The 41,783-nt window shown below is 51.3% G+C and carries 59 protein-coding genes and 2 pseudogenes; 18 read left to right on the forward strand and 43 right to left on the reverse strand.

The features are described from left to right. Window positions 1–222 precede the first annotated feature (222 nt). Window positions 223–777 carry a gamma carbonic anhydrase family protein gene (locus tag GTGU_RS14725; protein WP_038158550.1) on the forward strand — a complete coding sequence of 185 codons (555 nt, stop codon included), beginning with the start codon at window positions 223–225 and terminating at the stop codon, window positions 775–777. On the opposite strand, the gene GTGU_RS14730 is transcribed toward GTGU_RS14725, so the two are convergent. From GTGU_RS14730 to dprA, 6 genes are read right to left on the reverse strand one after another with little or no spacing between them, the layout of a single operon-like run. Then, window positions 753–1,010 (reverse strand): DUF1488 family protein, encoded by a 258-nt coding sequence (locus GTGU_RS14730; protein WP_038158469.1) that lies wholly within the window; start codon window positions 1,008–1,010, stop codon window positions 753–755. The genes GTGU_RS14725 and GTGU_RS14730 overlap by 25 nt on opposite strands. Then, the gene (aroE, locus tag GTGU_RS14735) at window positions 1,007–1,825 is read right to left on the reverse strand and encodes a shikimate dehydrogenase (RefSeq protein WP_038158472.1); all 819 of its coding nucleotides are present in this window, start codon (window positions 1,823–1,825) and stop codon (window positions 1,007–1,009) included. Before aroE ends, GTGU_RS14730 begins: the two co-directional genes overlap by 4 nt. A 3-nt stretch (window positions 1,826–1,828) precedes the next feature. Then, a complete protein-coding gene (tsaC, locus tag GTGU_RS14740; RefSeq protein ID WP_038158474.1) occupies window positions 1,829–2,401 on the reverse strand; it encodes an L-threonylcarbamoyladenylate synthase type 1 TsaC in 573 nt (190 codons plus the stop codon). Beyond that, window positions 2,394–2,948 carry a DNA topoisomerase family protein gene (locus GTGU_RS14745; RefSeq protein WP_038158476.1) on the reverse strand — a complete coding sequence of 185 codons (555 nt, stop codon included), beginning with the start codon at window positions 2,946–2,948 and terminating at the stop codon, window positions 2,394–2,396. The genes tsaC and GTGU_RS14745 overlap by 8 nt, the downstream gene beginning before the upstream one ends. A gap of 26 nt (window positions 2,949–2,974) precedes the next feature. After that, window positions 2,975–3,448: a DUF494 family protein Smg gene (smg, locus tag GTGU_RS14750; RefSeq protein ID WP_038158479.1), complete on the reverse strand. Its 474-nt coding sequence runs from the start codon at window positions 3,446–3,448 to the stop codon at window positions 2,975–2,977. Further along, window positions 3,420–4,544 (reverse strand): DNA-protecting protein DprA, encoded by a 1,125-nt coding sequence (dprA, locus tag GTGU_RS14755; protein WP_038158481.1) that lies wholly within the window; start codon window positions 4,542–4,544, stop codon window positions 3,420–3,422. Before dprA ends, smg begins: the two co-directional genes overlap by 29 nt. 128 nt (window positions 4,545–4,672) lie before the next feature. Between dprA and def the strand changes: the two genes are divergently transcribed. From def to mscL, 5 genes are all read left to right on the forward strand, one after another. Next, window positions 4,673–5,182, forward strand: a complete 510-nt coding sequence (gene def / locus GTGU_RS14760) for a peptide deformylase (RefSeq protein WP_038158483.1) — start codon at window positions 4,673–4,675, stop codon at window positions 5,180–5,182. A 14-nt stretch (window positions 5,183–5,196) separates the two neighbouring features. Then, the gene (gene fmt / locus GTGU_RS14765; protein WP_038158485.1) at window positions 5,197–6,144 is read left to right on the forward strand and encodes a methionyl-tRNA formyltransferase; all 948 of its coding nucleotides are present in this window, start codon (window positions 5,197–5,199) and stop codon (window positions 6,142–6,144) included. Window positions 6,145–6,195: 51 nt separating this feature from the next. Further along, the gene (gene rsmB, locus GTGU_RS14770) at window positions 6,196–7,485 is read left to right on the forward strand and encodes a 16S rRNA (cytosine(967)-C(5))-methyltransferase RsmB (RefSeq protein ID WP_038158551.1); all 1,290 of its coding nucleotides are present in this window, start codon (window positions 6,196–6,198) and stop codon (window positions 7,483–7,485) included. A 21-nt stretch (window positions 7,486–7,506) separates the two neighbouring features. Further along, window positions 7,507–8,883: a Trk system potassium transporter TrkA gene (gene trkA / locus GTGU_RS14775; protein ID WP_038158486.1), complete on the forward strand. Its 1,377-nt coding sequence runs from the start codon at window positions 7,507–7,509 to the stop codon at window positions 8,881–8,883. Between the two features lie 147 nt (window positions 8,884–9,030). Beyond that, window positions 9,031–9,444 carry a large-conductance mechanosensitive channel protein MscL gene (gene mscL, locus GTGU_RS14780; RefSeq protein ID WP_038158488.1) on the forward strand — a complete coding sequence of 138 codons (414 nt, stop codon included), beginning with the start codon at window positions 9,031–9,033 and terminating at the stop codon, window positions 9,442–9,444. Here the strand turns inward: mscL and GTGU_RS14785 are convergent. The 33 genes from GTGU_RS14785 to GTGU_RS14940 all read right to left on the reverse strand — a co-directional run bounded on the left by GTGU_RS14785 (window position 9,380) and on the right by GTGU_RS14940 (window position 26,329). Continuing rightward, window positions 9,380–9,661 (reverse strand): alternative ribosome-rescue factor A, encoded by a 282-nt coding sequence (locus GTGU_RS14785; protein ID WP_038158490.1) that lies wholly within the window; start codon window positions 9,659–9,661, stop codon window positions 9,380–9,382. The two genes, mscL and GTGU_RS14785, sit on opposite strands and share 65 nt — an antisense overlap. 57 nt (window positions 9,662–9,718) lie before the next feature. Then, a complete protein-coding gene (zntR, locus tag GTGU_RS14790; protein WP_038158491.1) occupies window positions 9,719–10,144 on the reverse strand; it encodes a Zn(2+)-responsive transcriptional regulator in 426 nt (141 codons plus the stop codon). Between the two features lie 2 nt (window positions 10,145–10,146). Further along, a complete protein-coding gene (locus tag GTGU_RS14795) occupies window positions 10,147–10,515 on the reverse strand; it encodes a DnaJ family domain-containing protein (protein ID WP_038158493.1) in 369 nt (122 codons plus the stop codon). Between the two features lie 109 nt (window positions 10,516–10,624). Next, a complete protein-coding gene (gene rplQ, locus GTGU_RS14800) occupies window positions 10,625–11,011 on the reverse strand; it encodes a 50S ribosomal protein L17 (RefSeq protein WP_002919206.1) in 387 nt (128 codons plus the stop codon). Between the two features lie 40 nt (window positions 11,012–11,051). Continuing rightward, complete coding sequence (locus GTGU_RS14805; protein WP_038158497.1) at window positions 11,052–12,041, reverse strand: DNA-directed RNA polymerase subunit alpha; 990 nt, start codon at window positions 12,039–12,041, stop codon at window positions 11,052–11,054. A gap of 25 nt (window positions 12,042–12,066) precedes the next feature. After that, window positions 12,067–12,687 carry a 30S ribosomal protein S4 gene (gene rpsD / locus GTGU_RS14810; RefSeq protein ID WP_038158499.1) on the reverse strand — a complete coding sequence of 207 codons (621 nt, stop codon included), beginning with the start codon at window positions 12,685–12,687 and terminating at the stop codon, window positions 12,067–12,069. Between the two features lie 34 nt (window positions 12,688–12,721). Further along, window positions 12,722–13,111 (reverse strand): 30S ribosomal protein S11, encoded by a 390-nt coding sequence (rpsK, locus tag GTGU_RS14815; protein WP_002919257.1) that lies wholly within the window; start codon window positions 13,109–13,111, stop codon window positions 12,722–12,724. Between the two features lie 16 nt (window positions 13,112–13,127). Next, entirely contained in the window at window positions 13,128–13,484 is a 357-nt protein-coding gene (rpsM, locus tag GTGU_RS14820) for a 30S ribosomal protein S13 (protein ID WP_038158502.1), read from the reverse strand. Between the two features lie 147 nt (window positions 13,485–13,631). Next, the gene (gene rpmJ, locus GTGU_RS24805) at window positions 13,632–13,748 is read right to left on the reverse strand and encodes a 50S ribosomal protein L36 (RefSeq protein WP_000868187.1); all 117 of its coding nucleotides are present in this window, start codon (window positions 13,746–13,748) and stop codon (window positions 13,632–13,634) included. A 31-nt stretch (window positions 13,749–13,779) separates the two neighbouring features. After that, complete coding sequence (secY, locus tag GTGU_RS14825) at window positions 13,780–15,111, reverse strand: preprotein translocase subunit SecY (RefSeq protein WP_038158504.1); 1,332 nt, start codon at window positions 15,109–15,111, stop codon at window positions 13,780–13,782. 7 nt (window positions 15,112–15,118) lie between these two features. Continuing rightward, a complete protein-coding gene (gene rplO / locus GTGU_RS14830) occupies window positions 15,119–15,553 on the reverse strand; it encodes a 50S ribosomal protein L15 (RefSeq protein ID WP_038158505.1) in 435 nt (144 codons plus the stop codon). A gap of 3 nt (window positions 15,554–15,556) precedes the next feature. Continuing rightward, a complete protein-coding gene (gene rpmD, locus GTGU_RS25410; RefSeq protein ID WP_001140434.1) occupies window positions 15,557–15,736 on the reverse strand; it encodes a 50S ribosomal protein L30 in 180 nt (59 codons plus the stop codon). A gap of 6 nt (window positions 15,737–15,742) precedes the next feature. Then, window positions 15,743–16,243 carry a 30S ribosomal protein S5 gene (gene rpsE / locus GTGU_RS14840; RefSeq protein WP_002445361.1) on the reverse strand — a complete coding sequence of 167 codons (501 nt, stop codon included), beginning with the start codon at window positions 16,241–16,243 and terminating at the stop codon, window positions 15,743–15,745. A gap of 14 nt (window positions 16,244–16,257) precedes the next feature. Beyond that, window positions 16,258–16,611, reverse strand: coding sequence for a 50S ribosomal protein L18 (gene rplR / locus GTGU_RS25415; protein ID WP_038158510.1), 354 nt, complete (start codon window positions 16,609–16,611; stop codon window positions 16,258–16,260). A gap of 9 nt (window positions 16,612–16,620) precedes the next feature. Continuing rightward, on the reverse strand, window positions 16,621–17,154 hold the full coding sequence (gene rplF, locus GTGU_RS25420; RefSeq protein WP_038158512.1) for a 50S ribosomal protein L6: 534 nt from the start codon (window positions 17,152–17,154) through the stop codon (window positions 16,621–16,623). Between the two features lie 12 nt (window positions 17,155–17,166). Then, window positions 17,167–17,559, reverse strand: coding sequence for a 30S ribosomal protein S8 (gene rpsH, locus GTGU_RS25425; protein ID WP_038158514.1), 393 nt, complete (start codon window positions 17,557–17,559; stop codon window positions 17,167–17,169). Between the two features lie 33 nt (window positions 17,560–17,592). Beyond that, entirely contained in the window at window positions 17,593–17,898 is a 306-nt protein-coding gene (gene rpsN, locus GTGU_RS25430; protein WP_001118930.1) for a 30S ribosomal protein S14, read from the reverse strand. A 14-nt stretch (window positions 17,899–17,912) separates the two neighbouring features. After that, a complete protein-coding gene (gene rplE / locus GTGU_RS14865) occupies window positions 17,913–18,452 on the reverse strand; it encodes a 50S ribosomal protein L5 (RefSeq protein ID WP_038158518.1) in 540 nt (179 codons plus the stop codon). 14 nt (window positions 18,453–18,466) lie between these two features. Then, window positions 18,467–18,781: a 50S ribosomal protein L24 gene (gene rplX, locus GTGU_RS14870; RefSeq protein WP_038158520.1), complete on the reverse strand. Its 315-nt coding sequence runs from the start codon at window positions 18,779–18,781 to the stop codon at window positions 18,467–18,469. 10 nt (window positions 18,782–18,791) lie between these two features. Beyond that, window positions 18,792–19,163 carry a 50S ribosomal protein L14 gene (rplN, locus tag GTGU_RS14875; protein ID WP_004388611.1) on the reverse strand — a complete coding sequence of 124 codons (372 nt, stop codon included), beginning with the start codon at window positions 19,161–19,163 and terminating at the stop codon, window positions 18,792–18,794. A gap of 166 nt (window positions 19,164–19,329) precedes the next feature. Beyond that, window positions 19,330–19,584 (reverse strand): 30S ribosomal protein S17, encoded by a 255-nt coding sequence (gene rpsQ, locus GTGU_RS14880; protein ID WP_024549501.1) that lies wholly within the window; start codon window positions 19,582–19,584, stop codon window positions 19,330–19,332. After that, window positions 19,584–19,775, reverse strand: coding sequence for a 50S ribosomal protein L29 (gene rpmC / locus GTGU_RS14885; protein ID WP_004388609.1), 192 nt, complete (start codon window positions 19,773–19,775; stop codon window positions 19,584–19,586). Before rpmC ends, rpsQ begins: the two co-directional genes overlap by 1 nt. Then, a complete protein-coding gene (gene rplP, locus GTGU_RS25435; protein WP_002919759.1) occupies window positions 19,775–20,185 on the reverse strand; it encodes a 50S ribosomal protein L16 in 411 nt (136 codons plus the stop codon). Before rplP ends, rpmC begins: the two co-directional genes overlap by 1 nt. 12 nt (window positions 20,186–20,197) lie before the next feature. Then, the gene (gene rpsC, locus GTGU_RS25440) at window positions 20,198–20,899 is read right to left on the reverse strand and encodes a 30S ribosomal protein S3 (RefSeq protein ID WP_000529945.1); all 702 of its coding nucleotides are present in this window, start codon (window positions 20,897–20,899) and stop codon (window positions 20,198–20,200) included. A gap of 17 nt (window positions 20,900–20,916) precedes the next feature. Beyond that, the gene (gene rplV, locus GTGU_RS14900; RefSeq protein ID WP_002919773.1) at window positions 20,917–21,249 is read right to left on the reverse strand and encodes a 50S ribosomal protein L22; all 333 of its coding nucleotides are present in this window, start codon (window positions 21,247–21,249) and stop codon (window positions 20,917–20,919) included. Window positions 21,250–21,263: 14 nt separating this feature from the next. Continuing rightward, window positions 21,264–21,542, reverse strand: coding sequence for a 30S ribosomal protein S19 (gene rpsS / locus GTGU_RS14905; RefSeq protein ID WP_001138115.1), 279 nt, complete (start codon window positions 21,540–21,542; stop codon window positions 21,264–21,266). Window positions 21,543–21,558: 16 nt separating this feature from the next. After that, window positions 21,559–22,380: a 50S ribosomal protein L2 gene (gene rplB, locus GTGU_RS14910; RefSeq protein ID WP_000301859.1), complete on the reverse strand. Its 822-nt coding sequence runs from the start codon at window positions 22,378–22,380 to the stop codon at window positions 21,559–21,561. Between the two features lie 17 nt (window positions 22,381–22,397). Continuing rightward, entirely contained in the window at window positions 22,398–22,700 is a 303-nt protein-coding gene (gene rplW / locus GTGU_RS14915; RefSeq protein WP_038158532.1) for a 50S ribosomal protein L23, read from the reverse strand. Beyond that, complete coding sequence (gene rplD, locus GTGU_RS14920) at window positions 22,697–23,302, reverse strand: 50S ribosomal protein L4 (protein ID WP_000424395.1); 606 nt, start codon at window positions 23,300–23,302, stop codon at window positions 22,697–22,699. Before rplD ends, rplW begins: the two co-directional genes overlap by 4 nt. A 10-nt stretch (window positions 23,303–23,312) precedes the next feature. Beyond that, window positions 23,313–23,942 (reverse strand): 50S ribosomal protein L3, encoded by a 630-nt coding sequence (gene rplC / locus GTGU_RS14925; RefSeq protein ID WP_038158533.1) that lies wholly within the window; start codon window positions 23,940–23,942, stop codon window positions 23,313–23,315. 32 nt (window positions 23,943–23,974) lie between these two features. Continuing rightward, entirely contained in the window at window positions 23,975–24,286 is a 312-nt protein-coding gene (gene rpsJ, locus GTGU_RS14930; RefSeq protein WP_001181005.1) for a 30S ribosomal protein S10, read from the reverse strand. 238 nt (window positions 24,287–24,524) lie between these two features. Further along, window positions 24,525–24,950 carry a hypothetical protein gene (locus GTGU_RS14935; protein ID WP_156964186.1) on the reverse strand — a complete coding sequence of 142 codons (426 nt, stop codon included), beginning with the start codon at window positions 24,948–24,950 and terminating at the stop codon, window positions 24,525–24,527. Continuing rightward, window positions 24,947–26,329, reverse strand: a complete 1,383-nt coding sequence (locus GTGU_RS14940; protein ID WP_038158535.1) for a peptidoglycan-binding protein — start codon at window positions 26,327–26,329, stop codon at window positions 24,947–24,949. The genes GTGU_RS14935 and GTGU_RS14940 overlap by 4 nt, the downstream gene beginning before the upstream one ends. Before the next feature lie 264 nt (window positions 26,330–26,593). Here GTGU_RS14940 and GTGU_RS14945 point away from each other — a divergent pair, with 264 nt between their 5' ends. The 11 genes from GTGU_RS14945 to GTGU_RS14995 are packed head-to-tail and all read left to right on the forward strand — an operon-like array spanning window position 26,594 to window position 36,832. Further along, window positions 26,594–27,340, forward strand: a complete 747-nt coding sequence (locus GTGU_RS14945; RefSeq protein WP_038158536.1) for a type II secretion system protein N — start codon at window positions 26,594–26,596, stop codon at window positions 27,338–27,340. 4 nt (window positions 27,341–27,344) lie between these two features. Beyond that, entirely contained in the window at window positions 27,345–29,318 is a 1,974-nt protein-coding gene (gspD, locus tag GTGU_RS14950; RefSeq protein WP_038158537.1) for a type II secretion system secretin GspD, read from the forward strand. Window positions 29,319–29,329: 11 nt separating this feature from the next. After that, window positions 29,330–30,820, forward strand: coding sequence for a type II secretion system ATPase GspE (gspE, locus tag GTGU_RS14955; protein WP_038158538.1), 1,491 nt, complete (start codon window positions 29,330–29,332; stop codon window positions 30,818–30,820). A 2-nt stretch (window positions 30,821–30,822) separates the two neighbouring features. Then, window positions 30,823–32,025, forward strand: a complete 1,203-nt coding sequence (gene gspF, locus GTGU_RS14960; protein ID WP_038158539.1) for a type II secretion system inner membrane protein GspF — start codon at window positions 30,823–30,825, stop codon at window positions 32,023–32,025. An 11-nt stretch (window positions 32,026–32,036) separates the two neighbouring features. Further along, window positions 32,037–32,474, forward strand: a complete 438-nt coding sequence (gspG, locus tag GTGU_RS14965; protein WP_051857364.1) for a type II secretion system major pseudopilin GspG — start codon at window positions 32,037–32,039, stop codon at window positions 32,472–32,474. A 3-nt stretch (window positions 32,475–32,477) separates the two neighbouring features. Continuing rightward, window positions 32,478–32,858: a type II secretion system minor pseudopilin GspI gene (gene gspI / locus GTGU_RS24025; RefSeq protein ID WP_051857365.1), complete on the forward strand. Its 381-nt coding sequence runs from the start codon at window positions 32,478–32,480 to the stop codon at window positions 32,856–32,858. Then, window positions 32,845–33,507: a type II secretion system minor pseudopilin GspJ gene (gene gspJ / locus GTGU_RS14975; RefSeq protein ID WP_038158541.1), complete on the forward strand. Its 663-nt coding sequence runs from the start codon at window positions 32,845–32,847 to the stop codon at window positions 33,505–33,507. The genes gspI and gspJ overlap by 14 nt, the downstream gene beginning before the upstream one ends. Beyond that, the gene (gspK, locus tag GTGU_RS14980; RefSeq protein WP_038158543.1) at window positions 33,504–34,484 is read left to right on the forward strand and encodes a type II secretion system minor pseudopilin GspK; all 981 of its coding nucleotides are present in this window, start codon (window positions 33,504–33,506) and stop codon (window positions 34,482–34,484) included. Before gspJ ends, gspK begins: the two co-directional genes overlap by 4 nt. Window positions 34,485–34,499: 15 nt before the next feature. Then, window positions 34,500–35,603 carry a type II secretion system protein GspL gene (gene gspL / locus GTGU_RS14985; RefSeq protein ID WP_038158544.1) on the forward strand — a complete coding sequence of 368 codons (1,104 nt, stop codon included), beginning with the start codon at window positions 34,500–34,502 and terminating at the stop codon, window positions 35,601–35,603. Beyond that, window positions 35,600–36,064, forward strand: coding sequence for a type II secretion system protein GspM (gspM, locus tag GTGU_RS14990; RefSeq protein ID WP_038158545.1), 465 nt, complete (start codon window positions 35,600–35,602; stop codon window positions 36,062–36,064). The genes gspL and gspM overlap by 4 nt, the downstream gene beginning before the upstream one ends. A gap of 3 nt (window positions 36,065–36,067) precedes the next feature. Next, window positions 36,068–36,832 (forward strand): prepilin peptidase, encoded by a 765-nt coding sequence (locus tag GTGU_RS14995; protein ID WP_038158546.1) that lies wholly within the window; start codon window positions 36,068–36,070, stop codon window positions 36,830–36,832. Between the two features lie 34 nt (window positions 36,833–36,866). On the opposite strand, the gene bfr is transcribed toward GTGU_RS14995, so the two are convergent. The 3 genes from bfr to GTGU_RS26910 form a co-directional block, all read right to left on the reverse strand. Then, window positions 36,867–37,343 (reverse strand): bacterioferritin, encoded by a 477-nt coding sequence (gene bfr / locus GTGU_RS15000; RefSeq protein ID WP_038158547.1) that lies wholly within the window; start codon window positions 37,341–37,343, stop codon window positions 36,867–36,869. A 64-nt stretch (window positions 37,344–37,407) separates the two neighbouring features. Beyond that, window positions 37,408–37,602 carry a bacterioferritin-associated ferredoxin gene (bfd, locus tag GTGU_RS15005; protein WP_038158548.1) on the reverse strand — a complete coding sequence of 65 codons (195 nt, stop codon included), beginning with the start codon at window positions 37,600–37,602 and terminating at the stop codon, window positions 37,408–37,410. 103 nt (window positions 37,603–37,705) lie between these two features. After that, window positions 37,706–40,324 (reverse strand): ricin-type beta-trefoil lectin domain protein, encoded by a 2,619-nt coding sequence (locus GTGU_RS26910; RefSeq protein ID WP_084222803.1) that lies wholly within the window; start codon window positions 40,322–40,324, stop codon window positions 37,706–37,708. 434 nt (window positions 40,325–40,758) lie between these two features. Here GTGU_RS26910 and GTGU_RS15015 point away from each other — a divergent pair. Next, window positions 40,759–41,148 (forward strand): annotated as a pseudogene (locus GTGU_RS15015) (transposase); the annotation flags it as partial. 235 nt (window positions 41,149–41,383) lie between these two features. On the opposite strand, the pseudogene GTGU_RS26130 reads toward GTGU_RS15015, so the two are convergent. Then, a pseudogene (locus GTGU_RS26130) lies at window positions 41,384–41,572 on the reverse strand (transposase); the annotation flags it as partial. Window positions 41,573–41,783 lie beyond the last annotated feature (211 nt).

The raw sequence follows: 41,783 nt of genomic DNA on the forward strand, positions 1-41,783 counted from the left end.
AGCCGTTCCGACTGGCTCGTGAAGTGATTCACGTTGTCGTCTCAACGGAGGCGCATTATAGGGATCCCATTTTTTTGCACAAGCGTTTTTTGGATCTTTTTTTCTGACTGTTGATTTTTCGGGCTTTCCGCGGAGATCGTGTACGATCTGCTGCTTTTTTGAGGTGTGAAAGCCCTGCTGATGGTCGATAATGCAGCGATACGTGATCAAACAGAGGTAGTCATGTCTGCAAAGCTTCGTCCTTATAAGGATACTTTTCCCAAACTCGGTCAAAACGTGATGATTGATCCCACCAGTGTCGTGATTGGCGACGTGCGTTTAGCCGATGACGTCAGCATCTGGCCGCTGGTTGCCATCCGCGGTGATGTCAATTATGTCTCTGTCGGATCCCGCAGCAATATTCAGGACGGGAGTGTCCTCCATGTCACTCATAAGTCATCCTATAACCCGGAAGGCAATCCTCTGATTATCGGAGATGATGTCACCGTGGGGCATAAAGTGATGCTGCATGGCTGCATGATTGGCAATCGCGTACTGGTAGGTATGGGATCAATTCTGCTCGACGGTGTCATTGTTGAGGATGATGTAATGATTGGTGCCGGGAGTCTTGTCCCCCAGAACAAGCGGCTGGAGAGCGGCTATCTCTATCTGGGAAGTCCGGTGAAACAGGTCCGCCCCCTGACGGAAGCGGAAATGGCGGGGTTGCTCTATTCTGCGAACAACTACGTGAAATGGAAGAATGACTATTTGAATCAGGAGAGCCAGAACCAGCCCTGACTGTCTTCCTGTTCTTCGCGAATAGCCTGTTCGGCTTCTTCTTCCAGATCCCAACGGTGCTCGCGAAAAAAAGCCAGCCATGTCGCTGGCGTATCGCCACCAAAGCGGTGCGCCAGCGCTTCCCCTTTAATGGCACATGTCAGTTGCATACCATTCACCAGCGCCGGGAAAACCACCGCGCACAGATCCTCGTTCCAGCGCTCCCGGTCAGGAAACTGAATCGCCTGGTTCACGCCTGCAGTTCCCGGGAAAGCGCCGCGATTACTGGCGTGGTTTCCGGCAATACACCGTGCCAGAGCAATACTGCATGCGCCGCCTGAGCCACCAGCATACCTAATCCATCGGCATACATTTTCGCGCCATGCTGTTCGCACCAGCGCAGAAAAGGCGTATTCCCTTTCTGATAAAACATGTCATAGCAACGAACATGTGCATTAATGAGGGAGGAGGGAATCGCTGGCACCTCACCACCAATACCGCTCGAGGTGGCATTAATAATAAGATCAAATTCCAGTCCGTCGAGCGTCCCGATTTCAACCGCGTTGATGCTGCCGGTATGGGCAAAAAGCTGAGCCAGTTCCTGAGCCCGGGAAAAGGTGCGGTTCGTAATTGTGACCGCGCAGTTCAGCGAAAGCAGCGGTAACAACACGCCTCGTGCTGCACCACCAGCGCCCACCAGCAAAATACGGAAGCCCGGCTTGATAAGCTCAAGGCGCTCCAGATCGCTAAGCAGACCAATTCCGTCGGTGTTATCACCCAGTAAACGCCCGTCTTCCAGACGCTTGAGCGTATTGACTGCACCCGCCAGCGCTGCACGCTCTGTAAGTTCATCCGCTCTGGCGAAAGCGTCTTCTTTAAAAGGAACCGTCACGTTAGCGCCCTTGCCGCCTGCGGCGAAAAAGGCATTCAGGGTATTAATAAAATCATCTACCGGCGCCAGTACACGTCCATAGGGGTGTTCAATATGGAGCTGTTTCGCAAACTGCTGATGGATAAACGGCGATTTGCTGTGCGCGATCGGATTACCAAAGACAGCGTAAGTTTCCATGTATTACCCCTGGCGAAAGCGCTCACCCGTCAGCGCGTCCCGAATTTCTGAAGGATTCAGGCGCCCACCAGTGAGACCATTTACAACCGGGAAATCATCACCAAACTGCGCGTGGACTTCTTCAGTGGTGCGGCATGGCGGTAACCCGCTCAGATTGGCACTGGTGGAGACAATCGGTTTACCGTAAGCACGGCAAAGTTCTATCACTAGCGGATGGTCCGTGACACGGACTGCCAGCGAGTCAAACTGCCCGGTCAGCCAGCGTGGCGTTGTGGCCCGCGCCGGAAAAACAAAGGTGACAGGCCCCGGCCAGCAGGAAAACACAGCGGCGCGTTGTTCGGCTGTCAGCCGGGAATCATCGATATAGGGTTTGAGCTGCTCAAAATCGGCGGCGATCAGAATCAGACCTTTTTCGACCGGTCGCTGTTTGAGATCCAGCAGTTTCATAACCGCAGTTTCGCTGTCCGGGTCGCAACCGACACCAAAAACAGCTTCTGTGGGATAGGCGATGACATTTTCATTGTTTAACAACGCAACCGCATTGGCTACGGAGTCTGATGGCAGGTAATTATTCACTGATTTGTTCCGCCGTTACCGGCTTTCCACATTGTTTACTGGCACAGAAACGCTTCACGCCCTGTGCGGTTTTCTTTTCGATGAGCAGTGGGTAATGGCATTCAGGACATTCGCCCACTACGGGTTTGAAATTGATAACGAATTGACATTCCGGATAGCGATCACAGGAATGAAAGGTTTTACCGTAGCGTGAACGGCGCTGGACGAGGTGGCCCTGGTGGCACTGCGGACAGCTAATTGAGGTTTCATCGGGCTTGTCGATGACTTCGGTATGTTCACACTCAGGGTATCGGCTGCATCCAATGAACATACCAAAACGTCCCTGACGCAACACCAACTCAGCCCCACAGACAGGACATAACTGCCCCTCCAGAACTTTTACGATGTGCCCATCCGCCTGGGTTTTCAGGGGACGAACGTAATCGCATTCCGGATAATGCGAGCAGCCGAGAAACGGACCGTGTTTCCCGGTTCGGATAACCAGTTCAGCCCCGCATTGAGGGCAGGGCTCGCTTTTACGCACCGTAAACAGTGCTGATTTGGCCATAACAACTCTTAATGCTGCACAAATGATTAATGCAGCATACCTTCATTCACTTCGAAGAGTAATTCTTCCATTTGTTGGTACGCGTTTTCACAGCCCGGGATATTAAACAGCACCATCAGAATGACCCACTTCAGGTCTTCCAGATCGAACTCTGCGGCATCCAGCGCCATGACTCGTTCGATCACCATTTCACGCGTTTCGAGGTTTAGCACCTGAATCTGCTCCAGGAATAACAAGAATCCCCGGCAACTGGCATCCAGCCGTTGGCACTCTTCTTCCGTATAAATACGAACGGAGAGTGGGTCAGAAGCGAGCTGCATCGGTTCGGCGAGGCCTTCCTGATAGTCAGCGAGCTTTTCAAGCCACAACAGCGCGTTATAAATATCCTCACGATCAAAACCCGCGTCGGTAAGATCCCGCGTTAGTTTGTCCTGATCCACGCGCATTTCAGCTTCGTTATGGATGTAAGTCTCAAACAAATACATTAGTACGTCGAACATGGCATGCCCTCCTTAAACGGACATAGCCGCCGGGTACAGCTGCGATCCACCCTGCTAACTCCAGTTCGAGTAGCTGAGCCACCGTTACTGGCACAGGTTGGCCGGCACGTTCAGCGACGACGTCAACAGGTGTTACCTCATCTCCTACGTTAGCCAGGAGCTCTGGAAATGGCAATGCCACAGTCTGATGATCCGGTGAATAAATTGCTTTTTCAGCGTCATCTGGCAACCAGTGGAAACCATATTGCAAATTTTCCAGGATTTCCTCGGGTGAGTTCACGAGAATCGCGCCCTGTCGAATGAGCCAGTGTGGCCCTTCTGTGCCGGGGTGGCCAATCGGGCCGGGTAATGCAAAGACATCCCTCCCCTGTTCGAGTGCACATCGGGCAGTCACCAGCGAACCGCTTTTCAGCGCAGCTTCGACGACAAATACACCGAGGCTCAGACCACTGATGACCCGGTTTCGCCGTGGAAAATGGTGAGCCAGTGGTTTTGTTAGCAACGGAAACTCTGAGACCAGCGCGCCACCTGTTTCCAGAATTTGTTTCGCCAGCAGAGAATGCCGACGTGGATGAATTAACGAAAGACCATGCCCCAGCACGGCAATAGTTTTTCCACCGACGTTTAGCGCCGCACGATGAGCCACGCCGTCAATCCCCAGCGCCATCCCGCTGGTGATCGTCAATCCGCCTTTCGCCAGCGTCTCGCAAAAAAAGCTTCCCCATCGCTCGCCATACCAGGAGTGCGCCCTGCTCCCCACGACGGCCAGTTGTGGAGAATGAAGGGCTGCAGGATCGCCGGCGACAAACAGCAGCGCAGGGTAATCAACAATGGCGCGCAATGCCTCAGGGTACGCATCGCTGTCTGCGGTAATAAGATGATGGTCTGGCTGCTCAAGCCATTGCAGAGAGGTTTCCAGTTCGGCATCCGAAACGGAAAGAAACTGTGCCGCCTGTCTGGCGGAAAGACCCGCTCGCGTTAAGACGTTCTTTTCAATAGAAGGAGACGTTTTGAGCGCCCGATACGCGTCGAGCATGGCGTCGCCGTATATTCCAGCTACCGCCATCAGACGCAGCCCTGTCTCTGTTGATGTCATCTCATCTCCCTGCCACAAGCGGCTTCGGCAATCCTTGCGATTGGTCACTGATGCTGTCAATCAGGTGGGGTTTTGTCTAGAATAGTGATAATTATCTTTTCAACTCCTGAACACGACTCTGGAAATTTATGGCAGTTTTGCAAGTGTTACATATTCCGGACGAGCGCCTTCGCAAAGTCGCTGCGCCGGTTAAAGAAGTCAATGCAGAAATTCAGCGTATCGTCGATGATATGTTCGAGACGATGTACGCCGAAGAAGGTATCGGCCTGGCGGCAACGCAGGTGGATATCCATCAGCGCATTATCGTGATTGATGTTTCCGAAAACCGCGACGAGCGGCTGGTACTGATCAACCCGGAACTGCTGGAAAAAAGCGGTGAAACCGGTATTGAGGAAGGTTGTCTTTCCATTCCTGAGCAACGCGCTCTGGTGCCTCGCGCCGAGAAAGTGAAAATCCGCGCGCTGGACCGTGAAGGCAACTCGTACGAACTGGAAGCCGATGGCTTGCTGGCAATCTGTATTCAACATGAAATGGATCACCTGGTCGGCAAGCTGTTTATCGATTATCTGTCGCCGCTGAAGCAACAACGTATTCGTCAGAAAGTTGAGAAACTCGACCGTCTGAATGCGCGAGCTTAAGGACAAGAATCAACGTGTCAGACTCACTACGTATTATTTTTGCGGGTACACCTGACTTTGCAGCGCGTCATCTTGACGCGCTGTTGTCGTCTGAGCATCAGATTGTCGGCGTGTTTACCCAACCAGATCGCCCTGCGGGGCGCGGCAAAAAGCTGATGCCGAGCCCGGTAAAAGTTCTCGCCGAAGAAAAAGGGCTACCGGTTTTCCAGCCCGTCTCGCTTCGCCCGCAGGAAAACCAGCAGCTCGTTGCCGAGCTTAACGCTGATGTCATGGTGGTCGTGGCGTATGGCCTGATTCTGCCGAAAACCGTACTGGATATGCCTCGTCTGGGCTGTATCAACGTGCATGGTTCCCTGCTGCCGCGCTGGCGCGGCGCCGCGCCTATCCAGCGTTCGCTGTGGGCCGGTGATGCTGAAACGGGCGTCACCATTATGCAGATGGATGTGGGTCTGGATACCGGTGATATGCTCTGCAAGCTTACCTGCCCGATTTTACCTGACGATACCAGCGCGTCGCTGTACAACAAGCTGGCAGGGATGGGACCTGAAGGTTTGCTGCTCACGCTGGATCAGCTTGCGCGCGGCACGGCAAAACCCGAAGTACAGGATGAATCGCTGGTCACCTATGCTGAGAAACTCAGCAAAGAAGAGGCCCGCATTGACTGGACGCTTTCTGCCGCTCAGCTCGAACGCAATATTCGTGCGTTTAATCCCTGGCCGATGAGCTATATCGTCATTGACGAACAGCCGGTTAAAGTCTGGCAGGCGTCGGTCATTAACACCCCCCTGAAGGCCGAGCCCGGTACCATCATTGAGGCCAATAAAAATGGCATTCAGGTAGCGACAGGCGATGGCATTTTAAATCTGCAATCGCTGCAGCCGGCAGGGAAGAAAGCGATGAACGTGCAGGATCTGTTAAATTCTCGTCGGGAGTGGTTTATTCCCGGTAATCGTCTCGCCTGAGGGTGAAATGTCTTAAGCCCGGTGTTACCGGGCATTTTTGTTTTTGCGGTTATGAAAAAAAATACAAATTTACGCAGCCTTGCGGCCCAGGCCGTGGAGCAGGTCGTTGAAAACGGGCAATCGCTCAGCAATGTTCTCCCGCCGCTCCAGCAAAAAGTGTCAGACAAGGATAAAGCACTGCTCCAGGAGCTCTGCTTTGGCGTCCTGCGCACGCTTTCACAGCTGGAATGGCTGATCAATAAACTGATGTCGCGCCCGATGACGGGCAAACAACGCACCATCCATTACCTGATCATGGTCGGCTTCTACCAGCTGATATACACCCGAATTCCGCCGCACGCTGCGCTGGCAGAGACGGTAGAAGGCGCGGTAGCCATCAAACGTCCCCTGCTTAAAGGGCTGATTAACGGTGTGCTGCGTCAGTTTCAGCGTCAGCAAGATGTATTGCTTGATGCATTCGCACAAAGCGAAAGCCGTTCGCTTCATCCTTCCTGGCTGTTAAAGCGCCTGCAGAGTGCCTATCCACAGCAGTGGGAAGCCATTATTGAGGCGAATAACCAACGACCACCGATGTGGCTGCGCGTTAACCGCAATCATCACAGTCGAGATGCGTGGCTGGCCTTGCTGGAAGAAGCAGGTCATAAAGGCTTTACGCATCCCGACTATCCGGACGCCATCCGGCTGGCATCGCCGTTGCCTGTCCACGCTCTGCCGGGTTTTGAAGAGGGATGGGTGACCGTCCAGGACGCCTCTGCACAGGGTTGTATGACATTCCTTGCGCCAGAAAATGGCGAGCAGATCCTCGATCTTTGCGCAGCGCCAGGGGGCAAAACGACGCATATTCTGGAAGCGGCGTCGAATGCCCAGGTAATGGCCGTCGATGTTGATGAAAAACGGCTCTCACGGGTGTATGACAACCTGAAACGTCTGGGCATGAAAGCGCAAGTGAAGCAAGGCGATGGACGCTATCCTGCGCAGTGGTGTGATGGCATACAGTTTGATCGTATCCTGCTGGATGCCCCCTGCTCCGCCACCGGCGTTATTCGCCGCCACCCGGATATCAAATGGCTGCGTCGCGATCGTGATATTCCTGAACTTGCCGGCCTGCAACGCGAAATTCTCGACGCGGTGTGGCCGCATCTGAAGTCCGGCGGAACGCTGGTTTATGCCACGTGCTCCATTCTTCCTGAAGAGAACAGTGAGCAAATTCGCGCGTTTCTGGAACGTACGCCTGATGCAGTGCTGAGCGGTACTGGCACACCGGACAATCCAGGCAAGCAAAACCTGCCTGCCGCGGAAGAAGGCGATGGCTTCTTTTACGCTAAGCTAATCAAGAAATGATCGAATAACGGATCGCGACCGATGAAAATTATCATACTTGGTGCAGGTCAGGTTGGCGGCACCCTGGCGGAAAACCTGGTAGGCGAGAATAACGACATTACCGTTGTCGATATCAATGGTGAACGTCTGCGCAGCCTGCAGGATAAGTTCGATCTGCGCGTCGTACAGGGTCATGGTTCGCATCCCCGTGTATTGCGCGAAGCGGGTGCTGATGATGCAGACATGCTCGTGGCGGTAACCAGCTCGGACGAAACAAATATGGTGGCCTGTCAGGTCGCCTACTCTCTGTTTAACACGCCAAATCGTATCGCGCGTATTCGTGCGCCTGATTATGTCCGTGATGCCGAGAAACTATTTCATTCCGAAGCGGTGCCGATCGATCATTTGATTGCTCCGGAACAGCTGGTCATCGACAGCATTTACCGTCTGATCGAGTATCCTGGCGCGCTGCAGGTGGTGAACTTTGCCGAAGGTAAAGTGAGTCTCGCCGTGGTTAATGCCTACTATGGCGGTCCTCTGGTGGGCAATGCGCTGTCGACCATGCGCGAGCATATGCCACATATCGATACCCGCGTGGCGGCGATTTTCCGCCATGACAGGCCGATCCGTCCTCAGGGTTCTACCATTGTTGAAGCTGGCGATGAGGTATTTTTTATTGCTGCCTCACAGCATATTCGCGCCGTTATGAGCGAAATGCAGCGCCTGGAGAAACCCTATAAACGCATCATGCTCGTGGGTGGCGGTAACATCGGTGCGGGTCTGGCGCAACGTCTGGAGAAAGACTACAGCGTTAAACTTATCGAACGTGATCAGCAGCGAGCGGCGGAACTGGCCGAGAAGCTACAGAATACGATCGTATTCTTTGGCGACGCATCGGATCAGGAACTGTTGATGGAAGAGCACATCGATCAGGTCGACCTCTTTATCGCAGTCACCAACGATGACGAAGCGAATATCATGTCGGCGATGCTGGCAAAACGTATGGGAGCGAAAAAAGTGATGGTGCTGATCCAGCGCCGCGCTTATGTCGATCTGGTACAGGGCAGCGTTATTGATATCGCTATATCGCCTCAGCAGGCGACGATTTCCGCCTTGCTGAGCCATGTGCGTAAAGCCGATATTGTGGGCGTATCGTCACTTCGCAGAGGTGTTGCCGAAGCGATTGAAGCTGTCGCACACGGAGATGAAACCACCTCAAGAGTTGTCGGCAGGGTGATTGATGAAATTAAACTGCCGCCGGGAACCATTATTGGTGCCGTCGTACGCGGAAATGATGTCATGATCGCTAATGATAATCTCCGTATTGAACAGGGCGACCATGTGATTATGTTCCTGACGGATAAAAAGTTTATCACTGATGTAGAACGACTTTTCCAGCCAAGCCCCTTCTTCCTTTAATTTTCAACGAAGCGCTCTCAGGAGCGCTTTCTTAATTAACCCTTTATTATTTAAGGGCTAATTGATTTATTTGATTCGCCAGGTCTAATGGAAAATGACTAAACATTTGTTAAACTTATAAACGTCAGCTGGCACATGGAGAAAAAAATGAGCTTACTTAAAGAGTTTCGCGAATTCGCGATGCGCGGGAATGTTGTCGATTTAGCCGTTGGTGTCATTATTGGTGCCGCATTTGGCAAAATCGTATCGTCACTGGTTGCCGATATTATTATGCCGCCCCTGGGGTTGTTAATTGGCGGGGTAGATTTCAAGCAATTCGCCTGGACGCTACGCCCGGCTGCGGGGGATATTCCTGCCGTAGTGATGAATTATGGCGTTTTCATTCAGAATATCTTCGACTTTATCATCGTTGCATTTGCTATTTTCATGGCAATCAAACTGATGAATAAACTTCGTCGTAATAATGAAGTCGAGGCGAAAGAACCGCCGGCACCGACTAAAGAAGAAGTCCTGCTTTCTGAAATTCGCGATCTGCTGAAAGAACAAAATAACCGTTCATAATCTGACGCGTAAAAGCCAGAAGGCCAGTGGTAAAAAAGCATTTTGCTTTCTTGCCACTGGCCTCCCAGTTACCCCGTTTTTCATGCTTATCTTTGCGTAAATAACTGCCTTTCCCTTTCTTATTCTTCTCAATGCGCTGACGGAACAGCGGATCATGAAGTAAAGCCTCAATGGCGTTATCATTAATCTGCCCCTTCTTATGCTGATAGCGGCTCATAATTTCTCCAGATTGTGTGTTTTGACGGCGGGAGTGTAATCCCGGGATAAAAAAAGATCAACGCGCAGCAGGAGCCGTACTCGCACCTTGCTCCAGCGCTTCAAGAATAGAGCAATACACACTACTATGTGCGGTGCCGCAGCAGGCATCATTCAGACGTTGCAGCGAGCGGCGCATCGTCTGTAGCTCTTCAATTCTTTCTTCGACTTCGCTTAACCGTGCCTGGACGATGCTTTTGGACTCCTGACAGGTGTGATGTTCAGGATCGATACGGATCGAAAGCAGTTCGCGGATCGATTCCAGCGTAAACCCGAGCTGTCGCGCATAACGGATGAAACGCAGGCGCTGCAGATCGTTGTCAGTGTAGAGACGAAATCCACCCTCAGTGCGGACGTCGTGGTCCATCATCTGCTGTTTTTCGTAATAACGGATCGTATCCGGAGTAACATCTGCCAATTTTGCCAGTTCGCCTATACGATACATACTCAGCCCTCATTCATTTTCTGTATCAGTCTGTCTGCATATTCTCCGCGCAGAAAATCGGTGTTCAACCCTGCCTGGTGCAATTTTAGCTCCAGCAGCGTCAGTCTGCGGTTCAGTTCATGATAGCGGGGATCATCCTGCCGGATACTCTGTAAGAGTTCCCTCAACTCCAGCGCTTCTTTGCGCTGGGCCAGCTCCGGCGGTAAATAGCCTGCATTTTTTAACAGACGGTAACCTGCCCGAAGTTCCTCTGGAATATGGGAGTCGTCTACGAGATGCAGCGGTTCACCCGTGCCGGGTAGATTATCAAATTCACCGCTTTTTTGGGCATCCAGGATATGGCGTTCCGCCCATTGATCAAGCAACCACATACGCTGTCTCCAGGGGATTGAACAAAAAGTGTATGAATATTGTAGTGAGATGGGGATGCGGAGGGTATAAAAAAACCCGCCGAAGCGGGTTTTTCTACGTTACTACAGATTACTCTGCAGCAGCTTCTGCTTTCGGCTCGGCGCGATCAACCAGCTCGATGTAAGCCATCGGAGCGTTGTCACCAGCACGGAAGCCACACTTCAGAATGCGAGTGTAACCACCGGCACGGCTCGCGAAACGCGGGCCCAGCTCGTTAAACAGTTTTGCCACGATCTCGTTATCACGAGTGCGGGCGAATGCCAGACGACGATTAGCTACGCTATCCGTCTTGGCAAGAGTAATCAGCGGCTCAACTACGCGACGCAGTTCTTTCGCTTTCGGCAGGGTCGTCTTGATGATCTCATGACGAACCAGCGAACCTGCCATGTTGCGGAACATAGCCTGGCGATGGCTGCTGTTGCGGTTCAGTTGACGACCACTCTTACGATGGCGCATGACCTTATCCTTCTCAGTAAAACCTTAACCTGTGATCCGGTTACTCGTCAGCAATGCTTGCCGGTGGCCAGTTTTCCAGGCGCATGCCCAGAGACAGACCACGGGAGGCCAGCACGTCTTTAATCTCGGTAAGAGATTTTTTACCCAGGTTCGGCGTTTTCAGCAACTCAACCTCGGTACGCTGTACCAGATCACCGATATAGTGGATAGCTTCTGCCTTGAGGCAGTTAGCAGAGCGGACAGTCAATTCCAGATCGTCAACAGGGCGCAGCAGGATCGGATCGAATTCTGGTTTCTCTTCTTTAACTTCCGGCTGACGTACATCACGTAAATCAACGAAAGCTTCAAGTTGTTCAGCCAGGATGGTTGCCGCACGACGAATCGCCTCTTCAGGATCGATTGTGCCGTTGGTTTCCATTTCGATGACCAGCTTGTCCAGGTCGGTGCGCTGTTCTACACGCGCTGCTTCAACATTGTAGGCAATACGCTCTACAGGGCTGTAGCAGGCGTCGACCAGCAGACGTCCGATCGGGCGCTCATCTTCTTCCGAATGAATTCGGGCAGACGCCGGCACATAACCACGACCGCGCTGAACTTTGATGCGCATGCTAATAGATGCGTTTTCATCGGTCAGGTGGCAGATAACGTGCTGCGGCTTGACGATTTCGACATCACCGTCGTGGGTAATGTCGGCTGCGGTCACAGGGCCAATGCCAGATTTATTCAAAGTAAGAATAACTTCATCTTTACCATGAACTTTCACCGCCAGCCCTTTCAGGTTGAGCAGGATTTCCAGGATATCTTCCTGAACGCCTTCTTTGGTGCTGTACTCGTGCAGTACACCATCAATCTCAACCTCGGTCACCGCGCAACCCGGCATTGATGAAAGCAGAATACGGCGCAGTGCGTTACCCAGAGTATGGCCAAAGCCACGCTCTAAAGGCTCAAGGGTCACCTTGGCGTGCGTCGAACTCACTTGCTCGATATCTACCAGGCGCGGTTTTAGAAACTCTGTCACAGAACCCTGCATTGTGTCCTCTCTTTGGTACTAAGCTTTACTTGGAGTAAAGCTCGACGATCAGGTGTTCGTTAATGTCCGCAGACAGATCAGAACGTTCCGGCTGACGCTTGAACGTACCTTCCATCTTGCCAGCATCAACTTCCAGCCAGGTTGGCTTTTCACGCTGCTCAGCCAGCTCCAGAGCGGCTTTCACGCGAGACTGCTTTTTCGCTTTCTCACGAATGCTAACAACGTCATTCGCTTTAACCTGATAAGAAGCGATGTTAACAACACGACCGTTTACCATGATAGCCTTGTGGCTAACCAGCTGGCGTGCTTCTGCACGAGTGGCGCCGAAGCCCATACGGTATACAACGTTGTCCAGACGACCTTCCAGCAGAGCCAACAGGTTTTCACCGGTGTTGCCTTTCAGACGTGCTGCTTCTTTATAATAGTTACGGAACTGACGCTCCAGCACACCGTAGATACGGCGAACTTTTTGCTTTTCACGCAACTGCACACCATAGTCAGACAGACGCGGTTTACGCGCACCGTGCTGGCCAGGAGCTTGTTCAATTTTACACTTGGTATCGATCGCGCGAACGCCAGACTTCAGGAAGAGGTCTGTGCCCTCGCGACGGCTCAGCTTGAGCTTAGGACCCAAATATCTTGCCATTTTCTTTCTCCAACAATCCTAGAAAACGACCGCGTTATACGCGACGTTTTTTCGGCGGACGACAACCGTTGTGAGGGATCGGAGTCACATCAGTAATATTAGTGATGCGGAAACCAGCGGCGTTCAGAGCACGAATAGTAGATTCGCGACCCGGACCCGGTCCCTTGACCATAACTTCCAGATTCTTGATGCCGTATTCTTTTACGGCTTCAGCGCAACGCTCTGCTGCAACCTGAGCTGCGAACGGAGTGGATTTGCGTGAACCACGGAAACCGGAACCACCGGCTGTTGCCCAACCCAAAGCGTTACCCTGACGATCAGTAATAGTAACGATGGTGTTGTTGAAAGAAGCATGGATATGAGCCACGCCGTCAGAGACTTGTTTTCTTACACGCTTACGTGCACGAATTGGTGCCTTTGCCATTATTCAATCACCCCGATTATTTCTTGATCGGTTTGCGCGGACCCTTACGGGTACGTGCGTTGGTCTTGGTACGCTGACCGCGAACCGGGAGACCACGACGATGACGCAAACCACGGTAGCAACCAAGGTCCATCAGACGCTTGATGCTCAGGGTGATTTCACGACGCAGATCACCTTCAACGACGAATTTACCTACTTCGTCGCGCAACGTATCGATCTGTTCTTCAGACAGCTCACTGATCTTAACATGTTCAGCGATTCCCGCTGAGGCACAAATGGCCTTAGAACGGGTCTTGCCGATACCGAAAATTGCAGTTAAAGCGATTACGGTATGTTTGTGATCAGGAATGTTAATGCCTGCTATACGGGCCACTATGCACTCCTATTATTTGAATTGCACGTTCCATGCTGAAAAGCCCGTTTTCAGGATACTCAAATGGAAACGCACAGACATACAAAAGATTGGCTGGCTAATCTAGCCAGCTCAACCCAACTTTGCAAGAAAAATATGCGAAATAAATCAGCCTTGGCGCTGTTTATGTTTCGGCTCGGCACTGCAAATCACACGGATGACACCATCACGCTTAACGATTTTGCAGTTACGGCATAATTTCTTGACGGAAGCACGAACTTTCATTTTTACTCTCCGTAACTTCTCGGGCGACCAATTAACGGCCGTAGCCTTTCAGGTTCGCCTTCTTCAATGCAGACTCATACTGACTGGACATCATCAGAGTTTGCACTTGAGCCATAAAGTCCATAATCACGACAACAACGATAAGCAGCGAGGTCCCACCAAAGTAGAACGGCACTTTCATTGCATCACGCATGAACTCCGGGATCAGGCAGATAAAAGTAATATACAACGCACCGATCAGAGTCAGACGAGTCATTACTTTATCGATATACTTCGCCGTTTGCTCTCCCGGACGAATTCCTGGTACAAATGCACCGGACTTCTTCAGGTTATCTGCTGTTTCTCGCGGGTTGAAGACCAACGCCGTGTAGAAGAAACAGAAGAAGATGATTGCAGACGCATAGAGTAACACATAAAGCGGTTGCCCAGGCTGCAAATACAGCGAAATTGTTGTCAGCCAGTTCCAACCAGTACCGCCCCCGAACCATGACGCGATGGTTGCCGGGAACAGAATAATACTGGAAGCGAAGATTGCCGGGATTACCCCCGCCATATTCACTTTCAGCGGCAAATGTGTGCTCTGTGCAGCATAGACACGACGTCCTTGTTGACGCTTAGCGTAGTTCACCACAATGCGGCGTTGACCACGTTCAACGAAGACAACAAAGAAGGTCACTGCAAATACTAATACTGCAACCAACAGCAACAGGAGGAAGTGCAGGTCGCCTTGACGCGCTTGCTCGATAGTATGGGCGATGGCTGGCGGAAGTCCCGCAACAATACCGGCGAAGATGATGATCGAAATACCGTTACCGATACCTCGTTCAGTAATCTGTTCGCCGAGCCACATCAGGAACATGGTTCCTGTGACCAGACTGACAACAGCGGTGAAATAGAATGCAAAGCCTGGATTAATAACCAGGCCCTGCATACCAGGCATATTCGGCAGACCGGTAGCAATACCGATCGACTGGAATATCGCCAGCACCAGAGTACCGTAACGGGTGTACTGGCTGATCTTACGACGACCAGACTCCCCTTCTTTCTTAATTTCTGCCAGCGTTGGGTGAACCACCGTCAGCAGCTGGATAATAATAGATGCCGAAATATACGGCATGATACCCAGAGCAAAGATAGAAGCACGGCTGAGAGCACCACCAGAGAACATGTTGAACATTTCAATGATGGTGCCTCGCTGTTGCTCAAGCAGTTTGGCAAGTACAGCGGCATCGATACCAGGGATCGGAATAAAAGAGCCAATTCGGAACACAATCAGCGCACCGATAACAAACAATAGTCTGCGTTTCAGTTCGCCGAAACCGCCTTTGGCACTTTGAAAATCTAATCCCGGTTGCTTAGCCATCTGCTACTTATTCCTCAATTTTACCGCCAGCAGCTTCGATAGCAGCACGAGCACCTTTAGTAACACGCAAGCCACGAACAGTTACCGGACGAGATACTTCACCAGCCAGGATCACTTTCGCGAACTCGATCTGGATACCGATAATGTTAGCCGCTTTCAGCGTGTTCAGGTCAACTACGTCGCCTTCTACTTTAGCCAGATCAGACAGACGAACTTCTGCCGTAATCATTGCTTTACGTGAAGTGAAACCGAATTTCGGCAGACGACGGTACAGAGGCATCTGACCGCCCTCGAAACCGCGACGTACGCCACCGCCAGAACGAGACTTCTGACCTTTGTGACCACGACCACCGGTTTTACCGAGGCCAGAACCGATACCACGACCCAGGCGTTTACCCGCCTTTTTGGAGCCTTCGGCCGGAGACAGAGTATTTAAACGCATCTCTTACTCCTCAACTTTAACCATGAAGGAAACCGCGTTGACCATACCACGAACGGCAGGAGTATCCTCACGTTCTACAGTATGACCAATACGACGCAGACCCAGGCCAAGCAGCGTTGCCTTGTGTTTCGGCAGACGACCGATTGCACTGCGGGTTTGAGTGATTTTAATAGTCTTTGCCATGGTCAATTACCCCAGAATTTCTTCAACGGATTTACCACGCTTGGCAGCGACCATTTCTGGAGACTTCATATTTTCCAGACCATCGATAGTTGCACGAACCACGTTAATCGGGTTAGTGGAACCATACGCTTTAGCCAGAACGTTACGAACTCCAGCGACTTCCAGAACGGCGCGCATTGCACCACCGGCGATGATACCGGTACCTTCGGAAGCCGGCTGCATGAATACACGAGAACCCGTGTGAGTACCCTTAACCGGGTGCTGCAGGGTGCCGTGGTTCAGCGCGACGTTAATCATATTGCGACGGGCTTTTTCCATCGCTTTCTGGATCGCTGCCGGAACTTCGCGTGCTTTACCGTAACCAAAACCAACGCGACCGTTACCATCACCAACAACAGTCAGAGCTGTGAAGGAGAAAATACGACCACCTTTAACGGTTTTAGATACGCGGTTTACCGCGATCAGCTTTTCCTGCAGTTCGCCAGCTTGTTTTTCGATGTGAGCCATCTTACACCTCTACCTTAGAACTGAAGGCCAGCTTCACGGGCAGCATCTGCCAGTGCCTGGACACGACCATGATATTGGAACCCGGAACGGTCAAAGGAAACATCTTTGATCCCTTTTTCCAGAGCGCGTTCAGCGACAGCTTTACCCACAGCTGCTGCAGCGTCTTTGTTACCGGTGTACTTCAGTTGTTCAGCGATAGCTTTTTCTACAGTAGAAGCAGCTACCAGAACTTCAGAACCATTCGATGCAATGACCTGTGCGTAAATGTGACGCGGGGTACGATGTACCACCAGGCGAGTTGCACCCAGCTCCTGGAGCTTGCGGCGTGCGCGGGTCGCACGACGGATACGAGCAGATTTCTTATCCATAGTGTTACCTTACTTCTTCTTAGCCTCTTTGGTACGCACGACTTCGTCGGCGTAACGAACACCCTTGCCTTTGTAAGGCTCAGGACGACGGTAGGCGCGCAGATCTGCTGCAACCTGGCCGATCAGCTGTTTATCAGCGCCTTTCAGCACGATTTCAGTCTGAGACGGACATTCTGCAGTGATGCCGGCCGGCAGTTGATGGTCAACAGGATGGGAGAAACCCAGAGCCAGGTTAACAACATTGCCTTTGACCGCTGCACGATAACCTACACCAACCAGCTGCAGCTTCTTAGTGAAGCCTTCGGTAACACCGACAACCATTGAGTTCAGCAGGGCACGCGCGGTACCAGCCTGAGCCCAACCGTCTGCGAAACCATCACGCGGACCGAAGGTCAGTGCATTATCTGCATGTTTAACTTCAACAGCATCGTTGAGAGTACGAGTCAGCTCGCCGTTTTTACCTTTGATCGTAATAACCTGACCGTTGATTTTTACATCAACGCCGGCAGGAACAACGACCGGTGCTTTAGCAACACGAGACATTTTTTCCTCCGATTAGGCTACGTAGCAGATAATTTCGCCACCAAGACCAGCCTGGCGCGCTGCACGATCAGTCATAACACCTTTAGAGGTAGAAACAACCGCGATACCCAGACCCGCCATAACTTTCGGCAGCTCATCTTTTTTCTTATAGATGCGCAGACCTGGGCGGCTGACACGCTGAATGCTTTCTACAACAGCTTTCCCCTGGAAGTACTTAAGAGTCACTTCCAGTTCCGGCTTGGTGTCGCCTTCAACTTTAAAATCTTCGATAAAACCTTCTTCCTTCAGCACGTTGGCAATTGCCACTTTCAGCTTGGAGGAAGGCATGGTGACCGCAGCTTTGTTCGCGGCCTGACCGTTACGGATACGGGTCAGCATATCCGCGATCGGATCTTGCATGCTCATCTGTCTTTACTCCCGTGATTCAATTGGTGACAATTACCAGCTAGCCTTTTTCAGACCCGGGATTTCACCGCGCATAGCGGCTTCACGGACCTTAATACGGCTCAACCCGAACTTCCGCAGGAAACCATGCGGACGACCTGTTTGACGGCAGCGGTTACGCTGACGAGACGGGCTGGAATCACGCGGCAGAGTCTGCAGCTTGAGAACTGCGTTCCAACGATCTTCGTCGGAAGCGTTCACATCAGAGATGATCGCTTTCAGTTCAGCGCGTTTCGCGAAGTATTTATCAGCTAAAGCTACGCGTTTTACTTCGCGTGCTTTCATTGATTGCTTAGCCATTCAGTAACCCTACCTTACTTGCGGAACGGGAAGTCAAAGGCAGCCAGCAGAGCACGGCCTTCTTCGTCAGAAGTCGCAGTAGTGGTAATGGTGATATCCAAACCACGAACGCGGTCGACTTTGTCATAGTCGATTTCTGGGAAGATGATCTGCTCACGGACACCCATGCTGTAGTTACCACGACCATCGAAAGACTTCGCGGACAGGCCACGGAAGTCACGAATACGCGGTACAGCAATAGTGATCAGGCGCTCAAAGAACTCCCACATGCGTTCGCCACGCAGAGTTACTTTACAGCCGATCGGATAGCCCTGACGGATTTTGAAGCCTGCAACAGATTTGCGTGCTTTGGTGATCAGCGGTTTTTGACCGGAGATTGCTGCCAGGTCAGCTGCTGCGTTATCCAGCAGTTTCTTGTCAGCGATCGCTTCACCAACACCCATGTTCAGGGTGATCTTCTCGACCCGAGGGACTTGCATGACAGAATTGTAGTTAAACTCAGTCATGAGTTTCTTAACTACTTCGTCTTTGTAGTAATCATGCAGTTTCGCCATCGTACTACTCCAAATTACTTGATAGTTTCGCTATTAGACTTGAAGAAACGGACTTTTTTACCGTCTTCGAATCTAAAGCCTACACGGTCAGCCTTGCCGGTTGCCGTATTGAAGATTGCAACGTTAGAAACCTGAATAGCAGCTTCTTTTTCAACGATGCCACCCGGTTGGTTCAGGGCCGGAACCGGCTTCTGATGTTTCTTAACCAGGTTGATACCTTCAACAATGATCTTGCCGGAAGACAGAACATTCTTAACTTTACCGCGCTTACCTTTATCTTTACCGGTTAACACGATAACTTCGTCATCACGACGGATTTTCGCTGCCATGATTCGCTCCTTAGAGTACTTCTGGTGCCAGAGAGATGATTTTCATAAACTTCTCAGAACGAAGTTCACGAGTTACCGGCCCAAAAATACGCGTACCGATAGGCTGCTCGCTGTTGTTGTTCAGAAGAACACAAGCATTGCCATCGAAGCGAACGACAGAACCGTCAGGGCGACGAACACCCTTCTTGGTGCGCACCACTACCGCCTTCAGCACATCACCTTTTTTGACCTTACCACGCGGAATTGCTTCTTTGATGGTGATCTTGATGATGTCGCCTACGCCTGCGTAGCGACGGTGCGAGCCACCCAGAACCTTGATACACATTACGCGACGCGCACCGGAGTTGTCGGCGACGTTCAGCATAGTCTGTTCTTGGATCATTTCAGTGCTCCGCTAATGTCAACTACTACTGAGACCCCAAAATTAGGGTCGTTAAAAAAGCCCCATATCGAGGGCGCAGCATTATAACACCGCTCTCAGGATAAGGGTAGAAAAAATAAACGGCTCATCGCTGAGCCGTTTATCCGTATCGAGATTGCGTACTGTATTACAGAACCGCTTTCTCTACAACGCGAACCAGAGTCCAGGACTTAGTCTTGGACAACGGACGGCATTCGCGGATTTCAACCACGTCACCGATACCGCTTTCGTTGTTCTCGTCATGTACGTGCAGTTTGGTCGTACGTTTGATGAATTTACCGTAGATCGGGTGTTTCACAAAACGCTCGATGGCAACAACAATGGATTTCTCCATTTTGTCACTCACAACGCGACCTTGCAGAGTACGGATTTTATCGGTCATTACGCACCCGCCTTCTCAGTCAGTAAAGTCTTAACGCGTGCAACATCACGACGAACCTGTTTCAGCAGGTGAGTCTGTTGCAGCTGGCCACTTGCAGCCTGCATGCGCAGATTGAACTGCTCGCGCAGCAGGTTCAGCAGCTCAGTGTTCAGCTCTTCAACGCTTTTTTCACGCAGCTCTTTTGCTTTCATTACATCACCGTCTTAGTTACAAAGGTGGTTTTGATCGGCAGTTTCGCTGCTGCCAGGCCGAATGCTTCACGGGCCAGCTCTTCCGGTACGCCGTCCATTTCATACAGGACTTTACCCGGCTGAATCAAGGCAACCCAATACTCCACGTTACCTTTACCTTTACCCATACGAACTTCCAGCGGCTTCTCAGTGATCGGTTTGTCCGGGAATACACGGATCCAGATCTTACCTTGACGCTTCACTGCACGGGTCATTGCACGACGTGCTGCTTCGATCTGACGTGCAGTCAGACGACCACGGCCAACAGCTTTCAGACCGAAAGTGCCGAAGCTAACATCCGTACCTTGCGCCAGACCACGGTTGCGGCCTTTGTGCACTTTACGGAATTTTGTACGCTTTGGTTGTAACATCAGCGACGCTCCTTATTTACGGCCTTTACGCTGCTGCTTTTTAGGTTGCGCAGCCGGTTTTTCCGGTTGTTCAACAGCAGCCATACCACCCAGGATCTCACCTTTGAAGATCCACACTTTAACGCCGATTACACCGTAAGTGGTGTGCGCTTCAGAGGTGTTGTAGTCAATGTCAGCACGCAGAGTGTGCAGCGGTACGCGACCTTCACGGTACCATTCGGTACGTGCGATTTCCGCGCCGCCCAGACGGCCGCTAACTTCAACTTTGATACCTTTAGCGCCCAGACGCATGGCGTTCTGTACAGCACGCTTCATCGCACGACGGAACATAACACGACGTTCCAGCTGAGAAGTGATGCTGTCAGCAACCAGTTTTGCGTCCAGTTCAGGTTTACGAACTTCGGCGATATTGATCTGTGCAGGAACGCCAGCGATATCCGCTACGACCTTGCGCAGTTTTTCTACGTCTTCACCTTTCTTACCGATAACGATACCCGGACGAGCAGTGTGAATAGTCACACGGATGCTCTTAGCCGGACGCTCGATAACGATACGAGATACGGACGCTTTTGCCAGTTCCTTTGTCAGGTACTGACGTACTTTAAAATCGCTGTCCAGGTTGTCAGCGAATTCTTTGGTGTTCGCGAACCAGGTAGAGTTCCAAGGTTTGACAATACCCAGGCGAATACCATTAGGATGTACTTTCTGACCCATTGCTAGTCTCCAGAGTCTCAGCGATCGGACACAACCACAGTGATGTGGCTGGTGCGCTTCAGGATGCGATCTGCACGACCTTTTGCACGCGGCATAATGCGCTTCATGCTCGGGCCTTCGTCTACGAAAATTTTCGCAACTTTCAGATCGTCAATGTCAGCGCCATCGTTGTGTTCAGCGTTAGCAATGGCAGATTCCAGAACTTTCTTGACCAGTACAGCCGCTTTCTTATTGGTGTAGGTCAGAATATCCAGGGCCTGCGACACTTTCTTACCGCGAATCAGGTCAGCAACAAGGCGAACCTTCTGAGCAGAAGAACGAGCATGGCGATGTTGAGCTAAAGTTTCCATCTCTTCCTCCTACCTTATTTCTTCTTCGCTTTTTTATCAGCAGCATGGCCGCGATAAGTACGAGTCGGTGCGAATTCACCCAGTTTGTGACCGACCATTTCGTCGGAAACAAATACCGGAACGTGCTGACGACCATTATGGACAGCGATGGTCAAACCGATCATGTTTGGAAAGATCGTTGAACGACGGGACCAAGTGCGCAGGGGCTTCTTGTCTCCGCTTTCCACCGCTTTCTCTACCTTCTTCAGCAAGTGCAGGTCAATAAAAGGACCTTTCTTGAGAGAACGTGGCATGGCTTATCCTCTAATATTATTTGCTACGGCGACGTACGATGAATTTATCAGTACGCTTGTTGCTGCGGGTCTTCTTACCTTTGGTCTGAACGCCCCACGGAGTTACCGGGTGCTTACCAAAGTTACGACCTTCACCACCACCATGTGGGTGGTCGACCGGGTTCATCGCAGTACCGCGAACGGTAGGACGAACACCACGCCAACGTGCAGCACCTGCTTTACCCAGAACGCGCAGCATATGCTCAGCATTGCCAACTTCGCCCAGGGTTGCGCGGCAGTCTGCTTCGACTTTACGCATTTCACCAGAACGCAGACGCAGGGTGACATAAGCACCATCACGTGCAACGATCTGAACGTAAGTACCAGCAGAACGCGCCAGCTGACCGCCTTTACCTGGTTTCATTTCTACGTTATGAACGGTAGAACCAACCGGGATATTGCGCATCGGCAGGGTGTTACCCGCTTTGATTGCAGCATCAACGCCAGACTGAATCTGGTCGCCCGCTTTCAGGCCTTTAGGGGCCAGGATGTAACGGCGTTCGCCGTCTTTGTACAGAACCAGCGCGATGTTCGCGGAACGGTTCGGATCGTACTCAAGACGTTCAACAACTGCCGGGATACCATCTTTGTTGCGTTTGAAGTCAACAATACGGTATGCCTGCTTGTGGCCACCACCGATATGACGAGTGGTGATACGGCCATTGTTGTTACGACCACCGGATTTGCTGTTTTTTTCCAGCAGCGGAGCAAAAGGTTTGCCCTTGTGCAGCTCAGGGTTTACCACTTTAACGACGTGGCGACGACCCGGTGATGTCGGTTTACATTTAACAACTGCCATTGTATTACTCCTCCGACTTACTCAGCGCCGCCAACGAAGTCCAGATTCTGGCCTTCTTCCAGGGTGACGTAAGCTTTTTTCCAGTCGCTACGACGACCGATACGCTGTCCGTGACGTTTCACCTTGCCTTTAACAACCAGGGTACGTACGGTATCAACTTTGACTTCAAACAGTTTCTGCACAGCAGCTTTGATTTCTGCTTTAGTCGCGTCTTTAGCAACTTTGAGAACGATGGTGTTTGTTTTTTCCATCGCAGTAGACGCTTTTTCAGAAACGTGCGGTGCGCGCAGCACCTTCAGCAGACGTTCTTCACGAATCATGCCAGCATCTCCTCAACTTGCTTAACAGCATCAGCAGTCATTACGACTTTGTCGAAGGCGATCAGGCTAACCGGGTCGATACCAGTTGCATCGCGTACGTCAACCTTGTGCAGGTTGCGCGCAGCCAGGAACAGGTTCTCGTCCAGCTCACCGGTGATGATCAGCACATCTTCCAGAGCCATGTCTTTCAGTTTCTGTGCCAGCAGCTTAGTTTTCGGCGCTTCAACAGAGAACTTCTCGACAACGATCAGACGATCCTGACGTACCAGCTCGGACAGAATGCTTTTCAGCGCGCCGCGGTACATCTTTTTGTTAACTTTTTGACTGTGGTCCTGCGGACGCGCAGCGAAGGTCACGCCACCAGAACGCCAGATCGGGCTCTTAATAGAACCTGAACGCGCACGGCCGGTGCCTTTCTGACGCCACGGCTTTTTACCGGAACCAGTTACTTCAGCACGGGTCTTCTGAGCACGAGTACCCTGACGAGCACCAGCTGCATAAGCAACAACAACCTGGTGTACCAGCGCTTCGTTGAAATCACGACCGAAGGTAGTTTCGGAAACAGTCAGCGCGCTCTGCGCGTCTTTCAATACTAATTCCATTGCTATCTCCTCACGCCTTCACAGCTGGTTTAACGATCAGGTCGCTACCGGTTGCACCCGGGACAGCACCTTTAACCAGCAGCAGGTTGCGCTCAGTGTCAACACGTACTACGTCCAGGCTCTGAACGGTGACACGTTCGTTACCCAGCTGACCTGCCATTTTCTTGCCTTTGAATACTTTGCCCGGAGTCTGGTTCTGACCGATAGAACCCGGAACGCGGTGAGACAAGGAGTTACCGTGAGTCGCGTCCTGGGTACGGAAGTTCCAGCGCTTAACGGTACCAGCGAAACCTTTACCTTTAGAGGTGCCAGTTACGTCAACTTTTTTAACTTCAGCAAACAGCTCAACGCTAATGTTTTGACCTACGGTGAACTCTTCGCCTTCAGCAAGACGGAATTCCCACAGACCACGGCCAGCTTCAACGCCAGCTTTAGCGAAGTGACCAGCTTCCGGCTTGGTTACACGGTTAGCTTTTTTAGCACCGGTGGTAACCTGGATTGCACGGTAGCCATCGTTAGCCAGATCTTTAACCTGAGTAACGCGGTTTGCTTCAACTTCGATTACGGTTACTGGGATAGAGACACCATCTTCAGTGAAGATGCGGGTCATACCCACTTTTTTACCGACTAAACCAATCATTGTTTCAACCTCTCAATCGCTCGATGACCTGATTAACCCAGGCTGATCTGCACGTCTACACCGGCAGCCAGATCCAGACGCATCAGAGCATCAACGGTTTTCTCAGTTGGCTCAACGATGTCAACCAGACGCTTGTGAGTGCGGATTTCGTACTGGTCGCGCGCGTCTTTGTTGACGTGCGGGGAGATCAGAACGGTGAAGCGCTCTTTGCGGGTCGGCAGCGGGATCGGACCACGGACTTGCGCACCAGTGCGCTTAGCAGTCTCGACGATTTCCGCGGTTGATTGATCGATCAGACGGTGATCGAACGCTTTCAGGCGGATACGGATTCTTTGGTTCTGCATGAGACCAGAGCTCCAATTATTTTATAAACGAAAATGATTACTCCTCACACCCATTACGATTGATGGGAGAGTGTAACCGTTCTTACGTAGCCCCCCAATTGGGGGCATTGTCAGGCAACGATCATTTGTTGCCCAGGTTCATATCGAACCAGCCGCCAGATTAGCGGCCTGCGTATTATACGGATTGCATTTTCAGATGCAAGTGGTGACGTTCAAAACGTGGGCGTATTCTGCCCTACTACGGAATATTTCCCAGAGCCTCACGAACCCGTTGACGTAAATCGTCATCCACTGGCACCGCATTGCCGTCGTCGCTCTCCTCATCCGTATACTCCGTTGCTGGAATCTCTTGTTCTGCTTCCGGAATGTTGTCATCAGCTTCATTGACGATTTCCGGCGCAGGTAATGGATTTTTGCGGAACACGTACTTTTGTGATGAGAGTGCGGCATCCGGGACCACCGGTTGTTCTACAACCTCGGTCTTTACGGGCTTAACATAGTGGAACCAGATGCTACGAGCATAGTTTCCCCCTATATAGAAGGAAACAAACCATATTACCCAGAGACAAAATACCGCTACGCGCCTTCCCCACTTTACGGGCGGTGCCAGCTGCATGGCAAATTCCTGCGGAACTTTATTCAGATTCAGGTAGAAATTCATCACGATGTTGTCCCTTCCGGTTGCTCGCCCACCTGCAGTCGCGGGCTTTCGCCCAGAGCCTGGAATAGCCGTATTAGCGTCGTTTTTCCTGCAATGCCGTCTGTCGGTAGATTTTGCTGTTTCTGAAATAGCTTCACCTTTTCCGTCAGCATCGGCTTCCAGCTTGTTGCCTGGATGGTTGGAACATTCAGTACCTTGCTTAGCGAGCCGTCAAGCCACATAATCTGTTCCGTGGTACTCTTCGCCGTTATCTTCTGTTCTCCCCCGGGAGCAGTTTTGACAATTAAGGTGTATTGCCCCTTCCAGACATGCTCAAACCACTTGCGGTTGACCACCCACAATTGCTGATTGACCAGCAGATCGAGCGAATTATCACCGACCCGCATCACCACCGCATACATTTTATTACGCGAATCAACCTGCAGTGATGCCATCCAGGGCAGAGCCTGACGCGTTAAATCGGATAGTGTTCCCGTTGAACTCTGACAACGTAGATTGGCTGCTTCGATACGATCGCACCATGCCATTTCTGGCGCAACGTCATAGCCCCATGTTGAAATTAGCCCCTGCATGCCGCTACGCTCACCCGATGGCCGGTCAGTGATTTTAGGCTGTGGAGCTTGAACAACCTCAACCTTTTTTTCCTGCCACGGCATGGGTAAGTGCGCGGATAAATTAGAAGGCATCATCCATCCCAGCACGCCAGCCAGAACCGCATATCCCATTCCCAATAGCAGAAAGCGTCCGCGTGTAGGTGCCAGTCGATGTAGCGCTTTACCTATCACCGCATCATTGGATTCCTCAATATTGTTCAGTGTTCGACGCAGCACATTCAACCGCCTGAGAGGATTGACCGCCCTGGAAATTACAGGGCGCAGCGCTAGCTGTACTTCCTGCGCTTCGTCTCCTGCCGGAACGACGCCCGCAGGAACGTCCACCCACACAGGGCACAAACGTCGCATCTCTTTACGTTCTGCGGTGAACGGTTGCCCCACCAGCAGCAAGCTAAGGGAGCGCTCACCAGCTTCTGCCAACTGATAAAAAGTGCTGACGAACGTGGTAGCGCAACGAAGTAGATGCGCATTATCGATAAGAATCAACCAGGGTGCGTTACCGGACACTGTTTTCGCCAGGAACCACGCCCAGAAATCAGGAATCGCAGTCTGTTCACCCGAATCAAAACACGGGCTTCCGGCACAATTAACCACCAGCAGTTGCTGACCGTAGTGAACAACGACATGCAACACATGGCCTTCAAACCCCTCAGCAACGTATTTTGCTATTTGCGACTTACCACACCCTTGCTTCCCCGTCAGGACGGCGGCCGTTGCTGGTGCCAGTTGCTGGGCCAGATAATTTTCTATAACGTTAAAAATAGGCATAATGCATTGCCAGATATGTTACGGTAATAATTAACATAATGAATTAAAATCCTTTTCATGTTAAATATCGGAAGCAAAAGTCTTTTTGTTTACTCCCTAAAATTTGTATGAAAAATACGATACCAATTACCTTGATCAATCACAAGACTGATAATATCGTGATATTCTATTATTACTGACCCTATTAAGATGAACTACAATATTGTGTTAGATAAACTAAATACATTAATAACTGAATATCGTATAAGAGCATCATATGGACTAATGACCATCGTCAGTATTATATTGATGGGGTATGCTATTTTGATGCTGGTGTCGTTTTTGCATCAGGATCATGCTGCCACAAGCACTACCTATACCAACGAGATAGCCTTACCTTTAGCGAATATCCCAGCAGCCCTGCCTCTGGCAAGCGATGCGCCAGCGCCTGTCATTGCGCCGGTCTCATCAAACGTTGATTTAACGGTGACAGGTATCACGTACAGCAAAGACAGCAAGCGTTCACGCGCGATTATCAGGAGTACTAAAGGACAAAAAAACTATGCAGTTAATGCTGCAATTGAAGAATACCCTGAGCTGCGGGTTGCACAAATCCACCCCACTCAGGTAATTCTGAACAACGGAGGTTCATTGCAAACGCTGGTGCTGGAATTACCTACCTCCAAAAATGGAGCGACAATCGGCGCCATTCCAAAATTAGTAATTGCAGAAATAGATACATTAGGTAAATATATAAAACCATCAATCATTCAAGATGAAAATAATAATATAACTGGTATTCGTCTACATAATAATGTGGCTCCTACGACATTCCGCAAGTCCGGATTAATACCAGCAGATGTCGCTATAAAGATGAACAATCACTTATTGCAGGATAAGCAAAGTGTTGATGCTGCCCTGACCGAAATGGATCAATTACGTACAGCAGAATTTACCGTCCTTCGTAATGGACAACAACAACTGGTGAAGGTCTCTATCCAGGACTTCATCTCCAACATGGATGTTAAATAGCAAAATGTATTCTCCTAAAAAACTGGTCTATAGCCTGGCTTTTGCGGCACTGTTGACACCGTCGGTTGCTTTTACCGAACGCTACTCAGCGAACTTCAAGGACGCGGATATCCGCGAGTTTATTGATACGGTCAGCCAGAATATCGGCAAAACGATTCTCATTGACCCCTCCGTTCAGGGTACGATCTCCGTACGTAGCTACGACGATTTTGATGATGCAGGCTACTATCAGTTTTTCCTAAGCGTATTGGATATATACGGTTATTCCGTTACAACAATGGATAACGGGTTCCTGAAGGTGGTGCGCTCCCAAACAATAAAGAACGCACCGGGAATGCCTGGCGACAACTCTCGCCCAGGCAAAGGTGACGAAATAGTCACTCGCGTGGTCACGCTTCAGCATGTCCCGGCAAGAGATCTCGCCCCCCTGCTACGGCAGATGACCGAAGGCAGCACGGTAGGCAACGTTGTGCATTATGAAGCAGCAAACGCCCTGATGCTGACCGGCAAAGCGTCCCTGGTAAATCGCCTGCTCGAAGTGGTACGTCGAGTCGACGTTATGGGAGAACAACAGCGTCAAATTGTTCCGTTACAGTATGCGTCAGCGACCGATCTTGCTGAGGTATTAAGCGGCCTCATTCAGGAAGAGACCCGGGATAAACCCACGCAGTGGCTGATTCCCAAAGTCGTGGCCGATAAACGTACCAACTCGCTGATTCTGAGCGGGCCACAACATGTTCGTCAGCGCATGGTCAACCTGATTACCAGCCTCGATAAAAAGCAGCAAAATCAAGGGAATACTCGCGTATTCTATCTGAAATACGCTAAAGCCGATAAGCTGGTCGAAGTGTTGAATGGCGTATCGGAAAAAATGGATGAGGGCCAGACAGGCAAAAGTTCCGGTAAGAATTCAGGCAGCAGTAATCCCGAGCAGTCCATTACCGCAGATGAACAGACCAACTCTCTGGTGATCACCGCAAGCCAGAGCGTCATGTCGCAACTGGAGCAGGTCATCGCCCGGCTCGATATTCGCCGCGCGCAGGTGCTTGTTGAGGCCATTATTGTAGAAGTACAAGATGGCAAAGGAATGAACCTTGGCGTCCAGTGGATCAATAAAAATGTCGGAATGCAGCAGTTCACTGGCACCAATCTGCCCGTGTTTAACGCGGCTGTTGGTTCAAAGCAATACAAGACGTCTGGCGACCTCTCTTCTGACAACCCGGTTTACAACGCGTTGAGCAATTTCAACGGCCTTGCCGCCGGCTTCTTTGACGGGAACTGGGGCATGTTGCTCACCGCCCTCTCATCAGACAGCAAAAACGACATTCTCTCTACGCCAAGTATCGTCACCCTCGACAATAAAGAGGCATCTTTCAATGTCGGGCAAGACGTTCCTGTTCTCTCAGGATCGCAGACGACGTCCGGCGATAATGTCTTTAACACAGTAGAACGTAAAACAGTCGGTACCAAGCTGAAGGTTACCCCGCAAATCAACGAAGGTGATGCGGTATTGATGGAGATAGAACAGGAAGTTTCCAGCGTGGATAACTCCAGCGGAAGCTCATCGACCCTCGGCCCAACCTTTAATACTCGCACCATTCAGAACGCCCTACTGGTGAAAAGCGGTGAAACGGTCGTGCTGGGCGGCTTAATCGATGACTCAACCAAAGAACAGGTTTCCAAAGTTCCCCTGCTTGGCGATATCCCTCTGGTAGGCCAGCTTTTCCGCTATACCTCCACGGACAAATCCAAGCGTAACCTGATGGTATTCATTCGCCCGACCATTATTCGTGATGACGATGTCTACCGTTCGCTGTCGTCTGAGAAGTACTCCAGCTTCCGGGCAACGCAGAAACAGCGTCTGGACAAAAAAAACCCAGGGCTTATCAGCGTTGATGAAGAGCCACAACTGGAAGAGCTTAATTTCCATAAGGCGGAGAAACCCGCGATCTCGCCACGCAACCCGTTTAAAGGCTAAGGAAAGCCAGTATGGATAATGCAAGCCCTACACCGACGCCGCGCATTGGCTGGGCGCAGGCACAAAAGATGGGCATCTGGGTTCATGAAGATGCCGTTATCAACCGCGATGACACGCCGCTGGAGTCGGTGCTGGAAGCGCTTCGTGTCTATCCGACCGCAACGCGCCTTGTCACCCTGACCACTGCTGCATTTGAGGAATACCTGGAACAGGCTTTCCATCAAGCCGGAGAAGAGTCGCAGCAAATCGCGCAGGATATGGATCTCGACATCGATCTCATTACCCTGACTGAGGAGATCCCGGAAAACGCCGATCTGCTGTCAGATGACGAAAGTGCCCCCGTCATCCGCCTGATTAACGCAATTCTGAGCGAAGCGGTCAAAGAGGGAGCTTCCGATATACATATCGAAACCTTCGAAAAGACGCTCAGTATCCGTTTTCGTACCGACGGTGTTTTGCGCCAGGTGCTTCAACCCGGTCGCAAGCTCGCCCCCTTACTGATTTCGCGTATCAAAGTGATGGCGAAGCTGGATATTGCTGAAAAACGACTGCCGCAGGATGGACGTATTACGCTACGTCTTGGACGCCGTAATATCGATGTGCGCGTTTCCACACTTCCTTCCCGACACGGAGAGAGAGCGGTGCTGCGCTTGCTGGATAAAAACAACCTGACGCTCTCGGTCGACAAACTTGGACTCTCAGAGCAGGATGCCGAACGGCTTGAGCAGGTTATTCATCAGCCACACGGCATCATTCTGGTTACCGGGCCAACGGGTTCCGGCAAAAGTACCACGCTATATGCCATGCTCTCCGCGCTCAACACCCCTGGGCGTAACATCCTGACCGTGGAAGATCCGGTAGAGTACGAGCTGGATGGCATTGGGCAAACACAGGTCAATCCTCGCGTGGATATGTCGTTCGCCAGAGGTCTGCGTGCGATTCTTCGTCAGGATCCGGATGTCGTCATGGTGGGCGAAATTCGCGATAACGAAACGGCACAAATCGCCGTTCAGGCCTCGCTGACGGGGCACCTGGTGTTATCCACTCTGCACACCAACAGCGCGGCAGGTGCCATTACGCGTTTGCGCGATATGGCGGTTGAGCCATTTTTGCTCTCTTCATCGCTGATTGGCGTGCTCGCTCAGCGCCTGGTCCGCCGTCTGTGTCCTCACTGCCGGAAGCTGGCGCCGCTGGCAGAACACCAGGCCAGCTTTTTCCATGATGTCAGTCCGCTTCCCAGTGCCGTATGGACAGCGCAGGGATGTGCATCATGCCATCACTCCGGCTATCAGGGGCGGCTGGCAATCCACGAGCTGATGCTGATCGATAGACCGCTTCGGGTGGCTATTCACGACAACGCCAGCGAGCAGGATATCGAAAATGCCTTTCGCCAGAGCAGCAAAACGCTGCTGCAAAACGGCCTTCTCCGCGTCCTTAACGGCGACACATCGCTTGAGGAAGTAATTCGTGTGACAGCACAGCATAACGTAAAGGAAGCTTAGCGATGAATTTTAGCTGGCAGGCCCTGGATAGCAGGGGCAAACGTAAGCACGGCGTAATCGAAGCTGAAAGCGCCAGGCAAGCGCGCGAGTTGCTGCGCGAACGCGGGCTATTTCTCCAACATATTAACGAAAAGCAAGCGGCTCGTGGGCTGGCATTCTCCCGGCGGCCATCCGTCAGCAAAGCGGACCTGGCCATGCTGACCCGGCAGCTCGCCACCCTTACCGCTGCGGCGCTGCCGCTGGAAGAGGTATTAGCGGTGATCGCCCGCCAGAGCCAGCATGCCGGGCTTCGGCATATTCTGGAACAGATCCGTGAAAAAATCCTCGCAGGCTATTCGCTGGCCGATGCACTGCAATCCTGGCCACGGCTGTTCGATCCGGTTTATCGCACCCTCGTCAAAGCTGGCGAAAAGTCGGGGCAACTCGGAAGCGTGCTGGAGCAGTTGGCCGACTACAACGAAATTCGCCAGCAGATCCGGGCTAAGCTGACTCAGGCACTGATCTACCCGATCATGCTCAGTACGGTTGCCATCAGTGTGGTGATTATTCTACTAACGACTGTGGTACCGAAGGTCACAGAGCAGTTTATCCACATGAAGCAACAGCTTCCCGCGACCACCCGAATTCTGCTCGCGATAAGCGATGGCCTGCAGGTATGGGGGCCGTGGCTTCTGCTGGCGGGGATTACCGTCGCCACCGCATTCAGATTCTGGCTGAAGCGCGCGAACAACCGCCACCATTTCCATCGTCAAATGTTGCAACGGCGCCCATCACGCGAGCTGCTAAGGGCCATCAACGGCGCACGATACCTGCGAACGCTCAGCATTCTGCAATGCAGCGGCGTGCCGCTTCTTGACGCCATGCACATTGCCCTGGAAGGGATCAGCAATCTTGAAGTACGACAGCGTTTGTCACAGGCTGCCGAACGTGTGACTCAAGGCAGCAGTTTTCATACGGCGCTGGAGAGCTGCGATCTTCTGCCGCCCGTCATGCTGTACATGATCGCTACAGGTGAAAAAAGCGGGCAACTCAGCGAACTCATGGCGCGGGCCGCTGACAACCAGGACAACCTGCTGCAAAACAGAATGTCGCTCACGCTGGCTCTTTTTGAACCAGCACTCATCATCACCATGGCTGGAGTCGTGCTGTTTATCGTTGTCGCCGTTCTGCAGCCCATACTCCAACTCAACTCACTGGTCAGTTAAGGAAAAACATGATGCATACCACACGGAATCACCAGCGCGGTTTCACCCTGCTCGAGCTTATGGTCGTTATCGTCATACTTGGCGTCCTCGCAAGTCTGGTCGTGCCTAACCTCATGGGCAACAAAGCACGAGCAGACAAGCAAAAAGCGGTCAGCGACATTGTGGCGCTGGAAGGGGCTCTGGATATGTACAAGCTGGATAACCATCGTTATCCCACCACGGAACAGGGTTTATCAGCGCTGGTTACCATCCCCACCAGCAGCCCAATCCCGGCAAACTATAACCCCGAAGGCTATATCAAACGCCTACCAACCGATCCCTGGGGAAATGAATATATTCTGGTCAGTCCCGGCGAGCATGGGATCTACGATCTGATCGCCAGCGGCGAAGACGGTGAAGCAGGAACCGCAGATGACATCAATAACTGGGAGCTGGATAAGAAAAAATAGCTCATGAAACAGACGGAAGGATTCACCTTGCTGGAAGTGCTTCTGGCGCTGGCCATTTTTGCTGTTGTCTCGCTGACGCTGGCGAACAGTCTCGGCATTACGGTTAATGGCACGGCCCGTGTGCAACAGCAGCAACTGGCACTCTGGGTGGCGGATAACCAACTGATCGACCAGCAGCTTTCTCAGGCTACGGGCGATCAGGCTACGAGCAATAGTGAAGGCGATATCTCTATGGGGGGGTATCGCTGGCACTGGCAGCTGACGAGTCACAACGCCGATCAACTGACATCACAACAGCTGCGGGTCAGTCTTGACGGTGACCGGGCCAGTGAGCTGTGGCGCACCCTTCTATCCAGTGTGAATGCGCCTAATGCTGAAAAGTAATAAACAGCGTGGTTTTACGTTGCTGGAGGTGCTTGTGGCGACCACGATCTTCTCACTTTTGAGCCTCGCCAGTTGGGCCGTCCTCTCCGGCGTATTGCGCGCGCATGAGCGTACCCGCAATGCGGATTGGCACACCCGGCAAATCAGCAACGTCATGACACAGCTCTCGGATGACATTAACGGGTTTGTTCCCCGGCAATCGCGTGCCACAGGAGCTGTACTTTCCGTCGCTGACCGCTCGTTGACGCTGAGCGTGCGCCTGACGCATAGCTCAACGAATGATTGCTGCGCTCCTGCCCTGCAGCGGGTGCGTTGGTTTCTCGACGGTGACACGCTGTATCGCGCAGTGGCGGAGTATCCTGATAACCCGGCCGAGCAAACCATTACGCCGATGATTAGCGGCGTTAGCGCCCTGACGCTACGCTATTATGATCAGGGGTGGCAGCAGCCAGCCGGGCGTAATGGCACTCTCTTTACTCGTGAATCCGCGCTTCCTGGCGGGCTGGAAGTCTCTTTCACGCTAGCGGATAACCAGACGCTGACCCGCCGCTTTTTGCTTACCGGCAAATGGCCGGACGATAGTGGCACCGCCACGCCGAAGTCCGATGACACACAGCAGAAAGCCCCGCAGGAAGGAACAGAGCCATGAAACAACAGGGAATGGCGCTACTGATAACCCTACTCATCCTCGGACTGATGGCCGGTCTTGCTGCCGACATGACCACCCGTTTTCAGACTTCGCTTCGTCGCATCGGGCAGGAGGAAAACATCCTGCAACAGCAGTGGGATTTCCGCGTAGCGGAGACACAGGCGCTGAGCATCCTGCAACAGGATCTCACAGATAACCCCCAGGGAAGCACCCGCGATCAGTACTGGGCGCAAAGCCGCACGCTGCATCTGAAGCATGACGCAACGGTCAGTTGGCAGTTGCGTAGCGCACAAAACTGTTTCAATCTGAATGCGTTGGCCCATCCACCGCTGGAAGCGCTGGAAGAACCCCCCTATGCCAGTGCCGTTTTTCAGGCGTTACTGGAACAGAACGGCGTCAGTACGCTAAATGCCAAAATCCTCATTGCAAGCATCGCTGACTATATCGATAGCGATGACAACCTGCGCCGCGATGGCGGCGAAGACAGTAACTACAGTGACAAACCGCTACGCTATGTTGCCAATCAGCCGTTTTTTGACATCAGCGAACTACGGGCAATTAAAGGCATGACGCCCGGTTTGTACCAGAAACTCTCTCCCTGGCTGTGTGCGCAGGGGAGCAGTAAGCTGGAAATTAACGTCAACGCGCTCACTCAGGATAACGCTCCGCTCCTCGCAGCCCTGTTACTTAACGAACAGGATGTTGATAGCGTGCGCCGTTTTCTGTCAACAGCACCTAAGTCTGGCTGGAAGTCAGTTCAGGAATTAACCGCTGCTGCAATACAAGCATGGCCAACGCACAAAGAGGCGCTGACCATGTTAGATAAAGCACTCGTTACCAGCAGTAATTTCTTTACTCTGACAAGCCGCCAGCAGCGCAATGGCCGGATGGTAGTCCAACGTAGTGAAATTTATTACCAACGGAAGGAACGCCAGCTACGCATATACGCACGTTATGCTGTAGCGGGCGATCGTTAATCGAAAGGAAATCGAATGCAGACTCACCCGACTCTGATAGTTCGCCCTGCCTCGGAAGGCACACCATTTACTGAATGGCTAAGTGACGGCCAGGCAGGTCGCTCCGACGCCGCAGACATCCTCTTGTCGCTGTCCGCCTTGCCGGGCGCACAGAATGTCTGTCTTTTGCTGCCCGCTAACTGGCTCACCTGTTGCCAGTTTTCTCTGCCGCCAGGCAGCACTACGCCCCCTCAACAGGCGATAGCCTGGCAGGTTGAAGAGCAGCTCATCGGCAATAGCGAAGCCCTTCACTGGACCATCGCTGGCCGACAGGATGATATTTGTTACGTACTCGGCGTGGACAAAGAAAAGCTAAAGCAACTGCTCGACACCTGGCGACAGGCCGGATTGACGATCACGGCCGTTGTCCCTGACGGTTGTTATCTACCGCTGTCTGAAGATCGCTGGTCCGCGCTGCCGCTGGAAAACGGCTGGTTGGTTCGCCATGCAGAATTTTCATGGAGCTACATGACCCACGCTATTTTCAAGCAGCTCACCCAGCGTTTCAGCCCTGAAGCACCGTTGATTTGCGAAGATATGCAGCCTCTGCTCTCCTACAGTCAACAGTTCACCACACCGCCGATCAACCTGCTTCATAGCGAGTTTGGCGTCGTTAAACCCGCCTACCCGGTGTCTGCTGCCTGGCGCAAGCGTATCACCGGTTTTACCTCCGCAGCCATACTGATGTATCTGGGCGTTCAGGGCGCAATCATCTGGGGTCTGCATCAGGAGCAGAACACCCAGCGCCTGACCCTACAGGAAAACTGGCAGCGTTATTTCCCCGGCGATAAACAGCAGGGAAATTATCGTTTTTTCTTCCGCCAGAAAGTGAAGCGCTTTTCCCCTGACCCACTCACGCGCCTGCGCCAGCTCGAAAAGAGCCTCAAGGCAGTACCTGGAATTGAGCTGGGCCACTTCGCGGCCGATAAAGAAACCGGCACATTGACCCTCACGGTGCGCGCGGCCGATGCCGCAACCATCGCGCAGCTTATCGCGCATAGCGGCAACACGCTGGCTCTTAAGCTGTCATCCCCTGCAACCAACAATATCTATTCTCTTCAGGACGGAGGTCTACAGTGAAAACGTGGTGGAAAAATAAGTCGCTGTCCGAACAACGCATGCTGATGCTGCTGGCCTTCGTTTTAGCCCTGACGGGGATCGTCTATGGCATTATCACTCCGCTGAACAGCCTGATAGCCCGCCAGCAGCAGGCGCTAAAAAGCGTCAAGGCCGAAAGAATATGGCTGGACGAGCAGACGATGGCAGCGGGTATCATCGCGGCAGTGCCCGATAAAACGCCGCTGAGCAATGTGGTTCAGCAGTCCGCCAAAGCGGCTTCGCTCGCTGTTATGGTTAAAGAGGAAGGAACCGCTCAGGTCATCGTTACCGGCGAAAATATCCCGCTTGCCAGCGTGATAAAGTGGCTGGAAAGCCTGCGGGATCAAAAAGGAGTTTATCCGCTGAAGCTTGCTTTTAGTGTCAGTGAAAAAGATAGCTCACTGATTACGTTGCAAACGCTGCATCTGGCGAAGGCGGGGTAGCGGATGGTTAACGTACTGTGGCCTGCTTGCATGGCGATAATGGGCCTGCTGCTGGGTAGCCTGATGAACGTGGTTGTATATCGTTTGCCAAAAATGATAGAGAAACCAGAGATCCAGCTATCACTCTGGTGGCCCGGATCCCATTGCCCGCAATGCCAGCACCCGTTGCGCTGGCTGGACAACATTCCGTTATTGAGCTGGCTATGTCTGCACGGCCGTTGCCGCTACTGCCAACAGCCAATTAACTGGCATTACCCGGCGACAGAAATTCTGCTGATGGCTGGATTCTTCGCAATTTCGCTTATGTTCCCGCCAGTACCCATTGCTGTCGGCATGGCGGTTTTTTTCTGGTTTGGCTGCGCCATGAGCCTGATAGATCTGCGCACCTTTTTGCTGCCAGACGCCCTGACGTTGCCATTATTATGGCTGGGGTTACTGTTTCACAGCCTGTTCTCACCGTGGATGTTGAGCGATGCCGTTTATGGCGCCGTCATCGGATATCTAGCGTTATGGGGGCTGAATAAAATTTGCCGCCTGTTGCTCAAGCGTGATGGGCTAGGATACGGCGATTTTAAACTACTGGCAGCCTGTGGAGCCTGGACCGGCTGGCAATGCTTGTCGCTATTACTGGTAATGGCCTCCATCCTGGGTATTCTGTTGGCCCTGCTGTTTTTTAGGGGAAATGCGCTGAAGGGCAAAAGCATCCCTTTCGGCCCGCCGCTGGCGCTAGCCGGGTTCCTTGTGCTGATTTGGCTTAATCGCTTTTAACAAAAAGAGCAGAGATAATCTCTGCCCTTTTACGCTATTCCTCGTCACGAATCTGAGCCTGGAGATAGTTCTGGATCCCTAATTTCTGGATCAGATCGAGTTCCGTCTCCAGCCAATCGATATGCCCTTCCTCATCTGCCAGGATGGTTATCATCATATCCCGACTCACGTAGTCATGAACGCTGTCGGCATAGGCAATGGCTTCACGAAGATTTTTTGCCCCTTCAAGCTCAAGCCGCAGATCGGACTGCAGCATCTCTTCCACATTTTCGCCGATGCCAAGTTTACCGAGATCCTGAAGATTCGGAATACCTTCAAGAAACAAAATACGCTCGATGTACTTATCCGCATGTTTCATCTCATCGATTGACTCATGATATTCAATATCGTTGAGACGTTTCAGCCCCCAGTTTTTGAACATCCGGGCGTGCAAAAAGTACTGGTTGATTGCGACAAGCTCATTCCCCAACAATTTGTTGAGGTAATTTATAGTCTTTATATCACCTTTCATTATTGCTTCCTCCGCTTCCACTATTTAAAAGCGTAGAAGGGGTACGGAGTATGTAAAGCAAACGTCAGGCGATTTCTTTAAATTCCGGGAGCTGGAGCAGTTCATCTTCCATCAGCTCACGGGCGGCATGAATACATTTTCCACACTGATTGCCGATGGGTATGAACTTCCGCAATTGCTGGAAGGATTGGGGATGATACTGACGTACCGCCTGGCGGACTTTCTTGTCATTAATACCGTTGCAAAGACAGACGTACATAGCCACTCCTGATTACTTTCCATACAGGATAAATGAGAATGGTTATATTTTCAATATTGGAATTATCTCCCTCTCGCTGTTTCCAGCAAGAGGGAGATTAGGGTTAGTTGCTCACTTTGATCTCATCAAACTTCTGATCGGGATCGTTATCATCGCAGGTTCTTAATTCCAGGTAACTAACGGGACTAATCACCGCCAGACAACGGTTTCCAGCCATTTTGCTGACAAACTTTCCATCTTGATACGTCCAGGACATCCCTTGCTCTGTATACTGCGCACTGCAGTTTCCAAAAATAGCTGGAGAGCCGTTCGCATTGGAGGTAGAAGGAACGTACACACAGTTGTTACGATTTGTGCCATAGCGCAATATCATGCTTTGGTATCCATTTGGCTCCATCGTTATTTTGTAAGCATCTCCAGTTTGGCATTTACGTATACCGGTCAGTATTTTGAGCGTAGGGTCCTGACCCAGGCAATAACCCGGAGTGGCCCTGGACTGGAAGAGGCCAGAGTTCGGAGACAATGGATATCCAGAATCAGGGATCTCCGTATAGCTGAACTGCTGTGCCTTATCGTCATCATTACAGGATTTCAATGCCATAAAGTCATCGTCAATCATCGCGATGCAACGCTTCTCTCCTTCCATCTGACTGACAAATTTTTGCCCCTCATAGTACCAGGATTTAGAGGCGACAGCTGAACCTGTTGCACAATCCTGACGGTAGATCATCGCACCTTCAACATTTTTACCACCGTTAACCCCAAGGCAGAAAGATTTCACTTTGATCTGGTTAAAATTCCCGACAGACAATGTTTGTCCCTGCGTTCTTACGCAATCAAAAGTTTTCATACCGCCGGTTGTATATGAGGCATCAATGCACAGGCCGTTTTTAAGCGATTTATAGCTCCCCGTTTTTAATTCCAGAACGGCGCCATCGTCATCTGAATCGTCATCAGTATGAGTAAATGGAGCAAATATTTCGCTAAATGCATACTTCGGAGCCTGTTGTTCCGTCAAACCGCTATGTGTAGCTTCAACAACACCAGCCGGACCAGGCTTGTCGCGCGCCATTGACCAAATACCAATCATGCCCAGATCGCGTTTCTTAGCATCTTCCATCACCAGATTCGCATCCGATAAATAAAATACTTCGCCCTGAACGTCGTTGTAGCCAATCATTGGCGTAGTACCCATCATCGCATTGATCTGGGCGTCAGTTTTATCGGTATAGATCTGCTTCAGCTGCTGACTCATATTTTCAATCGCGGAGACTGCGCACTGACCGTGAATATTCTGCCCCTCAGTACCAGCAGACTGGCAAACGGTATTGCCATAGTCCATGGTCATAACGTTAATACCTGCCAGCTCTACGCCTTTCGCTTTCGCATCATTTAGCACGTTCAGACCTTCGAAGGTCAGGCCGGTTGGCAGGATTGGCAGGGTATACCAGATACCAACATTGCGGCCTTCCGCTTTCCACTTATCCTGAACCGCTTTCACCGCAAGATTACGCCGTTCGATAGATTTCTGATCGGAAACCCAGGTACCTTCAATATCAAAATCAAGAACGTTAAGATTCAGATTATCGACAATATCGTAGTACTGCTGCGTCAGATCGTTCACATCGGTACAAGCTGCCGCCAGCGGTGCGTTGTTCGCGCCACCAATGGAAACCATAACGTCGCCGCCCGCTTCGCGCAGTGCCTTCACTTTACTGTACTGGGCATAACCCTTCATATCGTATGCCGTCCCCCAGGTTGGCAGACAGGTACTGGCGTTCTTGCTGACAATAAAGGCCAGAGTATAGTGATTAATACTCTCGTTTTTCGCCAAATCAGCCAGATCGGGGATATCCGTATCGTTCAGAGAGAAATCAACATAAGGCGCATAAACGTGGGCTGGCCACGGGTTCTTTGGCGTTCCTACGAGGTCTTTTACACCCGTCCAGTCGGTATATATTTTCCACGGGTTAGTTTCAAGCGGCGTAACTTTCTGCACCTGAGATTGAGAAATATAGTTCACACCGCTAAAACGGATCAGCGTTCCACTCGCATACAGCGTATTTGCATCGTAAGTCGGTGCGGCATTCAGTTGATCCTGGGTATAATTAACGACAGCGCCCATCGGCAGCCATGGACGGCCATTAGATGACGTTGGGTTTTGGTTCGCAGGCAGGGAAGGATCTTCCCCCTGGGTAAAGAATAGCGCCTGATACTGCTGGCCATCTTTCTGAACGATATCGCCCCCGGCATAGGCCGTAGCAGAAGACCATACCGGTACTTCTTTATATTGAACCCACGGATTGCCCTCGCCCGGAACGAAACTATTGGCGGCAACGGCAGCCGATGTGATGTAGTTGGCACCATTGTAGCTGACAATATCATTTGCGGCATAAGTCGCCGTCCCCTGGAATGCAGCAGCGGTACTGTCGCCATCTCCATCGCTGATTTCACATGAGGTAGGGTTACCATATTGCTCTATCTCTGCTGAGGTTGCTGCACGCTGATAGCGCCACGGATTATTCGCTTCATCAGAAGCGGCTTCCCCAGGGCAATTATCCTTACCAACCCACCAGATATTGGAGTAAACGCCACTATCGAAAATGACTTCGTAGGTAGTACTACCTTCCTGACCATTCCACGCTTCCAGTGCAAATGCCGGGAGCGTAGCACATAAAAGGCCAGCGCTCGCGAGCACCTTTGTTAACTGATTAACTTTCATTACATCTCCATTTTATTAGTAGTTAATCCTGATAAGTAAAATAACTTGTATACAAAAAATACTTAAAAGATGTACTAACAGCAATGAAATGAATATAAGAAAAAGATTTTTAAGAATACATAAAGATAGTTTTCATGAATTTATCAAAACCCTAAACCTCACACCAATAATGATCTGAATGAATGTTTTTTTATTTATCACTCCACTCCTATAATATTCATTTCCTGTATAATAGAAAATATTCCATAATATATCGCTCTCGATATATTGAGTTCTTCCGAGACTGTAATTTAAATTGTGTACCTGCCTGTTTTTGATATGTCCATTTCAACAACGGAGACAGGCAAATTATAAACGTAAAGAAACTCAAAGCGCTGGCGGCTGAACTGGCTAAGGGCCTTAAAACCGAAGCTGATCTTAACTAGTTTTCCCGCACCAGCGGACTGAAGGAAGTTTACCAGGCTTCGACAGAAGAGGCGGCGCTGATGGCGCTGGATACGTTCGCGGGTGAGTGGGATGACAAATATCCACAAATCAGTAAAAACTGGCGTGCGCACTGGGAAAATATGAACACATTTTTCAGCTACCCGCCATATATCCGCAAGGCCATCTATACCGCGAGCACCATAGAATCGCTAAACAGCGTGATCCGTGCGGCGATAAAGAAACGCAAAGTGTTCCCAACTGACGATTCAGTGCGCAAGGTTATTTATTTGGCGATCAAGGACGCGTCAAAAAAAAGGAGTATGCCGGTCCAGAACTGGCGGCTGGCAATGAGACGTTTTATTATCGAGTTCGGTGACCGCCTGAGCGATCACCTTTAATAAGCAGGCAGTTACGCAGAATTACTGACAGGCTCGTTCTTCCTTGTTTTACTACCAGCATGTCAGCTTCAGGCATTTAAATATAACATTCATATATTTTATATTATTAGCTGGAATATATATTAACGTTTTTACTTAAGCCAGCGCGATGCCCATCTCCTGCGTCAGGTGACACACCGCTGTTGTGAAGAATCCCGCGTCCACGCCCGCTGCCACTGGTTCCAGCCCGAACCGTTCTGTCTGACGTTTCAGCCGCCCGATAGCCGAGCAGCATCATTTTAATCAGCCGCACCAGGCCAATGGCGGATCTGCCATTATTGGGGCAGTCGAGATGCACGACGGCCTCGCGGATGAATTCGAAATCAATGGCGGCGTCGATTTTGCGGACCAGATGGTCTTCGGGGATGAGTTCGCCGAGGGTGATGGTTTCAAACTGGTACTGCTGTGGATAGGGGGGCTCTGAGCCTGGCGGTCAGTCCATTAATTATACTGACCCTATTAGATCAAAGTCCCGGCCTTACGGCCAGGACTTTGTCATCAGTCTGAAAACCCTGATGTTTCCATCAGGGTTTTTAATGCTAATGTACTGCAAGCAAAGCAGGGATTAGCTCAGAACTTTAGCAACAACGCCCGCA

The organism is Trabulsiella guamensis ATCC 49490, assembly GCF_000734965.1.
Classification (GTDB): Bacteria; Pseudomonadota; Gammaproteobacteria; order Enterobacterales; family Enterobacteriaceae; genus Trabulsiella; species Trabulsiella guamensis.

Bases quoted from the DNA above. Each gene is read 5' to 3' on its own strand.
- GTGU_RS26910 (WP_084222803.1), bottom strand. From the start codon at position 40,324: ATGAAAGTTAATCAGTTAACAAAGGTGCTCGCGAGCGCTGGCCTTTTA.
- rpsN (WP_001118930.1), bottom strand. From the start codon at position 17,898: ATGGCTAAGCAATCAATGAAAGCACGCGAAGTAAAACGCGTAGCTTTA.
- rplV (WP_002919773.1), bottom strand. From the start codon at position 21,249: ATGGAAACTTTAGCTCAACATCGCCATGCTCGTTCTTCTGCTCAGAAG.
- rpsQ (WP_024549501.1), bottom strand. From the start codon at position 19,584: ATGACCGATAAAATCCGTACTCTGCAAGGTCGCGTTGTGAGTGACAAA.
- rplE (WP_038158518.1), bottom strand. From the start codon at position 18,452: ATGGCGAAACTGCATGATTACTACAAAGACGAAGTAGTTAAGAAACTC.
- rplF (WP_038158512.1), bottom strand. From the start codon at position 17,154: ATGTCTCGTGTTGCTAAAGCACCGGTCGTTGTTCCTGCCGGCGTTGAT.
- rpmC (WP_004388609.1), bottom strand. From the start codon at position 19,775: ATGAAAGCAAAAGAGCTGCGTGAAAAAAGCGTTGAAGAGCTGAACACT.
- GTGU_RS14995 (WP_038158546.1), top strand. From the start codon at position 36,068: ATGGTTAACGTACTGTGGCCTGCTTGCATGGCGATAATGGGCCTGCTG.
- rplW (WP_038158532.1), bottom strand. From the start codon at position 22,700: ATGATTCGTGAAGAACGTCTGCTGAAGGTGCTGCGCGCACCGCACGTT.
- def (WP_038158483.1), top strand. From the start codon at position 4,673: ATGGCAGTTTTGCAAGTGTTACATATTCCGGACGAGCGCCTTCGCAAA.
- GTGU_RS14940 (WP_038158535.1), bottom strand. From the start codon at position 26,329: ATGCCTATTTTTAACGTTATAGAAAATTATCTGGCCCAGCAACTGGCA.
- rpsS (WP_001138115.1), bottom strand. From the start codon at position 21,542: ATGCCACGTTCTCTCAAGAAAGGTCCTTTTATTGACCTGCACTTGCTG.
- rplD (WP_000424395.1), bottom strand. From the start codon at position 23,302: ATGGAATTAGTATTGAAAGACGCGCAGAGCGCGCTGACTGTTTCCGAA.
- secY (WP_038158504.1), bottom strand. From the start codon at position 15,111: ATGGCTAAGCAACCGGGATTAGATTTTCAAAGTGCCAAAGGCGGTTTC.
- gspJ (WP_038158541.1), top strand. From the start codon at position 32,845: ATGCTGAAAAGTAATAAACAGCGTGGTTTTACGTTGCTGGAGGTGCTT.
- rpmJ (WP_000868187.1), bottom strand. From the start codon at position 13,748: ATGAAAGTTCGTGCTTCCGTCAAGAAATTATGCCGTAACTGCAAAATC.
- rplR (WP_038158510.1), bottom strand. From the start codon at position 16,611: ATGGATAAGAAATCTGCTCGTATCCGTCGTGCGACCCGCGCACGCCGC.
- rpsE (WP_002445361.1), bottom strand. From the start codon at position 16,243: ATGGCTCACATCGAAAAACAAGCTGGCGAACTGCAGGAAAAGCTGATC.
- GTGU_RS14785 (WP_038158490.1), bottom strand. From the start codon at position 9,661: ATGAGCCGCTATCAGCATAAGAAGGGGCAGATTAATGATAACGCCATT.
- gspL (WP_038158544.1), top strand. From the start codon at position 34,500: ATGCAGACTCACCCGACTCTGATAGTTCGCCCTGCCTCGGAAGGCACA.
- gspG (WP_051857364.1), top strand. From the start codon at position 32,037: ATGCATACCACACGGAATCACCAGCGCGGTTTCACCCTGCTCGAGCTT.
- aroE (WP_038158472.1), bottom strand. From the start codon at position 1,825: ATGGAAACTTACGCTGTCTTTGGTAATCCGATCGCGCACAGCAAATCG.
- rpmD (WP_001140434.1), bottom strand. From the start codon at position 15,736: ATGGCAAAGACTATTAAAATCACTCAAACCCGCAGTGCAATCGGTCGT.
- rplX (WP_038158520.1), bottom strand. From the start codon at position 18,781: ATGGCAGCGAAAATCCGTCGTGATGACGAAGTTATCGTGTTAACCGGT.
- zntR (WP_038158491.1), bottom strand. From the start codon at position 10,144: ATGTATCGTATAGGCGAACTGGCAAAATTGGCAGATGTTACTCCGGAT.
- GTGU_RS14795 (WP_038158493.1), bottom strand. From the start codon at position 10,515: ATGTGGTTGCTTGATCAATGGGCGGAACGCCATATCCTGGATGCCCAA.
- gspD (WP_038158537.1), top strand. From the start codon at position 27,345: ATGTATTCTCCTAAAAAACTGGTCTATAGCCTGGCTTTTGCGGCACTG.
- rpsD (WP_038158499.1), bottom strand. From the start codon at position 12,687: ATGGCAAGATATTTGGGTCCTAAGCTCAAGCTGAGCCGTCGCGAGGGC.
- GTGU_RS14805 (WP_038158497.1), bottom strand. From the start codon at position 12,041: ATGCAGGGTTCTGTGACAGAGTTTCTAAAACCGCGCCTGGTAGATATC.
- rpsK (WP_002919257.1), bottom strand. From the start codon at position 13,111: ATGGCAAAGGCACCAATTCGTGCACGTAAGCGTGTAAGAAAACAAGTC.
- gspK (WP_038158543.1), top strand. From the start codon at position 33,504: ATGAAACAACAGGGAATGGCGCTACTGATAACCCTACTCATCCTCGGA.
- gspE (WP_038158538.1), top strand. From the start codon at position 29,330: ATGGATAATGCAAGCCCTACACCGACGCCGCGCATTGGCTGGGCGCAG.
- mscL (WP_038158488.1), top strand. From the start codon at position 9,031: ATGAGCTTACTTAAAGAGTTTCGCGAATTCGCGATGCGCGGGAATGTT.
- bfr (WP_038158547.1), bottom strand. From the start codon at position 37,343: ATGAAAGGTGATATAAAGACTATAAATTACCTCAACAAATTGTTGGGG.
- rpsJ (WP_001181005.1), bottom strand. From the start codon at position 24,286: ATGCAGAACCAAAGAATCCGTATCCGCCTGAAAGCGTTCGATCACCGT.
- rplB (WP_000301859.1), bottom strand. From the start codon at position 22,380: ATGGCAGTTGTTAAATGTAAACCGACATCACCGGGTCGTCGCCACGTC.
- dprA (WP_038158481.1), bottom strand. From the start codon at position 4,544: ATGACATCAACAGAGACAGGGCTGCGTCTGATGGCGGTAGCTGGAATA.
- rsmB (WP_038158551.1), top strand. From the start codon at position 6,196: ATGAAAAAAAATACAAATTTACGCAGCCTTGCGGCCCAGGCCGTGGAG.
- rplC (WP_038158533.1), bottom strand. From the start codon at position 23,942: ATGATTGGTTTAGTCGGTAAAAAAGTGGGTATGACCCGCATCTTCACT.
- smg (WP_038158479.1), bottom strand. From the start codon at position 3,448: ATGTTCGACGTACTAATGTATTTGTTTGAGACTTACATCCATAACGAA.
- gspF (WP_038158539.1), top strand. From the start codon at position 30,823: ATGAATTTTAGCTGGCAGGCCCTGGATAGCAGGGGCAAACGTAAGCAC.
- rplP (WP_002919759.1), bottom strand. From the start codon at position 20,185: ATGTTACAACCAAAGCGTACAAAATTCCGTAAAGTGCACAAAGGCCGC.
- gspI (WP_051857365.1), top strand. From the start codon at position 32,478: ATGAAACAGACGGAAGGATTCACCTTGCTGGAAGTGCTTCTGGCGCTG.
- trkA (WP_038158486.1), top strand. From the start codon at position 7,507: ATGAAAATTATCATACTTGGTGCAGGTCAGGTTGGCGGCACCCTGGCG.
- GTGU_RS14745 (WP_038158476.1), bottom strand. From the start codon at position 2,948: ATGGCCAAATCAGCACTGTTTACGGTGCGTAAAAGCGAGCCCTGCCCT.
- GTGU_RS14725 (WP_038158550.1), top strand. From the start codon at position 223: ATGTCTGCAAAGCTTCGTCCTTATAAGGATACTTTTCCCAAACTCGGT.
- bfd (WP_038158548.1), bottom strand. From the start codon at position 37,602: ATGTACGTCTGTCTTTGCAACGGTATTAATGACAAGAAAGTCCGCCAG.
- rpsH (WP_038158514.1), bottom strand. From the start codon at position 17,559: ATGAGCATGCAAGATCCGATCGCGGATATGCTGACCCGTATCCGTAAC.
- rplQ (WP_002919206.1), bottom strand. From the start codon at position 11,011: ATGCGCCATCGTAAGAGTGGTCGTCAACTGAACCGCAACAGCAGCCAT.
- rpsC (WP_000529945.1), bottom strand. From the start codon at position 20,899: ATGGGTCAGAAAGTACATCCTAATGGTATTCGCCTGGGTATTGTCAAA.
- rplO (WP_038158505.1), bottom strand. From the start codon at position 15,553: ATGCGTTTAAATACTCTGTCTCCGGCCGAAGGCTCCAAAAAGGCGGGT.
- GTGU_RS14945 (WP_038158536.1), top strand. From the start codon at position 26,594: ATGACCATCGTCAGTATTATATTGATGGGGTATGCTATTTTGATGCTG.
- rplN (WP_004388611.1), bottom strand. From the start codon at position 19,163: ATGATCCAAGAACAGACTATGCTGAACGTCGCCGACAACTCCGGTGCG.